The sequence below is a fragment of the Haloferax sulfurifontis ATCC BAA-897 genome (genome assembly GCF_000337835.1).
Lineage (GTDB): Archaea > Halobacteriota > Halobacteria > Halobacteriales > Haloferacaceae > Haloferax > Haloferax denitrificans.
This window is the reverse complement of the sequence record NZ_AOLM01000023.1, coordinates 55,099-110,403: the sequence shown is the minus strand read 5'-3', so window position 1 is coordinate 110,403 and position 55,305 is coordinate 55,099. Positions and strand designations below refer to the sequence as shown.

Annotated in this window: 58 protein-coding genes and 3 pseudogenes (1 of these 61 only partly in view); 37 read left to right on the top strand and 24 right to left on the bottom strand. The window is 67.6% G+C overall.

The window, feature by feature from the left end:
- Positions 1–27 precede the first annotated feature (27 nt).
- The 8 genes from C441_RS14140 to C441_RS14105 all read right to left on the bottom strand — a co-directional run bounded on the left by C441_RS14140 (position 28) and on the right by C441_RS14105 (position 5,972).
- The gene (locus C441_RS14140; RefSeq protein ID WP_007275690.1) at positions 28–1,152 is read right to left on the bottom strand and encodes a putative sulfate/molybdate transporter; all 1,125 of its coding nucleotides are present in this window, start codon (positions 1,150–1,152) and stop codon (positions 28–30) included.
- Positions 1,153–1,278: 126 nt separating this feature from the next.
- Positions 1,279–1,662 carry a hypothetical protein gene (locus C441_RS14135; RefSeq protein WP_007275689.1) on the bottom strand — a complete coding sequence of 128 codons (384 nt, stop codon included), beginning with the start codon at positions 1,660–1,662 and terminating at the stop codon, positions 1,279–1,281.
- A gap of 79 nt (positions 1,663–1,741) precedes the next feature.
- Positions 1,742–2,308: a cysteine hydrolase family protein gene (locus C441_RS14130; protein ID WP_007275688.1), complete on the bottom strand. Its 567-nt coding sequence runs from the start codon at positions 2,306–2,308 to the stop codon at positions 1,742–1,744.
- Between the two features lie 28 nt (positions 2,309–2,336).
- Positions 2,337–3,134, bottom strand: coding sequence for a YqcI/YcgG family protein (locus C441_RS14125; protein WP_007275687.1), 798 nt, complete (start codon positions 3,132–3,134; stop codon positions 2,337–2,339).
- A 116-nt stretch (positions 3,135–3,250) separates the two neighbouring features.
- Complete coding sequence (locus C441_RS14120) at positions 3,251–3,769, bottom strand: GNAT family N-acetyltransferase (RefSeq protein WP_007275686.1); 519 nt, start codon at positions 3,767–3,769, stop codon at positions 3,251–3,253.
- Positions 3,770–3,897: 128 nt separating this feature from the next.
- Positions 3,898–4,182 carry an amphi-Trp domain-containing protein gene (locus C441_RS14115; RefSeq protein ID WP_007275685.1) on the bottom strand — a complete coding sequence of 95 codons (285 nt, stop codon included), beginning with the start codon at positions 4,180–4,182 and terminating at the stop codon, positions 3,898–3,900.
- Positions 4,183–4,251: 69 nt separating this feature from the next.
- A complete protein-coding gene (locus tag C441_RS14110) occupies positions 4,252–5,751 on the bottom strand; it encodes a sodium:solute symporter family protein (protein WP_007275684.1) in 1,500 nt (499 codons plus the stop codon).
- On the bottom strand, positions 5,751–5,972 hold the full coding sequence (locus C441_RS14105) for a DUF3311 domain-containing protein (protein WP_007275683.1): 222 nt from the start codon (positions 5,970–5,972) through the stop codon (positions 5,751–5,753). The genes C441_RS14110 and C441_RS14105 overlap by 1 nt, the downstream gene beginning before the upstream one ends.
- Positions 5,973–6,181: 209 nt before the next feature.
- Here C441_RS14105 and C441_RS14100 point away from each other — a divergent pair, with 209 nt between their 5' ends.
- Together C441_RS14100 and dnaG are read left to right on the top strand one after the other, a co-directional pair.
- Positions 6,182–6,931 (top strand): sugar phosphate isomerase/epimerase family protein, encoded by a 750-nt coding sequence (locus tag C441_RS14100; protein WP_007275682.1) that lies wholly within the window; start codon positions 6,182–6,184, stop codon positions 6,929–6,931.
- Between the two features lie 213 nt (positions 6,932–7,144).
- The gene (gene dnaG / locus C441_RS14095; RefSeq protein WP_007275681.1) at positions 7,145–8,548 is read left to right on the top strand and encodes a DNA primase DnaG; all 1,404 of its coding nucleotides are present in this window, start codon (positions 7,145–7,147) and stop codon (positions 8,546–8,548) included.
- A 52-nt stretch (positions 8,549–8,600) separates the two neighbouring features.
- Here the strand turns inward: dnaG and C441_RS14090 are convergent, their stop codons facing one another.
- A complete protein-coding gene (locus C441_RS14090) occupies positions 8,601–9,038 on the bottom strand; it encodes a GNAT family N-acetyltransferase (protein WP_007275680.1) in 438 nt (145 codons plus the stop codon).
- Entirely contained in the window at positions 9,035–10,348 is a 1,314-nt protein-coding gene (locus tag C441_RS14085) for a DUF92 domain-containing protein (RefSeq protein ID WP_049920604.1), read from the bottom strand. Before C441_RS14085 ends, C441_RS14090 begins: the two co-directional genes overlap by 4 nt.
- Before the next feature lie 150 nt (positions 10,349–10,498).
- Between C441_RS14085 and C441_RS14080 the strand changes: the two genes are divergently transcribed.
- The 3 genes and pseudogenes from C441_RS14080 to C441_RS14075 all read left to right on the top strand — a co-directional run bounded on the left by C441_RS14080 (position 10,499) and on the right by C441_RS14075 (position 12,994).
- Positions 10,499–11,107 (top strand): undecaprenyl diphosphate synthase family protein, encoded by a 609-nt coding sequence (locus tag C441_RS14080; protein WP_007275678.1) that lies wholly within the window; start codon positions 10,499–10,501, stop codon positions 11,105–11,107.
- Positions 11,108–11,194: 87 nt separating this feature from the next.
- Positions 11,195–11,562 (top strand): annotated as a pseudogene (locus C441_RS20595) (Rz1 protein precursor-related protein).
- 70 nt (positions 11,563–11,632) lie between these two features.
- Positions 11,633–12,994 (top strand): serpin family protein, encoded by a 1,362-nt coding sequence (locus C441_RS14075; protein WP_007275677.1) that lies wholly within the window; start codon positions 11,633–11,635, stop codon positions 12,992–12,994.
- Positions 12,995–13,021: 27 nt separating this feature from the next.
- On the opposite strand, the gene uppS is transcribed toward C441_RS14075, so the two are convergent.
- On the bottom strand, positions 13,022–13,951 hold the full coding sequence (uppS, locus tag C441_RS14070) for a polyprenyl diphosphate synthase (RefSeq protein ID WP_007275676.1): 930 nt from the start codon (positions 13,949–13,951) through the stop codon (positions 13,022–13,024).
- Positions 13,952–14,058: 107 nt separating this feature from the next.
- Here uppS and C441_RS14065 point away from each other — a divergent pair, with 107 nt between their 5' ends.
- The 8 genes and pseudogenes from C441_RS14065 (at position 14,059) to C441_RS14030 (ending at position 19,761) form a co-directional block, all read left to right on the top strand.
- Complete coding sequence (locus C441_RS14065; protein ID WP_007275675.1) at positions 14,059–14,457, top strand: DUF5778 family protein; 399 nt, start codon at positions 14,059–14,061, stop codon at positions 14,455–14,457.
- 182 nt (positions 14,458–14,639) lie between these two features.
- On the top strand, positions 14,640–15,701 hold the full coding sequence (gene ahbB / locus C441_RS14060; protein ID WP_007275674.1) for a siroheme decarboxylase subunit beta: 1,062 nt from the start codon (positions 14,640–14,642) through the stop codon (positions 15,699–15,701).
- 1 nt (position 15,702) lies between these two features.
- Positions 15,703–16,349: pseudogene (locus tag C441_RS14055) on the top strand (precorrin-2 dehydrogenase/sirohydrochlorin ferrochelatase family protein).
- The gene (gene hemA, locus C441_RS14050; RefSeq protein ID WP_007275671.1) at positions 16,346–17,740 is read left to right on the top strand and encodes a glutamyl-tRNA reductase; all 1,395 of its coding nucleotides are present in this window, start codon (positions 16,346–16,348) and stop codon (positions 17,738–17,740) included. The pseudogene C441_RS14055 and the gene hemA overlap by 4 nt, the downstream one beginning before the upstream one ends.
- 62 nt (positions 17,741–17,802) lie before the next feature.
- Positions 17,803–18,333, top strand: a complete 531-nt coding sequence (locus C441_RS14045; protein WP_007275670.1) for a hypothetical protein — start codon at positions 17,803–17,805, stop codon at positions 18,331–18,333.
- A gap of 45 nt (positions 18,334–18,378) precedes the next feature.
- Positions 18,379–18,654: a 4a-hydroxytetrahydrobiopterin dehydratase gene (locus tag C441_RS14040; protein WP_007275669.1), complete on the top strand. Its 276-nt coding sequence runs from the start codon at positions 18,379–18,381 to the stop codon at positions 18,652–18,654.
- On the top strand, positions 18,651–19,046 hold the full coding sequence (lwrS, locus tag C441_RS14035) for an LWR-salt protein (protein WP_007275668.1): 396 nt from the start codon (positions 18,651–18,653) through the stop codon (positions 19,044–19,046). Before C441_RS14040 ends, lwrS begins: the two co-directional genes overlap by 4 nt.
- Before the next feature lie 46 nt (positions 19,047–19,092).
- On the top strand, positions 19,093–19,761 hold the full coding sequence (locus tag C441_RS14030; RefSeq protein ID WP_007275667.1) for an HAD family hydrolase: 669 nt from the start codon (positions 19,093–19,095) through the stop codon (positions 19,759–19,761).
- A gap of 50 nt (positions 19,762–19,811) precedes the next feature.
- On the opposite strand, the gene C441_RS14025 is transcribed toward C441_RS14030, so the two are convergent.
- From C441_RS14025 to C441_RS14015, 3 genes are all read right to left on the bottom strand, one after another.
- Entirely contained in the window at positions 19,812–20,558 is a 747-nt protein-coding gene (locus C441_RS14025; RefSeq protein ID WP_007275666.1) for a response regulator, read from the bottom strand.
- Between the two features lie 99 nt (positions 20,559–20,657).
- Positions 20,658–22,562: a molybdopterin biosynthesis protein gene (locus tag C441_RS14020; RefSeq protein ID WP_049920607.1), complete on the bottom strand. Its 1,905-nt coding sequence runs from the start codon at positions 22,560–22,562 to the stop codon at positions 20,658–20,660.
- Complete coding sequence (locus C441_RS14015) at positions 22,559–23,779, bottom strand: molybdopterin molybdotransferase MoeA (RefSeq protein ID WP_007275664.1); 1,221 nt, start codon at positions 23,777–23,779, stop codon at positions 22,559–22,561. The genes C441_RS14020 and C441_RS14015 overlap by 4 nt, the downstream gene beginning before the upstream one ends.
- 150 nt (positions 23,780–23,929) lie before the next feature.
- On the opposite strand from C441_RS14015, the gene C441_RS14010 reads away from it, so the two are divergent.
- From C441_RS14010 to C441_RS13960, 11 genes are all read left to right on the top strand, one after another.
- A complete protein-coding gene (locus C441_RS14010) occupies positions 23,930–24,298 on the top strand; it encodes an Hsp20/alpha crystallin family protein (RefSeq protein WP_004062650.1) in 369 nt (122 codons plus the stop codon).
- 8 nt (positions 24,299–24,306) lie between these two features.
- Positions 24,307–25,983 carry an ABC1 kinase family protein gene (locus tag C441_RS14005; protein WP_007275663.1) on the top strand — a complete coding sequence of 559 codons (1,677 nt, stop codon included), beginning with the start codon at positions 24,307–24,309 and terminating at the stop codon, positions 25,981–25,983.
- A gap of 57 nt (positions 25,984–26,040) precedes the next feature.
- Complete coding sequence (locus tag C441_RS14000) at positions 26,041–26,469, top strand: DUF5518 domain-containing protein (protein WP_007275662.1); 429 nt, start codon at positions 26,041–26,043, stop codon at positions 26,467–26,469.
- Between the two features lie 94 nt (positions 26,470–26,563).
- Positions 26,564–26,938: a translation initiation factor IF-5A gene (locus C441_RS13995; RefSeq protein ID WP_004062652.1), complete on the top strand. Its 375-nt coding sequence runs from the start codon at positions 26,564–26,566 to the stop codon at positions 26,936–26,938.
- A gap of 15 nt (positions 26,939–26,953) precedes the next feature.
- A complete protein-coding gene (gene speB / locus C441_RS13990; RefSeq protein WP_007275661.1) occupies positions 26,954–27,775 on the top strand; it encodes an agmatinase in 822 nt (273 codons plus the stop codon).
- 54 nt (positions 27,776–27,829) lie between these two features.
- On the top strand, positions 27,830–28,591 hold the full coding sequence (locus tag C441_RS13985; protein ID WP_007275660.1) for a Nif3-like dinuclear metal center hexameric protein: 762 nt from the start codon (positions 27,830–27,832) through the stop codon (positions 28,589–28,591).
- Between the two features lie 81 nt (positions 28,592–28,672).
- Positions 28,673–29,698 (top strand): deoxyhypusine synthase, encoded by a 1,026-nt coding sequence (locus tag C441_RS13980; RefSeq protein WP_007275659.1) that lies wholly within the window; start codon positions 28,673–28,675, stop codon positions 29,696–29,698.
- 138 nt (positions 29,699–29,836) lie between these two features.
- On the top strand, positions 29,837–30,526 hold the full coding sequence (locus tag C441_RS13975; protein WP_049920603.1) for a helix-turn-helix domain-containing protein: 690 nt from the start codon (positions 29,837–29,839) through the stop codon (positions 30,524–30,526).
- 115 nt (positions 30,527–30,641) lie between these two features.
- Positions 30,642–32,042, top strand: coding sequence for an APC family permease (locus C441_RS13970; RefSeq protein ID WP_007275657.1), 1,401 nt, complete (start codon positions 30,642–30,644; stop codon positions 32,040–32,042).
- Positions 32,035–33,306 (top strand): M20 family metallopeptidase, encoded by a 1,272-nt coding sequence (locus C441_RS13965; protein WP_007275656.1) that lies wholly within the window; start codon positions 32,035–32,037, stop codon positions 33,304–33,306. The genes C441_RS13970 and C441_RS13965 overlap by 8 nt, the downstream gene beginning before the upstream one ends.
- A 118-nt stretch (positions 33,307–33,424) precedes the next feature.
- Positions 33,425–34,498, top strand: a complete 1,074-nt coding sequence (locus tag C441_RS13960) for a hypothetical protein (RefSeq protein ID WP_007275655.1) — start codon at positions 33,425–33,427, stop codon at positions 34,496–34,498.
- Between the two features lie 237 nt (positions 34,499–34,735).
- On the opposite strand, the gene C441_RS19100 is transcribed toward C441_RS13960, so the two are convergent.
- Positions 34,736–36,784 carry a DUF262 domain-containing protein gene (locus C441_RS19100; protein WP_007275654.1) on the bottom strand — a complete coding sequence of 683 codons (2,049 nt, stop codon included), beginning with the start codon at positions 36,782–36,784 and terminating at the stop codon, positions 34,736–34,738.
- A 433-nt stretch (positions 36,785–37,217) separates the two neighbouring features.
- Positions 37,218–37,946: pseudogene (locus C441_RS20630) on the bottom strand (hypothetical protein).
- Positions 37,947–38,242: 296 nt separating this feature from the next.
- On the opposite strand from C441_RS20630, the gene C441_RS13945 reads away from it, so the two are divergent.
- From C441_RS13945 to C441_RS13930, 4 genes are all read left to right on the top strand, one after another.
- Positions 38,243–39,937 carry an L-lactate permease gene (locus C441_RS13945; protein WP_049920601.1) on the top strand — a complete coding sequence of 565 codons (1,695 nt, stop codon included), beginning with the start codon at positions 38,243–38,245 and terminating at the stop codon, positions 39,935–39,937.
- A 62-nt stretch (positions 39,938–39,999) separates the two neighbouring features.
- Positions 40,000–40,545, top strand: coding sequence for a hypoxanthine/guanine phosphoribosyltransferase (gene hpt / locus C441_RS13940; RefSeq protein ID WP_007275651.1), 546 nt, complete (start codon positions 40,000–40,002; stop codon positions 40,543–40,545).
- A 145-nt stretch (positions 40,546–40,690) separates the two neighbouring features.
- Positions 40,691–42,079, top strand: coding sequence for a uracil-xanthine permease family protein (locus tag C441_RS13935; RefSeq protein WP_007275650.1), 1,389 nt, complete (start codon positions 40,691–40,693; stop codon positions 42,077–42,079).
- Positions 42,080–42,209: 130 nt separating this feature from the next.
- Positions 42,210–43,025: a hypothetical protein gene (locus C441_RS13930; protein ID WP_007275649.1), complete on the top strand. Its 816-nt coding sequence runs from the start codon at positions 42,210–42,212 to the stop codon at positions 43,023–43,025.
- Here the strand turns inward: C441_RS13930 and C441_RS13925 are convergent.
- Complete coding sequence (locus tag C441_RS13925) at positions 42,996–45,347, bottom strand: methyl-accepting chemotaxis protein (protein ID WP_007275648.1); 2,352 nt, start codon at positions 45,345–45,347, stop codon at positions 42,996–42,998. The two genes, C441_RS13930 and C441_RS13925, sit on opposite strands and share 30 nt — an antisense overlap.
- 320 nt (positions 45,348–45,667) lie before the next feature.
- On the opposite strand from C441_RS13925, the gene C441_RS13920 reads away from it, so the two are divergent.
- From C441_RS13920 to C441_RS13910, 3 genes are all read left to right on the top strand, one after another.
- Positions 45,668–46,510 carry a potassium channel family protein gene (locus tag C441_RS13920; protein WP_007275647.1) on the top strand — a complete coding sequence of 281 codons (843 nt, stop codon included), beginning with the start codon at positions 45,668–45,670 and terminating at the stop codon, positions 46,508–46,510.
- 183 nt (positions 46,511–46,693) lie between these two features.
- The gene (locus C441_RS13915; protein WP_007275646.1) at positions 46,694–46,915 is read left to right on the top strand and encodes a hypothetical protein; all 222 of its coding nucleotides are present in this window, start codon (positions 46,694–46,696) and stop codon (positions 46,913–46,915) included.
- A gap of 109 nt (positions 46,916–47,024) precedes the next feature.
- Complete coding sequence (locus C441_RS13910; protein ID WP_007275645.1) at positions 47,025–47,744, top strand: fumarylacetoacetate hydrolase family protein; 720 nt, start codon at positions 47,025–47,027, stop codon at positions 47,742–47,744.
- Between the two features lie 70 nt (positions 47,745–47,814).
- On the opposite strand, the gene C441_RS13905 is transcribed toward C441_RS13910, so the two are convergent.
- Positions 47,815–48,033, bottom strand: a complete 219-nt coding sequence (locus C441_RS13905; protein ID WP_007275644.1) for a hypothetical protein — start codon at positions 48,031–48,033, stop codon at positions 47,815–47,817.
- Positions 48,034–48,171: 138 nt separating this feature from the next.
- Between C441_RS13905 and C441_RS13900 the strand changes: the two genes are divergently transcribed.
- Positions 48,172–48,780 carry a translation initiation factor IF-2 subunit beta gene (locus tag C441_RS13900; RefSeq protein WP_004062666.1) on the top strand — a complete coding sequence of 203 codons (609 nt, stop codon included), beginning with the start codon at positions 48,172–48,174 and terminating at the stop codon, positions 48,778–48,780.
- Positions 48,781–48,898: 118 nt separating this feature from the next.
- On the opposite strand, the gene C441_RS13895 is transcribed toward C441_RS13900, so the two are convergent.
- Positions 48,899–49,120, bottom strand: coding sequence for a hypothetical protein (locus C441_RS13895; protein ID WP_007275643.1), 222 nt, complete (start codon positions 49,118–49,120; stop codon positions 48,899–48,901).
- 105 nt (positions 49,121–49,225) lie between these two features.
- Positions 49,226–50,245, bottom strand: coding sequence for an NAD-dependent epimerase/dehydratase family protein (locus C441_RS13890; RefSeq protein ID WP_007275642.1), 1,020 nt, complete (start codon positions 50,243–50,245; stop codon positions 49,226–49,228).
- 84 nt (positions 50,246–50,329) lie between these two features.
- Between C441_RS13890 and C441_RS13885 the strand changes: the two genes are divergently transcribed.
- Together C441_RS13885 and C441_RS13880 are read left to right on the top strand one after the other, a co-directional pair.
- Entirely contained in the window at positions 50,330–51,211 is an 882-nt protein-coding gene (locus C441_RS13885; protein ID WP_007275641.1) for a helix-hairpin-helix domain-containing protein, read from the top strand.
- A 129-nt stretch (positions 51,212–51,340) separates the two neighbouring features.
- Complete coding sequence (locus tag C441_RS13880; RefSeq protein ID WP_007275640.1) at positions 51,341–51,769, top strand: universal stress protein; 429 nt, start codon at positions 51,341–51,343, stop codon at positions 51,767–51,769.
- Positions 51,770–51,807: 38 nt separating this feature from the next.
- On the opposite strand, the gene C441_RS13875 is transcribed toward C441_RS13880, so the two are convergent.
- Positions 51,808–52,086, bottom strand: coding sequence for a hypothetical protein (locus C441_RS13875; RefSeq protein ID WP_007275639.1), 279 nt, complete (start codon positions 52,084–52,086; stop codon positions 51,808–51,810).
- A 251-nt stretch (positions 52,087–52,337) separates the two neighbouring features.
- On the opposite strand from C441_RS13875, the gene C441_RS13870 reads away from it, so the two are divergent.
- The 3 genes from C441_RS13870 to C441_RS13860 all read left to right on the top strand — a co-directional run bounded on the left by C441_RS13870 (position 52,338) and on the right by C441_RS13860 (position 53,991).
- Positions 52,338–52,964 carry a hypothetical protein gene (locus tag C441_RS13870; protein ID WP_007275638.1) on the top strand — a complete coding sequence of 209 codons (627 nt, stop codon included), beginning with the start codon at positions 52,338–52,340 and terminating at the stop codon, positions 52,962–52,964.
- 278 nt (positions 52,965–53,242) lie between these two features.
- Positions 53,243–53,542, top strand: a complete 300-nt coding sequence (locus C441_RS13865) for a winged helix-turn-helix domain-containing protein (RefSeq protein WP_004968278.1) — start codon at positions 53,243–53,245, stop codon at positions 53,540–53,542.
- Positions 53,539–53,991 carry a hypothetical protein gene (locus tag C441_RS13860; protein WP_004968277.1) on the top strand — a complete coding sequence of 151 codons (453 nt, stop codon included), beginning with the start codon at positions 53,539–53,541 and terminating at the stop codon, positions 53,989–53,991. The genes C441_RS13865 and C441_RS13860 overlap by 4 nt, the downstream gene beginning before the upstream one ends.
- 45 nt (positions 53,992–54,036) lie before the next feature.
- Here the strand turns inward: C441_RS13860 and msrB are convergent, their stop codons facing one another.
- The 3 genes from msrB to C441_RS13845 form a co-directional block, all read right to left on the bottom strand.
- The gene (msrB, locus tag C441_RS13855; RefSeq protein WP_007275637.1) at positions 54,037–54,438 is read right to left on the bottom strand and encodes a peptide-methionine (R)-S-oxide reductase MsrB; all 402 of its coding nucleotides are present in this window, start codon (positions 54,436–54,438) and stop codon (positions 54,037–54,039) included.
- A 63-nt stretch (positions 54,439–54,501) separates the two neighbouring features.
- On the bottom strand, positions 54,502–54,918 hold the full coding sequence (locus tag C441_RS13850; RefSeq protein WP_007275636.1) for a hypothetical protein: 417 nt from the start codon (positions 54,916–54,918) through the stop codon (positions 54,502–54,504).
- 13 nt (positions 54,919–54,931) lie between these two features.
- On the bottom strand, positions 54,932–55,305 hold the 3' portion of the coding sequence (locus tag C441_RS13845) for an RAD55 family ATPase (RefSeq protein ID WP_007275635.1). 331 nt of this gene lie beyond the right edge of the window; 374 of the gene's 705 nt are visible here — the last part of the coding sequence; its start codon lies beyond the right edge, outside the window; the stop codon is at positions 54,932–54,934.

Sequence of the window (55,305 nt, the reverse complement as noted above, 5' to 3'; positions counted from 1 at the left end):
TATGAATCCGACCAACTGGCCCGACTGTCACTCCCCGTCCCACACCGCGTGGCCCCAGCGCTCCCACGCCAGCCACGCCACCACGCCGCCGACGAACGCGACGCCCAGATTCACCGCGACGCCGACGAGGCCGATAGCGACCACGAGGGGGTAGCCGTCCGCGCGGGTCAGGCTGGTCAGACTCGTTCGGGCCAGTTGCAGGCCGATGATCGCTAGGATGACGCCGAGCATGGCGACCGGGTAGGCGGCGACCACGTCGGCGGCGAACAGGGCGACGAGGACGTAGCCGACGCCGAGAATGACGTTCGCTCCGGCGGTCCGCGCGCCGAAGGCGTACTTGCCGGCGACGCCGCCACTGCCGTGGCACATGGGGAAGCCGCCGAAGGGGACCGCGAGGAGGTTCATCGCGCCCATGCTGGTGGCGAGTTCGTCGGCGGAGATGTCCCGGTCGAAGTAGTCCGCGAGCAGGACCGACGTGGCGAGCGCGGCGTTGCCGACGGTCATCGCCAACTGTGCGACCGCGGCCTCCGCGGCCGAGAGCGAGAGGTTCCCGAGCGAGAACAATCCGGCGTCGCCGACCGACGGGACGGTGAGCGACAGGTGGCCCACGTCGGCGAAGGCGACCGCGCCGCCGACCGCGAGGACGGCGAGGGCGCTCACGTTCGAGCGTCTGGTGAGGAGGGCGACGGCGGCGACCGCGACCGCGAGACCGGCGAGCGGGAGGTCGCCCGCGCCGAGTTCGAGGCCCGTCGAGAGGAGGACGAGCGCGACGCCGAACTGGACGCCGCGGACGACGGGCGCGCCGATGTAGCGACTCACGCGGGCGAGCGAGCGGGTGCGACCGATGGCGAGGAGGACGACGCCGAGGCCGAACCCGGCGAGGAGCGCCTCGCCGGTCGTGACCGTCTCGGCGAGGACGAGCGCGGCCAGCGCCTTCATCGGCTCGACCGACAGCGGGGCCGCGTAGTACAGCCCCCAGACGACCTGAAACACGCCGAACCAGATGAGCACGACCGCCAACGAGAGGTCGGTCAGGCGGGCGACGGCGACGACGATGGGAAGGACCGTAACCGAATCCCCCACCGCGCCGGTGAACTCGTGCCACTCGAAGTCCACCGCGAGTTCGTCGCCGTACGGGAACGAGACGCCCATTTGGGTGGTGATTCCGTCCCGACGGGGAAATGTATTTGCGTAATCGGGAGATGGAACGATGGTCGCCTGAGGAAACCGAATAGAGTTACGCCGCTCTCGACGCCCCGCGACCGTCGGTGCCGACGCTCACTCGAACGTCGAGCGGTCGAAGTGGACGCCGCCGCGGAGGTAATCGACGCCCATGAACAGCATCACGGGAGCGAGCAGAAGCGCAAACAGCCCGCCGAAATAGGGGTCGCCGCGGGCGTCGAGGACGGACGAGAGACCGTTCGCGAGCACGGCCAGCCCGAAACAGACGTAGCCCGCGCCCGCGACGACGTGCCACCGGAGGATCGTCGACCCGAGGGCGACCGACTCGCGGAGGCCGGCGACGACCAACAGCACGCCGGCGGCGACGAACAGCGCGAACCGGGCGACAGAAAGCGGGTGGGAGAGCGCGCCGAGAAGCGCGAGACCGCCCGCGATGAGGAGGTCGAACACCCCGACGACGGCGATGAATCTGCGGTCCATGTGCGCCGCTCTCGACGCGGAGATGTAAAACTAGCCACAGCTCCGGGGCCGACAGGTCGGCGGCGAGCCAGCAGACCGCTCACCGCGTCGACGACAGGTCGCCCGACTCGACGACGGTGGCGAACTCGCCGTTGAGGTGCGCCAGCGCGGTGCGGTGCATCTCGTCGGCCGAGAAGTGCTCGCCGTCGTAGCTCTCGCGTTCGAACGTCGCGGTCGCGTCCGCGGGGACGAACACCTCGAAGCCGAGGTTCTCGGCCATCCGAGTGGTCGTCGAGACGCAGTGGTCGGTCGTGAGACCGCAGACGACGAGCGTCGAGGAGTCGCGCTCGCGGAGCCACGCTTCGAGGTCGGTCCCGATGAAACCGCTGTTGACGCGCTTCGTGAACACCGGTTCGTCGGCGGCGGGGTCGGCCTCTGGCTTCCACGCGAAGCCCTCGCGGTCGCTCCGAAGCGGCGAGTCGGGTTCGGTGGAGTCGTGGCGGACGTGGACGACCGGGCGGTCGGCCGCGCGCCACGCCGCGAGCAGGTCGGCGACGCGCGCCTCCATCTCGGGGTTGTTGCGGTCGCCCCACGCGGGGTCGTCGAAGCCGACCTGCATATCGATACAGACGAGCACGGCGTCGGCCGGGAGGGCGGCGGCGGTCATCGGTCGGCCCTCGAATCGGTGGCCGGCATCAGTCGTCCGCCGGAGCCATCGGCACTTTCGGGTGCTCGCGGGTGATGCGAATCGGGCACTCGTCGGGCGCTTGCGACTCGTCCGACGAGAACATGTACTGCGGCCACTCGCGGTCGCCCTCGACGCCCCAGTCGCCGAGGTCGGCGTGCGGGCAGACGCCGTCGTACTCTTCGATGCGGCCCTGAATGACCTCGCGGGCCTTCTGGCCGGCCTCGGTGTCGGCGGTGATGCCGTCGAACAGCGCGCGCGGCTGGAAGGTGATTTCGAGGCCCCACGGGCAGTAGCGACTGACGCGCTCGTCGTAGAACGGCGCGCGGGTCGTCGGGAACATCGGCTCGCCCCCGAAGGAGAACTCCCACGTCGGGTCGTCGGGGTCTGTCGGGATGTCCGCCGGCCACGGTTCGGGGTCGTTGACGTGGAGGAACTGGAGGATGTGCCAGAGATGTTCGTGGTAGTCGGCCTCGGTGAGGTCCGCCGCCGGCGGCTTGAAGAACGTGACGAGCGAGCACGCTTCGGAGTAGTCCGGGTACACCTCCAGATACTCGAGGAGGCTCTCGCGGAGCGCCAACAGCGCGTCCTTGTCGGTCATCGAATCCACGAAGGTGTAGAGGGCGTCGCCGTTTCGCTCGGACTCGACGCCGAAGTAACACGGGAACGGCGCGCCGTCGCGGTCGCCGAGCATCGTCTCGCGGAACGTCTCGTAGTGCTTTCTCGCCCAGTCGGGGAGGTCGCCGTCGTCGAGGCGGCGGCGGAGCACGTCCTGCTCCATGAGCACTTGGTGACCCGACTCGTTCATGCGCGTCAGTTGGAGTCAGCGGCATTGAGAGTTCGGGTTCGCCGGCCGAACCCGGTCCTCGAAACGACGGGGAACGACCCTCGGTCTGGCGGTCGAAGTCGCCGTCAACCCCAGCTTCAGAGCTGGCGGTCGAGCTTCAGATACCGCGTCTCGTACCCCATCGACTCGTAACACGACCGGGCGGCGTCGTTGTCGGCGTGGACGCTCAGCGCGGCCCGCTCGCACCCGCGGTCGCGGCCCCACTCGTGGGCCCGTTCGAGGAGTTCCGTGCCGACGCCCTCGCCCCGGGCCGCGGGCGCGACGTAGAGGTCTTTCACCTTGGCGACCGACCCGCGGGCGAACACGGGCGGCGACTCGGACGCGGCGACGGTGACGTAGCCGCGGAGCGACCCTTCGTCGGAGTCCGGTCCCGCCCCAGACTCCGTCGCCGACTCCCCGTCCGCGACCGCGACGAACGTCTGAACGCCCTCGGCGTCCACCTGCTCGGACCGGTAGTCGAGCGCCTCGGCGCGCGCGTCGACGTCCTCGGCCAGCGCGTCGTAGCTGTCGATGTCGCCCATCTCCGCGGCGAACGGAAGCCACAGGTCGTCTACCAGCGCCTCTACCTCGTCGGCTCGGAGCGGTCGAATTCCCATGAGCTACCGACGACTCACGGAGGTATCAAAAGAGTAACCATGTTCGGGTGTCGGTGCGGCAGGGGCGAGGCGGAGCGGGGCGGGGCGGGCGTCAGCGGCCCACCGCGTCTCGGCCGGCTTCGGCCGCCTCACTCGATTTCGAGGTCGCCCGCGTCGGCACCGTCTTCCGCGCCCTCGTCCCATTCGAGTTCGAACTCGACGCTCAGTTCGCCGGGGCTCCCCGCGGGGCCCTCGCGCTCGGCTTTCACCTCGAACGTCGGCGACGCGGGCGGCTCCATCGTGACCGTCTGGTCCCCAGATTTCAGCGTAATCGGCTCGCCCGCGTCGAGCTTGTCGGCGACGGCGCGGAGGTACGAGGCGATTTCGGCGCGGGTCTGTCGGTTCTCGGATTTGAACAGCACTTCTTCGGGCATGGAGAGACGTTACTCGCGCAGGGGGATAAGGTTCGGTGCGGTCGAACCCGGACCGGCGGCGGTCCGGGCTCAGTCGGCCCGGAGGCCGTCGGTGAAGCGAGACTGGTTCTCCTCGGGCGCGGCGGCGGTCATCGCGGAGACGCCGACGGTCAGAAGCGCCGACAGCGCCATCCCCCAGAGGGCGTAGTCCCACGTGAGGTAGGTCGCGCCGAACAGCGTCACCGACCCGACTTCGATTGCGGGGACGAACACGTGCGCGAGGTAGAACGCCTGCGAGCCGAGGATGCCGGCGAACATGCCCGTTCGGGTCGTCTTCGCCCAGTAGAGCGCGACGACGACCGGCAGGGCCATCTGGGCGAACCCGCCGAAGGCGGTGTCGCCGACCGAGACGAGCGTGCCGGGCCGGAACAGGCTGGCGACGAAGGTGAGCGTGGCGAACAGGGCGACGCCGATTCGGGCCAGCCACGCCTCGCGGGCCTCGCTCGCGTCGGGATTGACGAACGGCCGGTAGAGGTCGCGGGTGAAGTACGACGACCCAGACAGGAGCATCGAGTCCGACGACGACATCATCGCGGCCATCGCGCCGGCGATGACGAGCGCGGCGAACCACACCGGCGTGTACTCGTTGAGGAGCACGGGGAGGACGTTCGCGCCCTCGGGGACGGTGACACCGAGGCCGGCGGCCCACGTGCCGAGGATGAACGCGGGCACGAAAAGCAGGACGACGAGCACGGGCCACAGGGCGAACGAGCGCTTGAGGACGGCGCTCGACTTGGCGACGAAAAAGCGCTGGTTTATCTGTGGGAACATCGCCACGCCGAAGGCGATGGTGACGGCCGACGAGATGATGAACTGCGGCGAGTAGAGGCCGCCGCCGAGCGCGAGGAACTCCGGTTCGTTCGTCGCGAGGGCGTTCGAGAGCGCCGTGGGGCCGCCGGCCGCGGTGGCGACCCAGCCCACCGCGAGCCAGACGACGCCGAGCATGAACAGCCCCTGCAGGGTGTCGGTCCACGCGACGCCGCGGAGCCCCGCGATGACGACGTAGGCGATCATGAACACCGTGATACCGGCCGCGCCGGCCCAGTACGGGACCATCCCGTTGGTCAGGCCGACGATGGCCTCGCCCGCGCCCATCTGCTGGAGCATCACGTACGGGAACAGCCAAAACAGGCTGATGCCGGCGACGAGGGCGCGCAGGCGGGTCGAGCCGAAGCGGTCGCCGAGCATCTCGCCGAGGGTGACGTAGCCGTGGGCGCGGCCGACGAGCCACTGCTTGTAGCCGACGACGTACCAGAGGATGGCGAACAGCACGCCGTCCATGACGCCCATCACGAGAATCCACTCGGGGCCGGCACGGTAGGCGAGGTCGGGGCCGCCGAAGAACGTGAAGGCAGAGAGGAGCGTCGCGAAGGTCGTAAACAGGAGGACGACGGTCCCGATGGAGCGGCCGGCGAGATAGTAGTCCTCCGCGTCGCGGCTGGTCAGGCGGTAGGCGAGTAAGCCGACCGCGAGCGCGACGACGAGGTACGCGCCGACGACGCCGAGTTGGATACCGAGCGCCGACACCATCAGCGACTCTCCCCCTCCCCGACGATACCGCGGTCCCACGCCGTCCGGGTGAACAGGTGGAAGACGACCGCGGTCAGCCCCATCCAGCCGATGTGCCACCAGAGCCACAGCGGCAGGCCGGCGAAGACCCCGCTGTCGCCCCAGAGGAACCACGGGACGGCGAACGTCACGAGGATTGCGAAGACGGCAACCCAGCGGTAGTCGATGCGAACTCGCGTCATTCGTAGGAACGATAATCGATAATGAGGCGTAAATCTTACTCTATCGACCTACGTTGCCCCGTATTGAAGAACTATTTTCTTCAACACCGGCCGTCGAACGACCGGGACCACCCACGTCGCGGGCGGCGGAGCGGCGGTTTCGTCGGTCGGTCGGCCGCGGCGGACCGAGCGCCGAAACAGTTTCCAGCGGCGCGGACGAGCGGACTCACATGAACTTCGGCATCCAGCTCTACTCGCTTCGAGACCTCGACGAGCCGACCGCGGCGCTCGTTCGCCGCGCCGCGGACGCCGGGTTCGACGGCGTTGAGTTCGCGGGCGTCGACGACGCGGCGGCGGTCCGCGCGGCGCTCGACGAGACCGGGGTCGCCGCTCCCGCCGCCCACGTCCCCATCGAGGACCTCGAAGCCGACCTCGACGCCGTCTGCGAGCGCTACGGCGCGCTCGGCGTCGAGACGCTCGTGGTGCCGTACCTGCCGCCGGCGGCGTTCGCCGACGCCGACGCGGTCGACGAGACCGCACACCGGCTGGACGACCTGACCGCGAAGTGCGACGACCGGGGCGTCAGACTGCTGTACCACAACCACGACCACGAACTCGTCACGGTCGAGGGCGAACCCGCGCTCGACCGACTCGCCGAGGAGTCGGGAATCGGCTTCGAACTCGACCTCGCGTGGATTCTCACCGCCGGCTACGACCCCGTCGCGTATCTCGACCGCTACGCCGACCGGACCCCGGTCGTCCACCTGAAAGACGTGGTGGTCGACGCCGACGCGGAGCGCGGCGGACGACCCGTACCGCTCGGCGAGGGCGAACTGGACATCGACCGCTGTCTCGCGGCCGCCCGCGACGGGTTCGTCGAGTGGGCCGTCGCCGAACACGACTTCCCGGAGGACCCGGCGGCGTTCTGTCGGGACGCCGGGGGTTTCGTCGCGACGCACCGAACCGACGAGGGGGCGTAACGAATCGGGCGGGCGGCGACGCCGGCGGGAGAGCGCCCGTTCGCCGAGGACACAGCGGGTTCGGGGGCGACGGCGAACGGCCGGGCGACGTTCGAATCGTCGGCCACGATAGATATTTCCCTCGGGCGCAACTTATATAATGACGTTCGTGGGGACGACCCATGACGCCATCACAATCACCACATCACCACCCCCACCGGGGTGACTTCACCAATGGACGACACTGCAAAATATCTCATTCACGCTTCCATCTCCGCCGACGGGGTCGTCGAACGGAGCGACGTCGTCGGGGCCGTCTTCGGCCAGACCGAGGGCCTCCTCGGCGACGAGCTCGACCTCCGCGACCTCCAACAGTCCTCTAAAGTCGGTCGGATAGACGTACAGATAGACTCGGAAAACGGCCACTCGTTCGGCCAGATGACCATCGCCAGCAGTCTCGACAAAGTCGAGACGGCCATCCTCGCGGCCTCGCTGGAGACGCTGACCCGCGTCGGCCCCTGTCAGGCCGTCATCGAAGTCACGAACATCGAGGACGTGCGCGAGGCCAAGCGCCGGATGATCGTCGAGCGCGCCAAGGAGCTCCTCACGGAGTCGTTCGACGACACCGTGATGTCCTCGACCGAGATTCTCGAAGAGGTCAAAGAGAGCGTCCGCGTCGAGGACATCACCGAGTACCACGGCCTGCCGGCCGGTCCCCGCGTCGCCGACTCCGACGCCATCGTCGTCGTCGAGGGGCGCGCCGACGTGCTCACCCTCCTCCGCTACGGCATCAAAAACGCCGTCGCCGTCGAGGGGACGAACGTCCCCGACGCGGTCGCCGGCCTCACCCAAGAGCGGACCGTCACGGCGTTCCTCGACGGCGACCGCGGCGGCGAACTCATCCTGCGCGAACTCTCGCAGGTCGGCGACGTGGACTACGTCGCGTTCGCGCCCGACGGCCGGTCGGTCGAGGACCTCGACCGCGCGTCGGTCGTCCGCGCCCTCCGGAACAAGGTCGCGCTCTCGTCGCTTCCCGACGACGGCGACGGGGACTTCCGGGCCGCCGTCGCCGCCGTCAACGGGACGGGGGAGGCCCCGACGGACCCTCGCACGGAGTCGCCGACGACTGAGGCGTCGTCGACTCCATCCGCAGACGGCCCCGCGAACGGGTCGGCCGATGCGGTCAGCGAAGCGCCTGCCGAGGGCGGCAACGGTGGCACCGTCGCGGTCGAAAAGCCCGCGGACGCCGCGAGCGCACGCGCCGACGCCGCTCCCGACACGGAGGTGTTCTCCGAGTCCGAGGTCGAAGCCGTCGCCGAGGCGGTCGAACCGGCGGTCGAGCGGCCCTCGCTCGCCGACCACGTTCGGGAGGTCATCGCCGACGAGAGCGGCATGGCCCGCCTGTTGGACGCCGACCTCGGCATCGACGACGAGGTCGCGGTCGAGACGGTCTACGACGCCGTCGAGTACGCCGACCCCGCCCCGGCAATCGTCGTCGTCGACGGCGAGGCGAGCCAGAAGCTCGTCGATATCGCGGCCCAGCGCGGCGTCGGACACGTCGTGGCGCGGTCGGCCGGCGAGTACGTCAAAAAGCCCGTCAGCGTCCGCGTCAGAACCGCGGACCAGCTCCTCGACTGAGGCGGAACGAGACGGCACCCAGCACGACGCCGACCGAGGCGACCTGCCCCGGTCAGTCGAGAACGAGCCGAAGCCCGTCGTCGCCGTCGAAGGCGTCGGGAACCCGAGCGTCCCGGCGGAACCCGAGCGCCTCGTAGCAGGCGCGCGCGCCGCCGTTCTCCGGATGGACCAGCAACGTGAGCGGCGCGTCGGCCGCGTCGGCGTCAGAACGGTGCGCATCGCGGAAGGCCTCCACGAGCGCGGTGGCGCGCCCCTCGCGCCGGTGGTCGGGCGAGACGGCGAGTTCGGTCAGATGCGTGCCGACGCCGAGGAGGTAGCCGACCGGCCGGTCGGCGGCGTCGACGGTGACGAGGAGCGTGCCGACGGCGGGCCACGCGTCCAACAGCTCGGGCGAGGGGTGGGAGACGAGTCGCTGGAGCGATTCGACGGCCGGCACGTCGGCGGCGCGGGCGGGGCGAACACCCGTCGCGGCCGCGTCGCCCCCCGTCACAGCGGAATCCAGACGACGACCGCGCCCAGCGCGCCGGCGAGCGTGGCGAGGAAGTTGACCGCCTGATTGCCGAGGCCGGCTCCCTCGACCGTCGCGCCGAGGAGGCTGTCGACCGTCATCCCGACGAGTCCGCCGGCGAGGACCGCGACGGCGGCCGTCTGCGCCGGCAGGGGAAGCACCAGCACGCTCACGCCGGCAACGAGCGCCGCGCCCAGCGCGCCGGCGACCTCGCCCTGCCACGTGACCGCGCCGTCGGTCCCCGCCGGGACGGGCTTGAGCGAGGTGATGAGCCGCGGCTGGTCGAACAGCCCGCCGATTTCGCTGGAGAGCGTGTCGCTCATCGCGGCGGCGGCCGACCCGGCGAACGCGAGGACGAGCAGGTCGCTGACGAACGGATAGCCGAGGGTCTGCGCCGCGGCGTAGCCGACGACGGAGACGAGCGAGACGCCAGAGTTGCCGAGGACGTTGCCGGTGCCGCGAGCGCCGTCGTTGCCCTCGGCGACGCCGCGTTCGGCCTTGCTGTCGTACCGGAACTTGGTGGCGAGCGCGCCGACGCCGAAGAAGGAGACGAGCACGAGCGCCCAGCCGAAGCCGCCGAAGACGACCGCGAAGAGGAGGAGGAGCACGCCGGTTATCATGCCGGCGACGGAGGCCGTCCCGAGCGCGTAGGCCGCGTAGCCGAGCGCGACCGTGAGGGCGAGCGCGACCGCGGTCTGCGTCGGCGACACCGGCCCCGCGAGCACCTCGACCCCCCAGAGGACGAGGCCGATAGAGAGCATGACGAGCGGGTCGTCGCGCTCGTAGAGGACCGTCCGAAGCACCGCGCCGACGAGGCCGCCGACGGCCGCGAGCAGGACGAACCGAGAGAGGAGCACGGCGTCGCCCGTCAGCGACGCGATGGCCGCCTGTCCCGCCGTACCGGCGAGCACCGCGCCCCCGACGAAGCCCGCCGCGCGAAGCGACTCGTCGGACGTTCTCGAATCCACCAGTTGCGCGCCGAGGTTGCCGTAGGCGAGTATCAACACCGCGGCGGCGAACACCGAAAGCGGCATCGTGACGCGCGGGACCGTCGCCAAGAGGGCGAGGCCCGTCGCGGCCAGCGCGAACCCGGCGAGCCCGTTGAGCCGGCCGTCCTGCCGGTCGCCGGGGCGCGCGAACAGCTCGAAGAGGGGGCCGTCGTCGACGACGAAGGCCGCCAAGAGCGCGACTGCGGCGAAGGGCGCGAAGGCGGCCGCGCCGAGACTGGGGGCCGCGAGGGCCAACGTCCCGACGACCGCGAATCCGCCCGCTCGCCGTACCGTGGAAGTCACACCATCCGGTATCCCCGACGCGCACTTAACCCTCCCGACATCACCGACGACCGCACAACCGCGGGTCCGCGGGCCGGCGTCGGACGGGCCGAATCTCGGGGGCGACGCCGAACCCGAAGCGTTAGGAGAATCGCACCGAGAACGACTCTCGTGGGACTGTACGACTCCTATCTCGCCCTCCGGTTCCGCCTCGACGACGCCGACGCCCCCGAGCACGTCGCGCTCGTCATCACCGAGCGCGACCTGCTGGAACAGGGCGCGTACGACACGCTCGAAGCGTTCGTCGGCTGGGCGTTCGAGTTCGGAAGCGACCGCGTCACCATCTCCGTGAGCGTCCTCGACGAGGCGGTCGTCCCGACGCTCGCCCGCGAACTCCGCGACCTCGACGTTCCCCAGCGAGTGGAGGTCCGCGAACCGGGCGACACCGAGCGCGCCGACGCCCCCGTGCAGGTCAGCATCGGCCTCGGCGGGAAACGCGAGTTCGCGTCAGTCGTCCGGTCGCTGGCCGAGGAGGTCGACGAGGGCGCGCTCGACCCCGACGACATCGACGCCGCGGGCATCGAACAGCGGCTCGTGTTCCCCGACGAACCCGACTTCGTGGTCAAGACGGGCGCGGAGCGCCTGTCGGACTTCATGATCTGGCAGTCCGTGTACGCGGAACTCTACTTCACCGACGTGAACTGGCGGGACTTCAGGAAGCGCGATTACCTCCGGGCGTTGCGGGACTATCAGGACCGCCAGCGGAGATTTGGCCGGTAGGCCAAATCCCGTGGCTGGACGCGGCCGCGTCGCCGACATTCCCTCCTGACCACACAGATATGTTGATTGAGTAGCAACACGAACCCAATGCCCTCCACCCCGACCGACAGGACAGACCTCCTCCCGCTGCCACCGCCGCCCAGCGAGTGGCTCGAAGACGGCCACGTCCTCCTCGCGCTCTCGCTGTTGCTCATTCTCTGGCTCAATCGGCCGGTCGCGCCGGACTGGCCGTGGGCGCTCGTCGGCGTCGCTGTCGTCCCGCCTGGCTGTTCCTCGAATCGCGCCACGAGGGGTGGCGCTCGTGGGTTCCGACCGTCGCCTACGCCGGGGTGGTACTGCTGTTGGGGCCGCGTTACGAAGCCGAGTTCGTCGCCATCGTCCTTGGACAAGTCGCCACGTTACTGGGATGGTTCTGCTGGCGGACGTACCGGCGGCGGGTTCGCCCGCCGGAGTGACCCCCGCCGTCGCTCAAACCGCCGTTTGTGCATACAGAAGACATATCGTTAGACAGTTGAACGCTCCGGCATGAACCGCCGCGAGATGCTGGCGTTGTCGGGGGCGCTCGCCGCCGCGACGATAGCCGGCTGTACGGGCGACGGGCAGTCGCCCGCCGAGACCGAAACCGAGGCAACGGCCACCGCGACTGCGACGACAGCCACGCCGACAGAGGGTCCGAGCGACGAACCGCCGACCGGCGAACCGAGCGTGAACGACGAGCGACTCGCCGCGCTCGCGGCCGGCAACGCCGAGTTCGCCCTCGACCTGCACCGACAGGTCGCGTCCGAACAGGGCGGCAACCAGTTCCTCTCGCCGTACAGCATCTCCGTCGCGTTGGCGATGACCTACGCGGGCGCTCGCGGGACGACCCGCGAACAGATGGAAGCGACACTGCGCTACACGCTCGGGGAGGACGTTCACTCCGCCTTTGCGGACCTTCAGGCGGCGCTCGAAGCGCGGGAGACGGCTCGGGACCCGGTCGATGGCGGCGAAGCCGACGCCTTCCGACTGGCCGTGGCGAACGCGCTGTGGGGCCGCGAGGGGTTCGCGTTCTCGGAGGAGTTCCTCGACCGCCTCGAATCGAACTACGGGGCCGGGCTCCGGCGGGCCGACTTCGCCGGCGACCCGGACGGCGAGCGAGCGCGAATCAACGGGTGGGTCGCCGACCGGACGGAGGGCCGAATCGAGGACCTGCTTCCGGCGGGCGCTGTCACGCCCGACACGGCGCTCGTGCTCACCAACGCCATCTACTTCATGGCGCAGTGGGCGCACACGTTCGACCCCGAGGACACCGAGGACGGGACGTTCACCGCGCTGGACGGGTCCGAGTCGACGGTGCCGCTCATGCGGCAGGAACTCAAGGCGAACTACGCCGACCTCCCGAGCGCGCAGGCAGTCGAACTCCCGTACGTCGGGCGAGACGTGTCGATGGTGCTTCTGCTCCCGGACGAAGGCGAGTTCGAGTCGTTCGAGCGAAGTTTGACCGCGAGCCGACTGTTCGGCGTCTTCGAGGAGATGCGAGAGCGAATCGGCGACGTCGTGCTCCCGAAGTTCGAGTTCGAGACCGAGGTCCAACTCTCCAAGGCGCTCTCGAACCTCGGGATGTCCGCCGCGTTCGGCTCGGACGCCGACTTCGGCGGAATGGTCGAGGGTGACGGGTCAGGCCTCGCCATCGACGAGGTGTTCCACAAATCGTTCGTCTCTGTGGACGAGGAGGGGACGGAAGCCGCGGCGGCGACGGGCGTGGTCGTCGAAAGCTCGTTGCCGCCGAGCTGGGGCGAACTCCGGTTCGACCGGCCGTTCCTGTTCTGCGTCCGCGACCGGCCGACGGACGCGATTCTGTTCTACGGTCGCGTCGTCGACGCCGGGACTGCGCAGGGAGACGGATAACCGCAAAAACAGCCCAAATCGACCGACTCAGTCGGCCGTCTCGTCGGTCCGCTTGGCCAACTCCGCGGACACCTCGTCGGCCCCCGACGAGGGGAGTTGCTCGCGGAGCCGACCCGCGACGGTGCGGGCGTCCTCCAACTCGACTTCGGCGACGGCCCGGACGAGCGTGACAGCGCGCTCGGTCCGGGTGCGTTGCCACGACTGCTCTCTGGACTCGTAGGTGCGGATGCCGCGCAGGAAGTCGACCTTCGAGAACTCCGGCCAGTAGGGCGCACAGAAGTAGACGGCGGCCTCGTTGCCGTTGGCGTGCCACGGCAGGAAGTTCGAGGTGCGCTCGTCGCCGCCGGGGCGGATGATGAGGTCCACGTCGCGGACGGGCTTTCTGGACAGGCGGCGGTCGACCGCCGACACGTCCACCTCGTCGGGCGAGAGGTCGCCGCGCTCGACCGCCCGGCAGACGTCGCGGGCGGCCCCGAGGAGTTCCGCCCGGCCGCCGTACGCGAGGGCGATGTTGAGGGTGAAGCCGTCGTAGTCGGCGGTCCGGGACTCCGCGTACTCGACGGCGTCGCGGACGCGGTCGGGGAGCATGTCGACCTCGCCGATGGCGCGCACGGCGACCTCGCTCTCGTGGACGCGGTCGGCGTCGGCGAACTCGTAGAGCTTGTCTTCGATGAGGTCGAAGAGGGGTTCGCGCTCGTGGTCCGGCCGGTCGAAGTTCTCGGTCGAGAAGGTGTACAGCGTCAGCTCCTCGATGCCGAGTTCCTCGCACCACGTCAGCACGTTCTCCGTCGTCTGCGCGCCGGCCTTGTGGCCGTCGGGGGCGTCGTCGCCGTTCTTCCGGGCGTACCGGCGGTTGCCGTCCTGAATGATGGCGACGTGGGTCGGTCCGTCGTCTATCTCCCGGTCGAGCACCCGCTCGTAGGCGCGTCGAAAGCCGCGTCGGACCCACCCGAACATACACCGTCGGTCGTCTCCCGAGGCAATGTGTCTTGTGGGTTACACCGTCGCACGGTGCGCGGGCGACGAATCGCCACCCGTTTGTACCTCCCCGAGAAGACTCGGACATGAGCGAGACCATCGACGAGGACCTCTACCAGCGGACCCTCGCGCTCCTCGAACCCGGCGACATCGAACTCGTCGGGGCCATCGTCCACACCGACCTCACCAGCCGCGAGGACCTGGAGATGCAGGAGCTGACCGTCGAAATCAACGAGGTAATCGCCGAGCACGCGGGGAAGGGCGACGCGTGGATTTACGCCGGCAACGACGACACCGACTTCTCGTCCAACCAGTTCCAGGGCCTCTCCGTCGAGGACGACGAGTTCGTCTGGGAGTGCCAACAGCTCGTCCGCGACGGCACGTTCGACCTCGTGTTCTACTACGAGGCCATCGCCGACCAAGACGCCATCGTCGAGGGGCTCGAAGCGCTCGACGACGTCGACCGCGTCACGCCGGTCCCCTGAGGCGGTCAATCGACGCGGGGCGCGGCCCGTCGACGCTCGAACGTCCTTTTTTTACTTCACGAGCGGGGGCGCTCGCCCCGCCCGCGTCGACCGTTCACGGTCGGCTCGCCGGGCGTTCGGTTCTGTTCGCTACGGTGAGAACAAGCGAGGCGTTTATCCGCCTCGCATCCCGAGTGACGCGCATGATACAGGCGGACGCGGACCTCTCTCGTCTCGACCGCGCCATCGTCAACGCCTTCCAAGGCGGGTTCCCCGTCGTCGGACGTCCCTTCGAGCCAGCGGCGGCCGCGCTCCGCGAGCGCGGGGTGGACGTGTCGGCGGCCGACCTCTGCGAGCGGGTGCGGACGCTCGACGAGGAGGGCGTCCTCTCGCGGTTCGGCGCGCTCGTCAACGCCGAGGAAATCGGCGGCACGGCGACGCTCGTCGCCATGCACGCGCCGCCCGAGCGGTTCGACGAGGTGGCCGAGCAGGTGAACGCCCACCGCGAGGTCGCGCACAACTACGAACGCGAGCACCCCCACCTGAACATGTGGTTCGTCGTCTCGGTCGCCGACGAGTCGCGGGTCGAGGAGGTGCTCGGCGATATCGAAGCCGAGACGGGCCAAGCGACGTACAACATGCCCAAGCGCCGCGAGTTCCACGTCGGCGCGAAGTTCCTCCTCGACGGTCCCATCTCGGACGGGGACCTCGACCTCTCGCATCTCGGCCCCGACGTGGAGCCGACGGACGCGCGCGCACTGACGCCCGACGAGCGCGACCTCGTCATGGAGATTCAGGGCGGCCTACCGATTACGGAGACGCCCTACGCCGACGTGGCGGAGGCAGTCGGGCAGGACCCGGCGTGGGTCGTCGAGACCATCAAGCGGTTCAATCTGGAGGGGAAGGTCCGCCGCGTCGGCGTCATCCCGAACCACTACGCGCTCGGCTACTCGGAAAACGGGATGACCGTCTGGAACGTCCCCGACGACCTCGTGATGGAGGTCGGCCCCGAAATCGCCTCGCTGGACTTCGTCACCCACTGCTACCGCCGGCCGCGACACGAGGGCGTCTGGCCGTACAACTTCTTCGCGATGACCCACGGCCGCTCCGAGGCGGAGAGCGAGGCCCGAATCGAACAGGTGCGCGAGGTCATGAGCGACTACTGGGACGTGGGCGACGACGACTGGGACACCCTGTTCTCGACGCGCATTCTGAAGAAGACGGGAATCAGGCTGGACGAGCGAGCCGAGGCGAACACGAAGTGAGATGATTCCGCTTGTCCACGACCTCTCCGACGAGACGGTCGTCGTCTTCGGCGGGGGCCCGTCGGCGCGCGGAAGGCCCGCCGGTTCGCCCGCGAGGCGCGGACCGTCGTCGTCAGCCCCGCGTTCGGAGACCGCGACTTCGGCGACGCGGAGCTCGTCCGAGCGGCTCCCGCGCCCGACGAGGTTCCCGGCTGGGTCGAGCGGTTCGCCCCGGCGCTCGTCGTCGCGGCGACCGACGACGACGCCGTGAACGACGCGGTCGTCGCGGCGGCCCGAGACGCGGACGCGCTGGTCAACCGGGCCGACCGGAGCGGCGAGCGCGACGCCGGGAGCGTGGTCGTCCCGGCCACCGTCGAGGACGGCGACGTGTCGGTCGCCATCACGACCGGCGGGGCGAGTCCCGCCCTCTCGAAGCACCTCCGGGAGCGCGTCGAAGCCGAACTGGAGGGAGCCGGCGAGATGGCCGCGCTGACCGCGGAGCTTCGCGCGGAACTCAAGGCGTCCGACCGGTCGCCGGCCGAGCGCCGTGATGCGATTCGCGCGGTCGTGCGAGACCCGTCGGTTTGGAAGGCTTTACGTACCGGCGATGCAAACCCCCGCCAAGAGGCAGCGCGCGTGATACGAGACACACAGCGAGGTGATTCATGAGAGATTCGGGCGTCATCTCCGGTGTGAGCGTCGCCCACGACCGGGCCAGCGTTCGCGAGATTGAGGCCGCGTCGAGCGACGACGTTCGGACGGTCGTCGAGCGACTCCTCGCCCGCGACGGCGTCTCCGAGGCGTTTTCCCTGCAGACGTGTAACCGCGCCGAGGCGTACGTCGTCACCGACGACGCGACCGACGGCCGCCGCGCGCTCGACGACTTCGCTCCCGACGTCCGAGACGGGAGCGTCCGCTACATGGACCACGAAGAGACCCTCCGCCACCTCATGCGCGTGGCGTCGGGGCTCGAATCGCTCGTCCTCGGCGAGGACCAGATTCTCGGACAGGTCAAAGCCGGCATCGAGGCCGCCCGCGAACGCGACGCCATCGGCCCGATGCTCGAAGACGCGCTCATGAAGGCCGTCCACGTCGGCGAGCGCGCCCGCGACGAGACGGCAATCAACGAGGGCGCCGTCTCGCTCGGGAGCGCCGCCGTCAGGCTCGCCCGGGCCGAACTCGACGCCCCCGTCGGCGGGGTGGACGCCCTCGTCGTCGGGGCCGGCGAGATGGGCACACTTGCGACGAAAGCGCTCGCGTCGGTCGACGTGGGCGACCTCGTCGTGGCGAACCGGACGGTCGCCAACGCCCGCCACCTCACCCGCGAGGTGCCGGGCGTCTCGGAGGCCGCCGGACTGGACGACCTCCGCGGTCGCCTCCGCGACGCCGACCTCGTCATCACGGCGACGAGCAGTCCCGACTACGTCGTCACGCCGGACCAGTTGGACGACGCCGGCGAGACGATGCTCATCGACATCGCCCAGCCGCGGGACGTCGACCCCGCCGCCGCCGACATCGACGGCGTCCGCGTCCGCGACATCGACGATTTGGAGACGGTGACCGACCGGACCGCGGAGCGCCGCGAGGAGGCCGCCAGCGAGGTCGAGGCGATGATAGACGAGGAGTTCGACCGCCTGCTCGCCGCCTACAAGCGCAAGCGCGCCGACGAGGCCATCAGCTCGATGTACGAGGCCGCAGAGCACGTCAAGCGCCGCGAGGTGTCGACGGCGCTGTCGAAGCTCGAAGCGCAGGGCGACCTCACCGACGAACAGCGCGAGACGGTCGAGTCGCTCGCGGACGCGCTCGTCGGGCAGATTCTCGCCGCGCCGACCAAGAGCCTCCGCGACGCCGCCGGCGACGACGACTGGACGACCATCCAGACCGCCATGCGGCTTTTCGACCCCGGCTTCGACGACCTCGGCGCGTCGGACTCGGCCGGGCCGTCCGAGCCGTCCGGGCCGTCCATCGAGTTCTCGGGCGACCCGCCGGAGGACCTCGACCGCGAGGCGCTCGAAGGCGAGGTGCCCCGGCGCGTCCTCGAACAGCTCTCCGACGACTGACGGTCGGCCGAAGCGGACGCCGAGCGAACCTTCTTATCCGAGCGCGGGACCACCCCGCGTCGATGGCACGCCGACCGAAATCCACGAGCCTCGCGCGACGCTCCCGTCTCGACGCCGACCGCCGACTCACCGCCGCCCGCGCGTTTTCGGCCGTCGGCCGGCATCTCGTGCACCGCCTCCGGGCGCGAGCGCGTCGCCGCCTCGTCGAGGCGACCCCGAGACGACGGGTTCACGGCCTCGACGGCGTCGCTCGGGCGACTGTCGTCGGCACCGTCGCGGAAGTCGCGAGCGGCGGGCCGGCGGTCGAGGTCTGGCGGGGCGACGCGAGCGCCGGCGACGACCGACGAGGGGAGGGCGGTCGGCCGGTCGTCGGCCGCGCGACGCGCCCGTTCGTTCTCCGCGACTCGACCGGCGAGGTCCGGGTCCGCGTCCCGCCGGCCGGCCACGTCGCGCTCGGCGGCGGAGAAGTGACGGGAGTCGTCGCCCGCGGCGACGAGGTGTCGGTCACGGGATGCATCGTCCGTGGCCGCGACCGCAAGGGGCGACGGCGCCTGACGGGGCCGCGGTTCGTCCTCCGGGCGGGCGGAACCTGACAGTCCGGCAGAATCCTTATCGGGGTGCCACCCGACGGGTTCGGCATGGCAGACCTGCTCTCGGACGACGAAGTCGACGCACAACTCGGGTCGGATTGGGAACGCGACGGCGACGAAATCGTCCGCGTCTACGAGTTCGACGACTACCTCGACGGCGTGGCGTTCGCCGCCAGCGTGGGCGAGGTCGCAGAAGAGGAGTTCCACCACCCCGAGATAACGATTCGGTACCAGGAGGTCGAAGTCCGCCTCACGAGCCACGAGGAAGGCGGCATCACGGACAAGGACCTCCGGCTCGCCGACCTGTTCGACGACGAGCTGTGAGCGACGAGGGGACCGCGGCGCTCACCTACGTCTTCCGGGTCCGCTTCCGCCTCGACGCGGCCGCCGGCGTCGAGACCGACCCGCGGGAGTTCGAGACGACGGTCCGCGTCACTCCGCCGCCGCCCGGCGAGGAGGGCTGGCTGTTGTTCCGCGACGCGCTCTGGCGGGGCGAGGTGAACGACGAGCGCCACGCCCGCGACCTCGCGGCGTCGTGGCTCGACGCGAACGTCGTCTCGTGTTCGTTCTCCGAACTCCGGGCCGACGAGGCGTCGCTGGACGACTTCCGCGAGGCCGTCGCCGCGGACCTCGACGCGTTCAACGCCGACTCGGTCCGGGAGGTGCTCCACAAGTACTTCGGGAGCGCGATTCGCGTCGAATCGAGCGGTTCGTGACGCGGGGGAAGACATTTATCCACGCCTGACGTACTGTGTTGTCCGAATGGTCGCCGATGACTACGATTTCTGGCTGTTCGACCTCGACGGAACCCTCGTCGACGCCGACTGGTCGTACACGCGCGACGTGTTCGACCGCGTCGGCGACCGACTGGGCCGGCGGTTCACGGACCGCGAAGCCGAGACCATCTGGCACGGGCTCGGCGGCGCGCGCGACCCGATGCTCCGCGAGTGGGGTATCGACCCCGCCGAGTTCTGGCCCGCGTTCCACCGCGAGGAAGACCCAGCGAAGCGAGCTGAAGTGACGTACCTCCACGACGACGCCGAGCGTCTCATCGAGGAGATTCACGCCGCCGGCCGCCCGGTCGGCATCGTCACCCACTGTCAGCAGTTCCTGACCGACCCCGTGTTGGACCACCTCGACGTGCGCGACTGGTTCGATACCGTCGTCTGCTGTACCGAGGAGACGGGGTGGAAACCCGACGCCGCGCCGGTCCGCCGCGCTATCGGTGAACTGGGGCTGGACGACCGACTCCTGACCGACGGCGGCACCGCGGGCGTCCTCGCCGGCGACGGCGAAAGCGACATCGGGGCCGCGTGGAACGCCGGCTTGGACGGCATCCACGTCGAACGACACGGCCCGGAACACCGCGGGCGATGCGTGCTCGGCGAGTACCGCGTCGAGAGCTTCGACGACCTCGTCCGGTCCGGCTGAGGTTCGACTCGGCGGGCGAGAAAACGAAGACGAAGATGGAGAGCCGACGCTCAGGAGAGCGTCCGCTCGGTCGACGGGCGGGCGAAGATGTCGCCGGTGCTCGTGACGGCGACTTGGATGTCCTCGTAGGGGAACCGGACCTCGATGCCGGGGCGCTCTTCGTCTTCGACGACGGGGTGGAGCAGTTCTTCCAGCGCGTCGGTGTCGATGTACTCGTACAGCGGCGTCTCGATGGCCGAGAGTCCGCCGTAGGACTCGACGGACTCCACGATGACGATGCCGAGCTCTTCGTCGCCGAGCCACTGCCCGACGAGTTCCCAGTCGTCGTCGACGCCGAACGACGCCTCGGCGGTCGCGGCGGCGTGTTCTTCGAGGGCCCGCGTGACCGCGGAAACCCCGACGGCGAGCGCGGAGTCGACGCTGTCGTCGTCGACGAGGTCGCGGACCCGCTGGAGGACCGTCGCGAGGTCGCCGGGACCGGCTTTCTGGACGTACTCGGTGACGCCGGCGGTCGTGGCGACGTCGGCGACTTCGGGCCACTCTTTCGCCGTGAACAGGAGGATGGGGATGTCGGCGTGTTTCTGTCGGACTGCCTTGACGAGCGGCACCCCGTTCGGGAGGACGAGCGAGTCGCTCACGACGCAGTCGACCGACTCGGCGGAGATGACGTCGAGCGCCTCGGTCGCCGACTCGGCGGTGCGAAAGGAGACGGCGTCGAGTTGGCGGAACGCGGCGGTCGAGAGGGCGAGCATCTCGGGGTCGTCGTCGACGTGTAGGACCTTCAGAGGGCGGTTCATATACCAGATATACACGCTACGTGGATAAAAACGTTCCACTTAGTTTATACTTCAGCGAAACGCGAATATCTGAACCGCTCCCGGCGGCTTTCTAAAACGTTACCGCGGCGCTTGGCCCCTCTCGACTCCTGCGAGGGCGGCAAACACGTCGTCGCTCGCCGCGAGCGCGTCGCGGAACGAATCGACGCCGGGTTTCTCGGCCCGGTCGGGGTTCGCGAGGACGGCGACCGGCTGTGTCCCGAGCGAGACGAAGTCGAGCCCGAGCGAGTCGGCGGTCGCGCGGAGGCCGAGTCCGGCGTCGGCGCGGCCGGCGGCGACCGCCCGCGCGGGGCTTTCGAACGCCTTCGACCCGCGGTCGAACCCCTCGATGGACTCGACGAGTTCGTGGCGGGTCGTCCCGCGCTCGTCGGCGAGAGCGGCGACGGCGTTGCCGAGGTCGGTCCGCAGGCCGGAGTTCGAATCCCGATTGATAAAGCGGAGGTCGCCGTCCACGAGGTCCGCGAGCCCGGAGACTCCATCGGGGTTGCCGGCGGGCACCACGAGCCCCCATTCGCGGGTCCACGAACCGAGTTCGACCGCGTCGATGCCGTCGATTGCGTCGCCCCGGTCGCCCGCGACGACGGCCACGTCTGAGATGCCGTCTCGGAGCCGTCGCAGGCCCTCGCGGGAGCCGAACGGCAGGTACCGCGGCGACGACACCCGGTCGAGGACGCGCGAGAGCGCGGGGTCGTCCTCGCCGACGCCGAGCAGGTCCGGCGCGCGAACGTCGGGCGAGAACAGTTGGACCGTCACCGACTCGCCCTCGGCGAGGTACTCCACGTCGGCCGGGACCTCGACGACGCCGTCGGCCTCGACGAGGCTCGTCGTCGCGCCCGACCCCTTGTCGACGGGGTAGACGAGCGTGTTCCCGTCGCCGTCGTCGACGAGGCCGACGGGCATGAGCCGCGTCCGCCCCTCGGCGTACCGCTCGCGGGCGGCCATCGCGCCCTCGACCGTCGCGGTCCGGGGTTCCGGGAGGCCCGCGGCGTCGCGGACCGCCGGCGCGACGAACGTCCGGAAGATGGTGAGCGCCGAGACCGGGTACCCAGGCAGGCCGATGTAGGCGCTCCCCTCGCCGAGCGTGCCGACGAGCATGGGTTTGCCGGGCTTGACGGAGACGCCGTGAAGCAGGAGTTCGCCGCGCTCTTCGACCACGCGGTAGATGACGTCGACCGCGCTCGCGGACGTCGACCCCGACGAGAGCACGAGGTCGCACTCGTCGGCCGCCCGGCGGAGCAGGCGCTCCATCTCCTCGTAGTCGTCGCCGGCGTGGGGGTAGAGCTTCGGCACGCCGCCGGCCTCTTCGACGCCCGCGGCGATGGTGTAGGAGTTCACGTCGTAGATTTCGCCCGCCTCCGAGCGCAGTTCGTCGCCCGGCCGGACGAGTTCGTCGCCGGTCGAGACGATGCCCACGGTCGGCTTCCCGCGGACCGGCACCTCGTCGACGCCGAGCGCCGACAGCAGGCCGATTTCGCGGGGCGTCAGGCGCGTTCCGGGGCCGAGCGCGCGAGCGCCGGCGGCGATGTCGGTTCCGGCGGGCATCACGCTGTCGCCGGGGGCGACCGCCGAGTAGACGACGAGCGAGCCGTCTCGCTCCTCGGTGCGCTCGACGATGACAACGGCGTCCGCGCCCGGCGGCATCACCGCGCCGGTGGAGATTTCGACCGCGGTCCCGGGGTCGACCGCCACGTCCGGTTCGTTGCCGGCGTGGACCGCCCCGGCGAGGTCGAGTTCGACCGGGTCGGCCTCGTCCGCGCCGAAGGTGTCGCGGGCGCGGACCGCGTAGCCGTCCATGCTCGCGCGGTCGAAGCCGGGCACGTCGAGTTCGGCGTCGATTCGCTCGGCGAGGACGCGGCCGCGGGCGTCTTCGAGCGCCACGGTCTCCGCGTCGGGCGTCAGGTCGAGCGACGCGATGGCCTCGCGGGCGTCCTCGGGGGAGGCGAGGTCGCGGAACTGCTTTCTCATGCGGACCACTCCCAGCCTTCGACGGCGACCGTGTCGCCCTCGTCGTAGCCCTCTACCTCCTCGGGGACGACGACCCACCCGTCCGCGAGCGCGACGCTGGAGAGGATACCCGACCCGCTCGTCCGGGTCGGCTCGGCGGTCGGCTCGTCGCCCGACGCGTCGAGTTTGACGCGGGCGAACGTCCGCGTGCCGGGCGAACTCGGGAGCTTCTTCGTGAGCGTCGCCTCCTGCGTCGGCAGGGGACGCTCGGGGAGCGAGCCGACGTGCTTCAGCACCGGGCGGAGGAACTGGAAGGCGTTGACGACGCAGGCGACCGGGTAGCCGGGGAGCATCACGACCGGCGTGTCCTCGACCACGCCGACCGCGACGGGGTGGCCGGGTTTGAGGGCGACGCCGTGGACCAGCACCTCGCCGATGTCGTCGACCACCTCGGGGATGAGGTCGCGCTCGCCGACCGACGACCCGCCGGTGGTGACGACCACGTCGTGGTCGAGGTCGGCCTCGACGGCCTCGCGGAGCAGGTCGGCGTCGTCGACGACGATGTCGCGGTAGCTCGCCTCGCCGCCCCAGCGCTCGACCAGTCGGGAGACGGTCAGGCCGTTGGTCTCGATGACCTCGCCGGGGCCGGGGTCGGACTCGACGAGTTCCTCGCCGGTCGGGATGACCGCGACGCGGGGGCGTTCGAACACCGTCACCCCCTCGACGCCGACGGAGCGAAGCAGGCCGATATCGGACGGGCGAAGCTCGTGGCCGGCCTCGAAAAGCGGGGTTCCCTCACGCACGTCCTCGCCGCGCTCGCCGACGTTCTCGCCCTCCGCGAGCGCGTCGAACACTTCGAGTTCGTCGCCGAGGCGCTCCGTGTGTTCGACCATCACGACGGCGTCGGCCCCGTCGGGTACGTCGCTACCGGTGTGGACGCGGGCGGCGGTTCCCGGCTCGACCGGGCCGTCGACGATTCGGAGGACGTTCGGCGAGCGGCCGCTCGCGCCGAAGGTGTCCGACGCGCGAACGGCGTAGCCGTCCATGGCGGCGCGGTCGTAACCGGGCACGTCGGCGGGCGCGACCGCGTCGTCCGCGAGCGCCCGGCCGTCGGCCTCGGCGAGCGGTCGGCGCACGGTTCGGTCGTGCGGCGTCGCCGCCGCGAGAAGCGCCTCGCGGGCGTCCGACAGCCGCGTTCGTTGCTTGAACCCGGCCGTGCGTCGGTCGTCGTGGTTCATACCGGCCCTTCGGTTCGGGGGGCAAAAAGCGTCGGCCTCGGAGGCGTCGGCTGGCGGTTTCCGAGTCGGTAAGTGGTTAGTATCGCCCTTGCGCTCGCGCGAGCGCGCGAGACCGCCGGGTTTTTCGACCCCGACTCCCTATGACCGTTCATGTCAGCACTGCGCGACGCGCTGTCCGACCTCCCGGACGCGGTGTTCGCCGACCTGTTGGAGTCCGAGACGTCCTACCTCTTGGTCCTCGACCTCCCGGGTGTGACCGCCGAGACGGCGGAGCTTCGGGTCGAGAAGGGCCGCCTGGTCGTCGAAGCGCGACGCGACAAACAGCTCCCCGCCGAGTTCGACTACGTCCGCGAGGAGCGCCCGCTGTTCCTCGACGCCGAGGTCCCCCTCCCCCCGGACGCCGTGGCCGACGAGGCCGAGGCGTCGATGGAGCGCGGGACGCTGGAAATCCGCCTGCCCAAGCGCGAGGCCGCCTCCGAGCGGACCATCCCCATCACCACCGGCGACGAAGACGCCTGACGAGGCGGGTGGTCACGCTGGTCAACCTCCGCGCCTACTGGCGGTTCCTCGTCGTCCTGTATCAGTTCTTCCCGCTCATCGTCGCGTACACCCGTGACAAGCGGAAGTACCTCCTGTTCGGCGGCGGCCGACGCGTCACGACCGAGATGCGCGTCAAGCGCGCCGACGTCCTCCTCGAGTCGCTACTGACGCTCGGGCCGACGTTCATCAAGCTCGGACAGCTCCTGTCGACGCGCCCCGACATCCTCCCCCCGGAGTACATCGAGGTGCTCGGAACCCTCCAAGACGACGTGCCACCCGCGCCGTGGGACGACTCGAAGGCCGTCCTCGAAGCGGAGCTCGGCCCCGTCGAGGAGGCGTTCGACGCGTTCGACACCGAGCCGATAAGCGGCGCGAGCCTCGGACAGGTGTACGTCGCCGAGTACGAAGGCGAGAAGGTCGCCGTCAAGGTCCGCCGCCCCGGCATCGAGGACCTCGTCGAGGCCGACCTCCGGGTGATTCGGTGGTCGATGCCGCTTCTCATGCGCTTTATCGGCGAGGGGCGAGCGTTCTCGCTGGAGAACCTCGCCGACGAGTTCGCCAAGACCATCCGCGAGGAGATGGACTACGCCGAGGAGGCCGAGACGCTCCTCGAGATTCAGGAGAACTTCGCGGACGACGACACGCTCGTCATCCCCGAGCCGATTCCCGAACGCTCCGACGATCGGGTGCTCACGATGGAGTACCTCCCCGGAACCAAGATAAACAACATCGAGGCGCTGGACGACCGGGGAATCGACCGCACGGAGTTGGCGACGAACCTCCAGCGAATCTACCTCCAGATGATCGTCGACGACGGCGTGTTCCACGCCGACCCCCACCCGGGGAACCTCTCCGTGACCGACGACGGGCGCATCATCTTCTACGACTTCGGGATGCACGGCGAGGTCGACCCGTTCATCCAGGAGAAAATCGTGGAGTTCTACATCGCCGTCGCCAACCAGGACGTCGACGGCATCCTCGACACGCTCATCGAGATGGGGACGCTCAGCCCGAACGTCGACCGGCAGGTGATGGGCGACGTGATGGAACTCGCCATCGCCGACGCCCGCGGCGACGACATCGAGCAGTACCGCGTCAACCAGATCCTCGAACAGGTCGAATCGACCATCTACGAGTTCCCGCTTCGGCTCCCCCGGAACCTCGCGCTCGTGCTCCGGGTCGCCGGCGTCGTCGAGGGGGTTTGTGTCACGCTCGACCCCGAGTTCGACTTCATCTCGGTGGCGACCGACTACCTGACCGAGGAGGGCTACCGCGAGGAGAGCGTCCAGAAAATCATCGAGGGCGTCGGCCAGCAGGGCCAAAAGACCGCCCAGTCGCTGTTCCGGGTGCCGCCCAAACTCGAACGCGTCCTCGACCGGGCGGACCGCGACAACCTGACGCTCAACGTCCGGCTGGAGGACAACCGCGGCGTCCTCGACAAGCTGGCAAAGCGGCTCATCTACGGCATCTTCCTGTCGTTCGGCTTCGTCTCGACGGTCATCATCTACGCGCTGAACCCGGAGAACCTCGTCGCGGTGGGCGCGGCGGGCGCGCCGACGGCCGTCGTGGCCCTCCTGCTTTGGCGGTCGTTCCGTTCGCGAAAGGGCATCCGGACGACGCCGCAGTTCACCCGGCAGAACCTCAAAGAGCGCCGCAGAGAGTAATCAAAGCTGAGAATCGGGCGCGTAATTTTATCGGCTCGCGGGGACACGCTCTCTGCCATGACGGAGTGGCGACCGGTGCTCGTGGGGGTGTGTCTCGCCGCGTGCACCGAATCGCTCGTCTACGCGATGACGGGGCAGTTCACCCTCGTCGGCGGGGTCACGGGGAGCGCGCTCGCCGGCTACGTCGTCGGCACGGACCCCGCCGACGGCGGGTGGCACGGCCTCATGGCCGGGGTCGCCTGGGGGTGTCTGCTGATGCCGCTTTCGGTGCTTTTGACCTTTCTCGAACGGACGCCGATTCTGTTTCCGTTCCAGTACGTCATCCCGCTGGTCGAGACGCCCGGCGAGCTGACGACCGCCATCATGCTCGCGCTCGCACTGCCAAACGTCGCGTCCGGCGCGCTCGGGAGCCGCGCCAGACGCGACGCGACGGGGACGTGGTTCGACCCGGAGATGGCCGAGGTCGACGCGGTCGAAGACGCCTGACCGAACCGGCCGACGCCCGCGATTTTCACGGTAAGGAGTCGCGTGCGAAGACGGTTCCAAACCGTTTATACCTTCCATCCGATAACGGAGAGACATGGCGAAAGAGCAGAAGCAGGTGCGCGAGCTCCAAGAAGGAAGCTACGTCATGATGGAAGAAAAGCCGTGCAAGATCAACGCCTACAGTACCGCCAAGCCCGGTAAGCACGGTAGCGCGAAGGCGCGCGTCGAAGCCCGCGGCGTCTTCGACAGCAAGAAACGCTCGCTCTCCCAGCCTGTCGACGCGAAGGTGTGGGTGCCCATCATCGAGCGCAAGCAGGGACAGGTCGTCTCCGTCACCGGCGAGGACGCCCAGATCATGGACCTCGAAACGTACCAGACGTTCACGATGCGCATCCCCGAGGAGGAAGACCTCAACCCCGAAGACGAGATCGAGTACCTCGAGTACGAAGGCCAGCGAAAGATCGTCTAAACGGGGGCCACAGAGATGTTCCCCGGAGCAACCGCAGACCGCGAGGTCGCCGACTACGTCCTTCTCGGCGCTCCGCTCGACATCTCGACGTCCTTCCAACCCGGAACCCGGTTCGGACCGAACCGAATCCGTCGGTTCGCCGAGTCGTTCGACGACTACGACCGGCGCACCGACCAGTTTTTCACCGACTTGCGCGTCCACGACGCGGGCGACGTCCGCGCGTGGGACGACGCACCTGAGTACGTCGAATGGCTCTCCGGGAGCGTCCGCGACGCCGTCTGGGACGACGCCGTCCCCGTCGTCCTCGGCGGCGAACACACCGTCACCGCCGCCGGCGTCACCGGCGTCGAACCCGACGTGTTCGTCTGTCTCGACGCCCACCTCGACCTGCGAACGGAGTACGACGGCAACGAGTGGAGCCACGCCACCGTCACCCGCCGCGTCCTCGACAAACTCGGCGTCGACGAAGTCGCGATTCTCGGCGCGCGAACCGGCTCGCCCGACGAGTGGGAGCGCGCCGACGCCGACGACGTGACCGTGGTCGAACCCGAGGCCGTCGCCGACTGGGACCCCGACTTCGAGGACGACCAGTCCGTCTATCTGAGCGTCGATATCGACGCCGCTGACCCGGCGTTCGCACCCGGCACGGGCACGAAAGAGCCGTTCGGCCTCACCTCTCGGGAGATGCGAGACGTGGTCCGAGCGGTCGCGCCCCACGCCGACGGCTTCGACGTGGTCGAAGTCAACGACCGCGACGACGGGCAGGCCGCGTCGCTGGCGGCGAAGCTCCTCCGGGAGTTCGTCTTCTCGCACGCCGCCGGGCGGGCAGACGAGTAACCGACCCGCGGCGAACCCCGTTCCTTACAAGTTCCCGAGTCACGACTCCCCGATATGCAACTCTCCGACATCGTCGCCCGACTCGACGAGACGCTCGCCACCGACGACTTCGCCGACGTGGACGCCAGCGCCAACGGCCTGCAGGTCGGCCCCGACGAGAAATCGGTCGAGAAAGTCGCCTTCGCCGTCGACGCCGCGGAGGCGACCATCGACGCCGCGCTCGACGCCGACGCCGACCTTCTCGTCGTCCACCACGGTCTCGTCTGGGGCGGCCTCGACCGGCTGACCGGCCGCGACTTCGACCGCGTCGAGCCGCTGATTCGCGGCGACCTCGCGCTCTACGTCTCGCACCTCCCGCTGGACGGCCATCAGGAACTCGGCAACGCCGCCGGCGTCGCCGACCATCTCGGCCTCGCGGACACCGAGCCGTTCGGGTCGCTCGGGCCGATTCACATCGGGCAGACGGGGACCTTCGAGTCGCCGCAGACGGCCGACGAGATTCGGGCGGCGCTCGACGACTTCGACGGGAGCGCGGGCACGACCGTCCTCGACTTCGGTCCCGACGAGATTTCGTCGGTCGGGGTCGTCACCGGCTCCGGCGTCGACTGGCTGGACGAGGCCATCGACCGCGGCGTCGACGCGCTCGTCACCGGCGAGGGCAAACAGAAGGTGTACCACGAGGCGCGCGAGGCCGGCGTCTCGGTGTTCCTCGCGGGCCACTACGCGACCGAGACGTTCGGGGTGCGGAGCCTGCGGGGCCTCGCCGACGAGTGGGGGCTGGAGACCGAGTACGTCAGCCACCCGACCGGGCTGTAAGGGCGACCGAACGCCTGCCAACCCGCCGCACGGCCTCGCCGGACCGGGGCGTTCAAACGCTCGGCCGACGCACTCCCTCGCATGAGCGACCACGACGATGACGGCTACGAGATGCCGGACCGCGAGGAGTTCACACACGACCCGCTGGGCCACGCCGAGGTCCGCGGCGGCATGACCGTCGGCGAGTTAGTCGAGCAGTACGGCCGCGCGGGCATCGGCGCGGCCGACGTGCACGAGGCCGCCGACATCTACGCCGAGATGCTGGCCGACGACGACTGCACGGTGTTCATGTCGCTGGCCGGCGCGATGGTCCCGACCGGGATGCGCAAGGTCGTCTCCGACCTCATCCGCGACGGCCATGTGGACGCCCTCGTGACGACGGGCGCGAACCTCACCCACGACGCCATCGAGGCCATCGGCGGAAAGCATCATCATGGGTCTCAGAACCACGGCGAGAAGACCGAACGCGAGCACGACGAGACGCTCCGCGACGAGGAGGTCGACCGCATCTACAACGTCTACCTCCCGCAGGAACATTTCGCGCTGTTCGAGTCGCACCTGCGAAGCGAGGTGTTCCCGGCGCTGGAGGAGGAGGGAACCGTCAGCATCGCCGACCTCTGCCGCGAACTCGGCCGCGCCAACAGCGAGGTCAACGACCGCGAGGGAATCGAGGAAGACGCCGGCGTCGCCGCCGCGGCCTACGAGTCCGACGTGCCCATCTACTGCCCGGCGGTTCAGGACTCCGTCCTCGGCCTGCAGGCGTGGATGTACTCGCAAACCTCGTCGTTCTCGCTGGACGTGCTGGCCGACATGACGCCGCTGACCGACCTCGCGTACGACGCCGACACGGCCGGCTGTCTCCTCGTCGGCGGCGGCGTCCCGAAGAACTTCACGCTCCAGACGATGCTCGTCACGCCCGGCGCGTACGACTACGGCGTCCAGATTACGATGGACCCCGCCGCGACCGGCGGCCTCTCGGGCGCGACGCTCGACGAGGCGCGCTCGTGGGGCAAACTGGAGAAAGACGCCCGCAACACGACGGTCCTCGGCGACGCGACCATCATGCTCCCGCTTCTGGTCGCCGCGGCGCGCGAGCGAATCGAGTAAGCGCCGCGAGGGTTTCGACCGACCGCGATTGCCGAGACCGCCGCGACCGTCGAGACGGTCCGCGCCGACCGGCCGTCGCGTCGCATCGAGTCAGGTTGGATACCTTTTTACCCGGCGAGCGCCCTTCCATGCTAACGAATGGCACGAGAGGGAGGACGGGGCGCTCGGGTCTGTCTCGACATCTGGCACCCGGACTGCTGGACGCTACAGGTGACCGCGGAGACGAGTGGGGGGCTCCTCGGTCACGGCGTCCACGAGATAGACGGCCTCGCCAACGGCCGTTTCACCGCCTACGCCGACACGACCGAGGAGGTGGACGAACTCGTCGCGGCCGTCCGCGCGTCCGACCTGACCGAGTCGGTGTGGGAGACCGACGACCACGCCGGCGACGCCGGGGTGCCGGGGAGCGCGGCCCGTGGTATCGTCGTCCGCTACGACCTCGGGAACTCCATCAACGACGCCCTCGTCTCGCGGGGGTTCATCCCCGACGAGCCGGTTCGCATGCAGGGCGGCCGCGAGCGCTGGACCGTGCTCGTCCACGAGACGCGGCAGACCGTCCACGAGCGGTTAGAGGAGATTCGCGAAGAGCGGAACGCCGACATCGACGTGGAACTCATCACCGCCCCCGAGGACGGCGGCGGCATGTTCCGCACCGACGCGCTCTCCGAGCGCCAGCGCGAGGTGTACGAACTGGCCCGCCGCCGCGACTACTACACGTGGCCCCGCGAAGTGAGCGCGGCGTCGCTGGCGGGGGAACTGGACATCTCGAAGGCGACGCTTCTCGAACACCTCCGGAAGGCGGAGTCGAAACTGCTCGGCGACTACTGAGCCCGGGTTCGGGTCCCTCGCGTCGGGTTCTATCGGGAGAGCGGCGCTCGCTCTCCCGCCGCCCCACTCATGAGAGGGAGGGGTACTTTGCCCGACAACCGACCCATGTGATAGCATGTCATCGGTAGACGTGAACGACGGACGGAGTCTCTCGCGGGACATCGGACTGTTCGGCGCGGTGAGCACCGTGGTAGCGGGGACGCTCGGAGCCGGGCTGTTCGTCACCCTCGGCACGGCGAGTTCGACGACGGGACCGAGCGTCATCCTCGTCGTCATCCTCTCGGGACTGCTCGCGATGAGTATCGCGCTCAACTACGGCTGGATGGCGACTATCTTCCCCGGCGCGGCGGGGTCGTACGCCTACGTCTCGCGGGCGTTCGACAGCCGCCTCCCCGGGTTCGTGGTGACGTGGTCGAAGTGGCTCGGCTACATGGCCGCCGACGCGGTTCTCGCCATCGGCTTCGGGAGCTACTTACAGGTGTTCTATCCCTCGGTGGACCCGACGCTCGCCGGCTTCGGCCTACTGACGGTCCTCTTTCTGGTCAACCTCGTGGGCGCGAAGAGTTACAGCCGCTCGCAGAACGCCATCTTCGGCTTTCTCATCCTGTCGATACTCGTGCTCGTCGGCCCCGGGCTGTTGAACATCGACGCCGCGAACTACCAGCCGTTTTTCACCGGCGGCTTCGACGGCTTCGTCGCCGCCGCGGTCCCGCTGTTCTACGCCTACATCGGCATCGCCGTCGCCGGGCAGATGGGCGCTGAGGTGAAGAACCCCTCGCGGAACCTCCCCCTGGCGATGGCCGGCGGCACGGCCATCCTCATCTTCCTGTACGTGCTGACCGCCGCCGTCATCTACGGCGTCGTCGGCGACTACACGGTCCTCGCGAACTCGGCGCGGCCGCTCTCGACCGCCGCGGAAGTCTTCCTCGGTGACATCGGCACGGCCATCGTCGGTATCGGCGGCCTGCTCGCCACCGCGTCGTCGGTCCACGCGGTCATGGCCGCGGGCATCAAGATGCCCTACTCGTGGGCGTGGGACGAGGTGTTCCCCAAGAAGTTCTCGGCGGTCTCCGACCGCTTCGGGACGCCCCACTGGTCGCTTCTGACGCTGTACGTCGTCGCCTCCGGCCTCACCTTCTGGAGCACCGGCCTCAGTCAGGCCATCGCCATCGCCACGTTCAGCTACCTCATCGCCTACGCCGCGGTGTCGATAACGGTGCTGTACGTGCTCTACAGCCGCACCGACCTCCGCGCGGAGGCGGGCTTTTCGCGCCCCGCGCTCCTCACGCTGACGGGGCTCGTCGGGTCGCTCGGCGCGGTCGGCCTCCTGACCGAGGCGTACAAGGGCTCGCTGTCGATTTACGTCCCGTGGGTCGCCGTCGGCCTCGTCGTCTTCGGCGTCTACTGGTACCGCGGCCAACAGAAGGACCACGACGTCGAGGCCATCCTCGGGACGCTCCCCGGCGTCCCCTCCGACGAGTACAACCCGTCGGTCCGCGGGGTGAGCGATGACTGACGACGCGACGCCGCGCGGGGACCGCTCGGGCGACTCCGACCTCAACCCGGACACCAGCCTCGACCTCGACGCCGCTCCCCGCGTCGACCCCGACGAGACCATCGACCTCCTGCAGGAACTCGTGCGGATTCCGAGCCCGTACTTCGAGGAGGCCGAGATAAGCGAGTTCGTCTACGACTGGTTGGACGCCCGCGGGCACGACCCGGAGTACCACCACGTGAGCGAGCCGGACATCACGGAGTACGAGGGCGACAACGTCGTCGCCCGACTGGAGGGGTCGGACCCGGACGCGCCGACGCTCCTGTTGAACGCCCACATGGACACCGTGAAACTGGTCGAAGACTGGGACGAAGACCCGTGTTCGGGCCGCATCGAGGACGGGAAACTGTACGGACAGGGCGCGTGCGACATGAAAGGCGGCCTCGCGGCCGTCATGGTCGCGTTCGACGCCCTCGCCGACTGCGACCTCGCCGGCGACGTGCTCCTCACGGCCGTCGTGGACGAGGAGGGCCCCTACGGACTCGGCACCGACCGCCTCATCCGCGACGGCGTCGTCGCCGACTGCGACGCCGCCATCGTCACCGAACCCGGCCCGATTCTCGCACAGGAAGACATCGAGAACCCGGCGCTCCTCCTCGGCGCGCGCGGTCGCTACTTCTACGACATCGACGTCCGCGGACAGGCGGCGCACGGCTCGAAACCCGAGACCGGCGTCAACGCGGTCGTCGAGGCCGGCAGACTCGCGGCCGCGCTCGACGACCTCGACGTGGGCGACCACCCGAAACTCGGGTCGGGTTCGACCTGCCCGCTGAAAATCGAGGGCGGAAGCCAGACGCTGTCGGTCCCCGAGCGCGCCCGCCTCATGGTCGACCGCCACGTCGTCGTCGGCGAGACGCTCGAAGACGCTCGCGCCGACGCAGAACGCGCCGTCGAGGAACTCGGCTTGGAGAGCGAGGTCGACGTGGGGTTCCGCGAGTCGCCCGACGAGGGCATCCGCTACGGCCCCTACGTGACGGACGACGACCACCCGCTCGTTTCGGCCCTCTCGGACTCGACCCGCGCCGTCTCCGGCGTCGACCCCGCCTACGGCTACTTCTCCAGCGTCGGCGACTTCAACTACCTCGGCGACCGCGCCGGCCTCCCGACGGTCATCGTCGGCCCCGACGGCGAGAACATCCACGCCGCCGGCGAGTTCGTCTTCACCGACGACGTGGTCGACGTGGCCGACATCGTCGCCGACGCCGCCGTCCGATTCCTCGGCTGAGGCGGCGGTCGGCGTCCGGGTCCCCCGTATCGACTTCGGCCCCGCTTCGCCGCGCGCGTTCTCAACGCCGAGAACCGGGCGCAAACACATAACAGCCTCGCCCGGCACCTCGGACGCAATGACTGCGCCCCGTCTCACGTCGGTCGTTTCGGACCGCTCCGACGTCGAACTCGCCGCCGTCTTCGAGCGGGTCTGGGGGGCGCGAGGCTACGAGACGCGCGTCCGCTTCCGCGGCCCCGACGTGCACGTGGAGGCCACCGGGAAGACGCCCGAGGGCGCAAAGCGCGACCTCCGAATCTGGATTACGACGACGGGCACCGTCACCGCGGACAAGGCGAGCGCGTTCGTCCGGCGGTGCGAGCGCGCCGGCATCGAACCCTACGTGGCGGCGGTCGGCGGCGGGCGAGTCGCCTCCGACGCCCATCGGCCCGGCCTCGTCGTCCTCGACGCGCCGGCTATCGCCGTCGAAATCCGCGAGGCCGGCGTCGAGTCGTTCGTCCGCGACCTCGCCGCCGGGGCGAGCGGTGCGGGCGGCGACGGCGACAGCGAGGCCCTCGACTCCGAGAGCGAAGGCGACGACCCGGAGGCCGACGGGGCCGACCGACTCACCCGCCGCGAGGCGCTCAAGAAGGCCGGCACCTACGTCGCCGGCGGCCTCGTCACCTACCTCGCCGTCGAGCGCGTCTCGGATGTCGTCCAGCAGTCGCCGGAACTCCGCGCCGCGGTCGCCCGCCGCGCGGCGTGGCTCGACGCCCGCCTCCCGGACGTGCGCCTCCCGACCGTCGAGTGGTCGCTCCCGACGCCGCAACCACTCTCGGAGGAGTCCACCCTTCCGAACCGAACGACCGCGGTCGCGACGCCGGCGAACGCGACGGCGATTCCCTACGCCGACCTCCGGACGAACCCCGAGTCGTTCACGGGGACGGCCGTCACCTACACCGGCCGCGTCGAGGAGACGATGGAACGCGACGAGATTCGACTGGCGCTCGTCGCCGTCGAGGACGACCGGGGGCGACTCAGCGGCGACGTGGTCGCCCGCTGGCCCACCGGCCGCTTTTTCCACGATGACATCGGCTTTCGACTGCTCGCCGACGAGCGCGTCCGACTCTGGGGCGTCGTCGCCGACGAGGGCTCGATTTCGGGCGGCGTGCGGTACCCTCGCATCGACGTGTCGGTGTTGGAGAAGCCGTGAGCGAGTCGGGAGCGGGACGAACGAGACCGATGGTGATTACTCGCTCGCGGGGCGAGAGCGAGGTGGCCGATGACGACGGCACCGTTCCGAACCGAACTAGGCACTCGGTGATGCGGAGCCCTATGAGTGCCGAGGCCGACTTTCCGGTAAAAGATACCCTATAATTTTTAGTTCGTGGTGCTTTGTTTATATTAGGAATGAAGCTGAGCGAGATCGATGAATTTTTTATTCTGAGCTTTACTTGACAGAGAGGAGTTCCCGACGGCCCTCTAAGAATTGGTCAATCATTACCTTGCCTCTATCTTCGATTAGATCCTCAATATCGGTTACGTCGGAGTAGTCGCCAAAGTTATCACTCTCTATTCCCGTGAACCGTTCAATTTCAGATTTCAGCCAAGGGTCCGATATCTGTTCGAGTGTTTTCGATCCTTTAGTAGAATTTTCTCTCCCGGGTATTTCGGCCAGATTAGCAATGTGATGTTCATATCTCTTAATATCCTCGTCCGGCGAACTTTCGAATTCTTTGCTCGGGATTATATGATCTATGGACATTTCACCGACATCTGTAGGACGCTTTTGTGTTAATACGTAGTAGTACCGCAGAAGAAGTTTCACCCTGCTACTTGGATTTTGATTGTTTAGTTGGTTCTGTCCCTCAATTTGACCTTCTTCAATTAGGTCCGTGAGCAAACTTTCCCAATCCTCTGATTTGATTGGAGTATATAGTGTGCTATCAACAGATAGATTCTTCAGATTGTTAGCGGTCCTTGTGTCACTAGATCCACTCCATAGCCGCGTTACGTATTCATAGATCATTTTGTCAAACAAGACTGCACCTTTGTTTTGGAATTTTTGGAACGGACTAGATGTGGTTGATGTTGGTTTCTCCAGGAGTTCCCAATATTTCAACATACACAACAGATAGTTTATCGCAACCGCTTCCGAGGTCATCCGCACCATTGGGTTATCCCACGACTTCCAAAAGCTCACAAGAGGATGGCCAGATATGTAATTTTCAATCTGATTGAATTGTTGTTCTAGCTCTGTTGAACTCCAGTTAACCCCCTCCACTTTAGCAAGTGCCTCAAAATCTTCTTTTGAGATACCATTTAAAAAGTACCCACTCATCAGTTTGAAGCCTATCCGAACCTTGCGCTCGAAGCTATACCCTTCACTTGGAAATAAAGTTGGAACCTCTAATCGGCTATATAAGGTTGCAGGTCGGTCCCACCGGACAGCTTCCTGACGAGAAACCTCCATCTCCTTTTCGTATAGTCTCTTAATATCAGAAACAATTTCCTCACTCGGATTTTCAATCTCAATATTGTACGCTGGCTTAGCTGAAAGTATCTCTACGGCTGTTAAATCAGTGCCTTCGCTATTTATGATCTCAAAAATCTTCTTTTCATCATTCGCACTAGCGTCTCTGACTTCCATATATCCGATTTTTCTATTGCTCAGAGTCGAGTCTAATGCCTGTAGCGCTTCAAAAACGCGGATGATTTGATCCCAATTTCGGTCAATCTCTTTTCGAATTTTGTTCTCTGTCGCATTGCCTCCCTCGCCAGGGTCCTTCCCACTCATTAACCAATTATAGAGATCGTCCTGTGTGAAGTTGTCAATCTGTGGAGTCTTTCTACCGCCGGATCGGTACTCAATCCAATCTAATAACTGATCTGTATCGACATACCGATATCCAGAAGACGGATCCGCAATATAATCTAAGCCAGATACGTCGTCTCTGAAGTCAAAGGGTTTTGTAATCCCACTTGCTTTACTTCTCTTGGGATGAACAGAGAGAATGATACTTAACAATCTAATCAAATTTTCATCTTCACCTTGATTGTATGACGAAAAGTCAGGGTCGTTATCCATCGAATCTTCGTTAGTGTCTATGTCAGAATCTGAGAAATCTTCATCGTCGTCGTCATCTTCTTCAAACTCCCCAAAGTACTGGTCTACAAATCTCCAATACTGAGTACGGAGATCATCCTCAGAAACACTAAGATTAAAGCCAATTGCAGAACGCGCCCAGTCGTAGACTTTTTCCGGATTTCGCATTTCATCAAGCGCAAAGCGCCGCTGGCGGCCGTCTAAGAGGTACTTTTTATCACTATCTTTTGACAGGACTATAACACCTAGAGGGTAGCCTTTAAAAACACTCAGGCAGAGTTTAAAATTATCTTTATCAGTCCATGTTAGCTTCCTTTGGAAGCGAGGCAACTCAATTTGACTATCATCTACGAATGAATTAATCGATTCAGTATTTAGATCGTACCCTGGCATTGCTAATTCAGATATGTATTGTGGTATATATATCTTGTTGTGGATAGATAGTGACATCTATCGAATATCTGGCGTTCTACACAGACAACGAAATCAAAACCACAGTCCCGTCGGTAACGGACGTTATCGAGAGCATCGAACTCACCGAGGAAACGGTGCGGAACCATGCAGACCTACGCAGTCACAACGTGAACAACTGCTTGACGTAGTCACGCAGTTTCGCAAGGAGGATTCAGAACGGCTCGGTGAGACTGAGAAAGTCATCTCCCTACAGGACGGTATCGAACTGGACCAGACGATGGAGAATGACAAGACGGCGAGTGACTCCGACCAGAGAGTCGCCTTCGTCCAAGGGATTGCTATGTCTTGTTCTCGAAACTGCAGGAGAAACCTAAGTACACGACTGAGTTAGAGGGTTCGAACTGAGACGGCGTCATACCGAGGTTGTGTCGTTGACAGCGCCCTCAAGTAAATCCAGAAAGCCACTATCGTATCGCTCGCCGACGTGGTTCACGTTCCAGAGCCCTGATTCACGAATCTCCCGACGCTGACAGTACTGGCCGAGCCAGCCGTCTCCTCGTGGGTCAATCGGTTGCTTATCGAAGTTGCTGACGAGGGCGATTGCGTCTTATTCCAGATACGCTCGGTCGCTGTCGGCGCTCGGTTCGTCGTCGAGGTCCACCCAGAGGAACGGCTGTTCGCGGATATAGGTACTCACCCGTCGTTCGAGGATGTATTCTTCGTCACGAACCTCTGACCGCCGACGGGCGATACTCGACCACCGCTCGTCCCAGTCGGGATAGTCGTCGCACAGGTCGTGGTTCTCGATGATGGCCTCGCCGACGCGCTTGCGATACACGGACCCACGGTGAGTGCCACCGTGAGGATGGTTCGAGCTTCCGCTCCCTGTTCCGTAATGCTGTTTCAATCTATCCCAGAGCGACGTTCGACTTCCGTCCACGACCGCGTGTGTCCCGACGCGAGTGACGCGTAACTGGTCGGTCCACTCGCGTGTCTCACCCGGTTCGAGAAAGAAGTAGACGCCACGGTCGGGCCAGTCCATGTATCCCGTGCAGTTCTTGAGTTTACGCGTTCCACCGACTCGTTGCTCAAGATTATCGAGTAGATCGTAGAACCGGTCGAGGTCGTCCTGACGTGCCATTCGTGTTGGGTTCCTCGCATTCAAGTAAAAAGGGAACACCGCCCAGTATGCCAGTTTCAGACGTAATCACGAACACCAGCGTGGTCGATGCCATCCAAACCAGTACGCCAGTCAGTTCACTATGAGTCGTAAGTGCCGAGGCCACTCTCTCACGCGAAACCCATCACCCCGCGGCCTGTGTCACGTGACCCGGTAGGGTTGTCGCTCGAATCTCTTAAGCCTGCTTTCGGTTCGACGGGACGGAGAACGGTGCGCGTACTACAACAAACTCGGTCACAAACACACAGAAAGACACAATGACATCTGTCGTGATATTAGCGCTCGCGGCGAGCGTGCCAATCGTCGTCGCGTTCGTCCTCCTCGCCGGGCTTCGGTGGTCGGCGGCGCGGTCGATGGGAGTCGGCTGGGTACTGGCGACCGCGTTGGCGTTCGCGGTCTGGGGTATGGAGCCGACCGCGTGGGCGGGAGCCGCGGTCTACGGCGCGCTGGAGGGGCTCAACATCGTCCTCATCGTCTTCGGGGCGATTCTGCTCATGAACTACTTGGAGGTCAGCGGCTCCATCGAGACGATTCGGTGGTACTTCCGCCGACTGGAGCGCGACCGGCGCATCCAGTTGCTCCTCATCGGACTCGGTTTCGAGACGATTATCGAGGGCGTCGCGGGGTTCGGGACGCCGGGGGCGCTGGCCGCGCCGCTGTTCATCGGCCTCGGGTTCCCCCCGCTGGCGGCGGCGGTGTTCGGCCTGTTTTTCAACGCGCCGAACCCGCAGTTCGGGGCCGCGGGGACGCCGATTATCGGCGGCGTCAGCCAAATCGAGTCGATTCTCCCGGCGGCGATGGCGGGCGGACCGTTCCGGCAGTTAGTTTCGGCGTGGACCGGCGTCATGACCGGGCTGACGTTCGCGTTCTGGGGCCTCCTCGGCGTGCTTCTGCTGGTCTACTGGTTCGGTGACGACGACGAGCGGTCGGTTCGGGGGGCCGCGCGAGCCGCCGCCCCCATCGCGCCGTTCGCGCTCGTCCTCGGCGCGGTGACCGGCGCGGTTCAGCTCGCAGTCGCGTGGTTTATCGGCCCGGCGCTTCCCGATATCGCCGCCGGCTTCGCCGTCCTCGCCGTCGGTATCGTGATGGCCGACCGAGACGTGCTCGTCCCGACAGAGCGGTGGACGTTCCCCGACCGCGAGGGCTGGCTCGACGCGTGGCTGGGCGGCCTCGACCCGTCGTCGCTCGACACTGACGAGCCGCGAAAGCGGATGCCGGTCTGGAAGGCGTGGTCGCCGTACGTCGCCGTCGCGGTCGTCCTGCTCGTCACGCGCTGGCCGACGTTCGACCTCGTGTCCGTCTTACAGGGGTTCACTATCGGTCCCTACGAGATATTCGGGTACGAGACGATGTCGTGGTCGCTGGCGTACCTCTACCTGCCGGGGACGATGCCGTTTCTCCCCGTCGCCGTCCTGACCGGCCTGTTCTACCGGATGGACGCCGGCGAGATGGTCGACGCCTGGGCCGAGTCCGGTCGGCAGGTCGCGACGGCGGCGGTGACGCTCGTCGTCGCCGTCTCGCTCACGCAGGTCATGATTCAGTCGAGCATCAACCCCACAGAGACCGTCGGGATGATGAGCGTCCTCTCGTTGGTGCTGGCGGAGGGGGCGGGGGCGGCGCTTCCCCTCGTCGCGCCGTGGATCGGCGCGCTCGGGACGTTCGTCACCGGGAGCAACACCACCTCGGACATCCTGTTCAACGCCCTGCAGTACAACGCGGCGGCCGACGTCGGCATCTCCCGCGCGCTCGTCGTCGCCATCCAGAACGTCGGCGGCGGCGTCGGCAACATGATTTCGGTGCTCAACATCGCCGCCATCTGCGGCGTCATCGGCATCGCGGGCCGCGAGGGCGACATCCTCCGGAAGGTGGTCGTCCCAACGGTCGTCTTCGCGCTGTTCGCCGGCGCCGTCGGGTCGCTTCTGGTCTACGTCGTCGCCCCCGGCGTGTTCTGAGCGACCGCGAGGTGCTCCCGAGAGAGCGAACCACTTTTGGGGCGATTCGTGAAACGGACCCCATGAAGCGACTCGAGGAGTCCCTACACGAAGCGCCCATCATCGACAAGGACGGCTACTCCTACCTCGTCCACCCCATCAGCAACGGCGTGCCGATGCTCGACCCGCAACTCCTGCGCGAGGTCGTCGTCGGCATCACCCGCGCCGCCGACCTCGACGTGGACAAAATCGTCGCGCCCGAGGCGATGGGCATCCACATCGCGACCGCGCTGTCCCTCCAGACGGACGTGCCGCTCGTCGTCATCCGCAAGCGCGAGTACGGCCTCGACGGCGAGGTCGCGCTCCACCAGACGACCGGCTACTCCGAGTCGGAGATGTTCATCAACGACATCGAGGACGGCGACCGCGTGCTCGTCGTGGACGACCTGCTTTCGACCGGCGGGACGCTCGCGGCCATCTGCGGCGCGCTCGACGACATCGGCGCGGACATCTCCGACATCGTCGTCGCCATCCGGAAGGTCGGCGAGACCGCCCTCGACGACACCGACTACGAGGCGACGAGCCTCGTGGACATCAGCGTCGACGAGGACGGCGTCGAGATTCACTGAGCGGACCGTCGCCGACCGGCGCGACCGCGATTCGTATTTTCGCGACGGATATGCACAGAATTGCATATAACGACACATCGAGTGGCGTGAAATACGCTCGAACGCGAAACTATTATTGAACGGGGGTCGCTCGTGGCGAGTACAGATGACAGACGACAGCGGTGAACTCGGCCTCGAATACGAAATCGACGACCGGCCGCCGTTGCTGGAGTCGGTTCTCCTCGGGATACAGCACGTCTCGGTGATGATCGTCCCGGCGACCGCCGTGGCGTTCATCGTCGCGGGCGCGGTCGGACTCGGCGTCGCCGACACGGCCTACGTCGTCCAGATGGTGCTCCTGTTTTCGGGGCTCGCCACCGTGGTACAGGCGTACGCCGTCGGGCCGGTCGGCTCGCGGCTCCCCATCGTGATGGGGACGAGCTTCACCTTCGTCGGCGCGGCGACGACCATCGGCGTCGACTACGGCCTGAGCGCGGTGTTCGGCGCGATTCTCGTCACCGGCTTCGTCGTCGAGGGACTCATCGGCTGGCAGTTCGACCGCATCAAACCCTTCTTCCCGCCGTTGGTGACGGGGCTCGTCGTCGTCATCATCGGTCTCTATCTCGTCCCGGTCGGGATGGACTACGCCGCCGGCGGGGTCGGTGCCGCCGACTACGGCGCGGCCCACAACATCGGTCTCGCGGCGCTCGTCCTCGGCGTCGCCATCGCGCTCAACCTCTTTACCGACGGCATCACCCGGCTCCTGAGCACGCTCGTCGGCATCGCCGTCGGCTACGCCGTCGCCGTCCCGCTCGGCGTGGTGGACTTCTCGCCCATCGCCGACGCGGCGTGGGTCGCGGTTCCCCGGCCCGGCGCGTTCGGCGTCACGTTCGAACCCGTCCCCATCGTCACCTTCGCGTTCCTGTTTCTCGTCTCCGCGATGGAGACCGTCGGCGACATGTCCGGCATCACCGCCGCCGAGGGGCGCAACCCGACCGACGAGGAGTTCCGCGGCGGCCTCTTTACCGACGGCCTCATGAGCTCCGTCGCCTCGGTGTTCGGCGCGTTCCCGGTCACGTCGTTCTCGCAGAACGTTGGCATCGTCAACTTCACCGGCGTGATGAGCCGGTACGTCGTCGGCGTCGCGGGCGTCGTCCTCGCCGTTCTCGGCCTCAGCCCGAAGGTCGGCGCGGCCGTCGCGACCATCCCGAGCGCCGTCTTCGGCGGCGCGGTCCTGCTCATGGCCGGGATGGTCGCCGCCAGCGGCGTCCGCCTCGTCTTCCTGCACACGAACCTCGACCGGCGCAACATGGTCGTCGTCGCCGCCTCGCTCGGTCTCGGCCTCGGCGTCGCCACGCGCCCCGACGCGCTCTCGGGGCTCCCGCAGGCCGCCGCGACGTTCTTCGGCCAGCCCGTCATCGTGACCGCGCTGACGGCGCTCGTGCTCAACACGCTCGCGCCGGGCGACCAGAGCCCGCTTTTCGACGCGGCCGACGAGTCGGTCGCCGCGGACGCCGCCGACGGCGCGGACGGCCGCGCGTCAACCGACGACTGACACGCATCGAACAGAGTGTGACTGGTTCCGGTTTCGATATGCGGTTTATATTTCGTGTCTCACGACTGTCGGGAAAGCGTCCGGATTACCAACGAGTTCATTTCTTCTCGCCGCATTACATCTTCACGAGATGAGCGAGCAGCGGGTCACGTTCAACGGGGATACGCGAGTGCTGTACCGGCAGGCGGTTCGAACGCCCCTGCCGGACGAGGACGCCGAGCGGTTGTTCCACGAGAACATGATGAACGTCGCGGACGCCCAAGAGCGGAAGGCTGACATGCTCGCTGACCCCGACATCCCCCTGCTCGAAGCCTACGAGACGCAACTCCAGGGCATTGCGGAGAGCTACAAACGTCGCTGTCGCCACATCGCCGGCGACGACTTCGAGGAGATTGCGATGGCGTACAACCGCGGGGAGCGCGACGACCGCATCGGCGCGCTCACGGCCTACTACTTCGAGGGGCTCTGGCGGATGCAACAGCGAATCACCGTCACCGACATGCTGTTTTTCCCCGTCATCCTGCGGTACCCCGACTGCTTCACGGTCAACATCCGCTTCGCCAGCGGCCACACGACCACGGAGTCCGTCCTCTACGAGTCGCCGGAACACTCCACCGAGGAACTCGACGACGAGTACGCCGAGCGCTACTACAACGAGAGCCTCTACTCGCAAAAGGAGGCCGCCGAGTACATCAGAGACACCGCGGAGATAATCCGCGAGGAGTTCCCCAGCCCCGACGAATCAACCTTCGAAGAGCGGCGGTACGGCGGCATCACCTCCGCCGGCGGCCGGAAGGGGCCGGTGTTCTCATCGATGCTCAAGCGGGTCGAACCCGACCCGAACCGGTTTTCGGAGCCGGTCGACGAGCCGACGCTCGTCGAGGAGGGCGAGGAGGCGCGGCGAACCGAGCGGGAGCTACTCCCCGAGGGCGCTATCGTCCTCTGAGGCGGTCGCCGCCGTATCGCCGCCGTCGACCCGCGCTTCCGGCGCGCTCGGGAGCGCGTCGGTGGCTGGTGGCTCCCCCTCGTTCGCGACCTCGAACCGGTCGAGCGCGACTCGGAGGTCGCCGGCGCGCTCGGCGAGTCTGTCAACCCGTTCTGCGACCGACGCGAGCGCCGCGGTCTGTTCTTCGGTCGCCGCCGCGGCCTCGCGCGCGCCGGCGCTGGTCCGGTCGCTGATGGCGGACACGTCTTCGACCATGGCGGCGACCTCGGTCGTCGCCTCGGCCTGCCGGTCGGTCGCGCGGCGAATCTCCCGAATCCCCTCGGAGGTGTCGGCCGCGTCGTCGACGATGGTGTCGATGGCCTCGACGGCCTCCTCGATGGTCTCGGAGCCCTCGACGACGCGCGTCCGCGTCTCTCTGATGTCCGCGGCGGTCGCGTCGGCCTGCTCGCGCACGCGGTCGATGGAGGCGCCGATTCGCCCGGTCGCCTCCTGGGTCTCCTCGGCGAGGCCCTTCACCTCGTCGGCGACGACGGCGAAGCCGTCGCCCGCCTCGCCCGCGTGCGCCGCCTCGATGGAGGCGTTGAGCGCGAGGATGTTCGTCTGCGAGGCGAGGCCGTCGATGAACTCGACCACGTCCTCGATGTCGGCGACGGCGGCCGCCAACTCCTCGACCTGTTCGACCGTGCGGTCGGTCGCCGTCTCGATGGCCCGTAGCTCCGAAATCGCCTCGCCGGCCGCGTCGCGGCCGCGTTCGCCGCGGGTGACGGCGGCCTCGGCGTTGTCGGCGACCGACGCGGCCGAGGCGCTCACCTGCTGAATCGTCGCCGAGAAATCGTTGACGCGCTCTGTCACGTCGTCGAGATGTTCGTCCTGTCGGACCGCGTCGTCGAGGATGCCGGTCATCGACTCGGCGACCGCCTCGCCGGCGTCGTTCACCTCGGCGACGCCCGTGCTCGTCGCCGCGCTCGACTCCGCCACCGCCCGACTGAACGTCTGCACGTCGGCGATGACCGCCCCGAGTTCGTCCATCGTCCGGTTGTACGCCCGCGCGATGTCGCCCATCGCGGCGCTCTCGGAGTCGGGGTCCATCCGGCAGGCGACGTCGCCGTCGGCACAGCGCTCCATGACGGCGCGGTACTCCTCCGCCTTCGCTTCGAGGTGGTCGTTGAGGGCCTCGGCCTCGTTCAGGCTCGTTCGCAGGGACTCGCGCATCTCGTCGAAGGAATCGTACAGCGTTCCGAACTCGTCGATGCGGTCGGTGTCGAGGTCCACGTCGAGGTCGCCGTCGGACATCTCCTCGGCGCGCGCGGTCAGCTCGCCGAGCGTCCGCGTGGTCCGCCGGCCGACGACGACCGCGACGGCACCCAAAGAGCCGAGCGCGACGAGTATCGTCGCGAGGAGGCCGCCGCCGACGCGGTCGCGGACGCCGTAGGCGCTCGCCGCGGGGACCGCGGTCGAGAGCGTCCAGTCCACGCCGTCGAGTTCGGTGTACGCGACGACGTTGCCGCCGGACCTGCCGAGGGCGGCCGCGCTCCCGTTCGCAAGCGGGTCGTCGGGGGGCGCGACGCTCCCGTTTTCGGCCGTCGAGACGATGGTCGAGCCGTCGGCGGCGTACAGCGTGGTCGCGCTTCCGGCCATCGTCTGTTCGGTCGCCGCGAGCCGGGCCGGGAGGCTGACGGTGACGAGGACGACCGACTCGGCGTTCTCCGGCGGCTTGCTCGCGAGGACAAAGGACACCTCGTCGTCGACCGGCGACCGGAACGTCGACGAGGAGACGTACACCCGCTGAGGTTCGGGGTTGACGTTCCGTTCGAGGTCGGCCCACGGGAGGCCGACCGCGGCGGCCGACTCGCCCTCCAGCGAACTCGCGGTGCTCTCTTTGATTTCGCCGGTCGCGTAGTCGACGTAGTGGATGGCCGTCACGTCGGACTGGCCGAGCTCGCCGCTCCGCTGAAAGAGGTAGCTACTGGCCGCCCGCGAGTTGCCGAGCTGGAACTGCCACGCCGAGGAGGTCGTGCGGGTCTGGAGGCGCTTGCTGGCGAGCCACGATTCGAGCCCGTCGGCCTGCAGGTCCGCGGTCGCCGTGAGCTGTTGTTCGACCTGCGCGTCGAGCGTGTCGCGGACCTGCGTGTAGGTGACCGCGCCGGCGCCCGCCATCACCACCATGGCGACGAGGACCGCCGCGAAGAACTTCCGGGCGTAGGTGCGGCGAATCGCCCGCGGGACCGCCGCCGAGACGGACGGCCGCGGGAATCGGTCGCCGAGTCTGTCCGACGGGCCGTCGGGGAGCGCGTCCCGAAGGCGTGACCAGCGTTCTCCCATCGAACGGAGATTTCGTTTCATCTGTGATAAATTCGTCTACTATATAGTACTAATTGAGCGAATATCCTCATGGATAGAACACCCAAACTAACCGGGAGCTGTCGAGGGCATAACGAGGTAAACACACGAATTAGCGCCCCGATTACCGAGTTTCTCTGATTGAGTCGAGATACCGATGGGTCGGTTCGAGCGACATGAGAGGCGCGTCTGACACGGTATCAGCGGCAGTGCTTTTCGAGAGTATATAGTTTCAAAATCGAAAACGATGACGCAGTCCGCGCGCACGACCGTATAAGTATCCCACCGCCGAAGGCGAAGGTATGGACGGTCACGCACGCGGGCCGCGCCGCGAGACGCCGCGGGACGTGGTCAGGTTCTATCTGCTCGACCACCGGACCCCGACCGGCAAGGCAATCGACATCGCGCTTCTCGCACTCAACCTGCTTTTCGTCGGGGTGTTCGTCGTCGAGACCTACCCGCTTTCGGCGTCGGTACAGTCGACGCTCTGGTCCGTCGAGGCCGCCGTCTCCATCGTGTTCCTCGCGGAGTACCTCCTCCGCCTCTACGGCGCGCGGGACAGGACCGCCGAACTGCTCAACGTCTACTCGTTCGTCGACCTGCTGGCTATCCTGCCGACGCTGGCGGTGCTCGTGCTTCCCGTCTCGTCGGTCGCCGCCAACATCGGCTTCCTGCGGGTGATTCGCGTGGTCCGCGTCCTCCGGTTCTACCGCTTTACGCGCGACGAGGAGTTCTTCTTCGGCACCGTCTCGGTCGGCACGCTCCGCGTCATGAAACTGCTGTTGACGGTGCTCACCATCTTCTTCGTCGCCGCGGGGATGTTCTACTCGTTCGAACACCGCGTGAACCCCGACGTGGGGACGTTCGGCGACGCCTTCTACTTCGTCGTCGTCGCGCTCTCGACGGTCGGCTTCGGCGATATCGTCCCGGTGACCGAGGCGGGCCGGTGGGTGACGGTCGCCGCCATCCTCGCGGGCGTCATCCTCATCCCGTGGCAGGCGAGCAAAATCGTCAAGGAGTGGGGCCACCGCGACAAGGTCAACGTCACCTGCCAGAACTGCGGGCTGGCCTACCACGACGCCGACGCCTCCCACTGCAAGTCCTGCGGCCACATCATCTATCAGGAGTACGACTCGCGGGAGTGAACGCGCGTCTCCGGACGCGTCGGACGGTTCGCAGTGGTGAGAACGCGCCCGCTGTTCGAACATGAATATTTATTATAGATTGGCCTGTACTGCCGGGTACAACAATGTCGGTCGTACGCGTACGTCGCTAACTCTTCTCGTCGCCGCACAGCCGTCCGACCGACCCGAACTCATCCCGAAATCGTGAGCACAAACGCCACCCCGACCTACGAACCGACCCTGCGAACAGCCCGTGAACAGCCCGCCGACAGCGAGACCACCACCCCCGACCGCGCCGACTCCGCGTCGGGCGTCGCCCGGTGTCAGCGCCAGTTCGAATCGACGCGAACCGAGCGAATCCACAACCTCGTCGACCGCGAGAACCGGTCGATGCCCCGGATGAACCGGGAGTCCGCGTCCGACTGAGTCGCGTCGGCGGCCCGCGCGTGTTCGTACTCTCCGCGTTCGCTTTCCTGCCCGCAGTCGCTTGCGGAGACACGTCGCTTGAAGTGAGTGGCCGACGCAGGGGCGAGTAATGCGACTGGCACGGATTCGAACCGACGACGGAGCGGTCTCGGGCCGGTACGACGACGGCGTCGTGACGGCCGACGGCGAGGAGTACGAAGTCGGCGTCGACGCCGAACTGCTCGCGCCCTGCGAGCCGACCGCGCTCTACTGCGTGGGCCGGAACTACGCGGCGACGGTCGACCAGATGGACTACGACATCCCCGACCAGCCCGACTGGTTCATCAAGCCGCCGGTGTCGGTGCTCGAGCCCGGCGCGGACATCGAGTACCCCGACTGGACCGACGAACTGACCTACGCCGGCGAACTCGCGGCCGTCATTGACCGCGAGTGCTCGGACGTGTCCGAGGCCGACGTGGGCGACGTGGTCCGCGGCTACACGATTCTCAACGACCTCGACGCGCTCGACCAGCCCGGCCGAACGGCTCGAAAAGCGTTCGACGGCTCCGGGCCGCTCGGCCCGTGGATAGAGACCGACGTGGAGCCGTCGAACATCGACATGACGACCCACGTCGGCGGCGAACTCCGGCAGGAAGCCAACACCGAGCGGATGCTCTTTTCGCCCGCCGAAGTGGTCTCGTTCCTCTCGGAGCGCTACACCTTCCAGCCGGGCGACGTGATTTCGTTCGGCAGTCCCGCGAACCCCGGACTGGTCGAACCCGGCGACGACGTGGAGATCTGGTACGAGGGCGTCGGCACGCTCACGAACCGCGTCGTCGACGGCGAGTGAGGAAGTGACAGCGACCGACGGCGAGTGAGGAGGCGGCCACGGCAGGCAGTCGGTCGCCGAGTCGCCCGGCTCAGTTCAGCGTCTCGACCTCGTCGGCGAGGTCGGCCGGCTCGTCCACGGGGCCGTTGACGAACAGGCCGTGCGCCATCACGACCGCGGCGAGGGCGCTGAAGCCGACGAGCGTCGCCTGCGGCTCCATCGGGGTGACTCGACCGACGACGACGCCGGCGAGGAGGCTCCCGAGGATACCGAGGAGTACGAGGTCGTAGTACTGCCACGTGTAGCCCATGACGAGTCGTTAGAGAGCTAGCTCCGAAGGCGTGGCGCTCGGTTCCGTCGGCGGAGATACTGAAACGAAGTCGGCGCGCCGGTGCCGCGGCAAAGACGGTCACGGAACGGCTATACGTCGCCAGACACTCGAACCCCTATGGAGTATCAGACTGCGCTCGACCGAGCGCTCAACGTCCTACCGGAACGAAACGTCGAACAGGAACGTCTCACGGTGCCGGACCCGTCCGGCGAGACCGACGGCGCGTTCACCCGCCTCACCAACCTCGGGGAGATCGCGGACGCGCTCTCGCGGACGCCCGCGCACCTCCACAGCGCCATCCAGCGCACGCTCGGGACGAGCGGTCAGCTGGAAGGCGACCGCGCCCGCTACAGCGGGTCGTTTTCCATCAACGACTTCGAGGAGGCCATCGACGGCTACGTCGAGGAGTACGTCATCTGCTCGGAGTGCGGCCTGCCGGACACCCGCCTCGTCACCGAGGACGGCGTCGACATGCTCCGCTGTGAGGCCTGTGGTGCCTTCCGCCCGGTCCAGAAGCGCTCCAGCGTGAGCAACAAGCGCCAGCGCGAGGCCGTCGAAGAGGGTCGGACCTACGAGGTCGAAATCACCGGGACCGGCCGCAAGGGCGACGGCGTCGCCCAGCGCGGGAAGTACACTATCTTCGTGCCCGGCGCGCAGGAAGGACAGACCGTCCGCGTCTACATCAAGAACACGAGCGGGTCGCTCGCGTTCGCGCGACTCGCCTGAATCGGTCTCACGGCGGAACACGAGTCGCTCGGCGACCGACTTCCGCGCACAGTCTCATATTCTCTCGCCGCGGGCGTTTCTCTTCTCCCACCGCGGTCGTCTCCCGGCGACCGAACGGTCACTCGTCTTCGTCGTCGTCGGCACCGCCGCACCGACCGCGGAGTCCCACGAGCGCGATGAGGAGGAGCGTTGCTCCCTCGACGCGCGCCGCGGTCGTCACCCACGGCTTCGCCGTCATCTCGCCGCCGTCCTCGTAGGCGAGTCGCGTCATCGCGGCGACCAGTTTGTCCGGAAAGAGCAGTTCCACGAGGCCGAACGCCGCCAGCAGGGCTCGGAGCATGCCCGAATATCGGGGCAGGACCGACGAAAAACCGCCGACGGTTCCCACATCACGGGAGCGAGCGGCCGCCTCACACTCGCACTGTCGCCGCGACGACCGACGGGGTCACTCGCCAGACTCGAACCCCGCGACGAACGCGTCGGTCGACTCCCGCCACGCGGCCGCGAGGTCGTCCGAGAGCGGGTCGGCGTCCCACGGCTCGACCGCGTCGTGCGCGTCCAGCCACGAAACAACTCTGCGGACGCCTTCTTCGAACCCGACCGTGTAGCGGAATCCGAGGTCGGCTTTCGCCCGGCTGTTGTCGAAGACGGTGCTGTACCGGAAGTGGTCCCGGAGCATCCGCGTCCGGTCGGGCGCGACCGCCCGAAGCACCGCGGTCGGCACGTGGACGAGGTCGGGGGCGGGCGCGTCGAGCGCGGCCGCGACGCGCTCGTGGTACTGGTTCCACGTCATCGTCTCCTCGCTCGTGACGTTGTAGGCGCGGCCGCCGACGCCCGGGCGCTCGACCGCGCCGACGAACGCCCGCGCCACGTCGTCGCGGTGGCACGGCCCCCACAGCGAGGTCCCGTCGCCGTGGACGACGATGGGCTTCCCCTCGCGGATTCGGCCGATGTACGACGAGTCCGTGCCGAGCGTGTGGACGAGCGTCCCGCCCTCGCCGTAGGTGTTCCACGGGCGGAGGACGACCACCTCGAACTCGCCGGGGTCGTGCGCGTCGAAGAACGCGTCTTCGGCGGCGATTTTCCCGGCCGCGTAGTCGCTGACCGGCGGGTTCCGCGGGCTCGATTCGGCGACGGGGTTCCGCGGCGGCGGCCGGTGGTACACGTCGATGGTGCTACAGAAGACGTAGCGGTCGGCGACGCCCCGGCAGATTTCGACCGCGTCGCGGGCGGTGTCGGCGTCGAAACACGCCATGTCGACGACGACGTCGGGCGTCGCGTCCCGAATCACCCCGCGAAGCACCGTCGGGTCGCCTCGGTCGCCGGCGACTCGCTCGACCGCCGGGGGGAGGTCGTCGTCGGTCTCGCCCCGCTGGAGGCTTGTCACGTCGTGGCCGGCGGCGACGAGTCGCCGAACGATTCCCGTGCCGAGCAGTCCGGTGCCGCCGATGACGAACACGTCCATGCGTGGTCCGCCGCGGCGAGCGGTGATAAACCCCGGACAGCGGAGCGACAACACTCATCTCACTCCGAGACATCATGATTATTGATGAAAGTATATCTCACGGACGGGACGAGCTTCGAGTGCGGCGGCTACAAGGCGCTCGACTCCGGCGGGGTCGTCCTCACCGCCGACAAGAAGCGCAAGCGCGTCGTCGGCTACGTGCCGGGCGACGCGCTGGTCTACGTCCTCCCCGACGACGTGGAACCGGGGGACTCGCTCGCCGACGAGGGCGACGGAAACGGAAACGAAGACGGAGACCGAGACGGAGACGACGATACGGGCGACGCGCCCGACGAGTCAGACGACGAGGCCCGCGGACCCGACGACGCGAACGGCGAGAACGACGCCAACGGGAACGGAGACGCGAACGAGGCCGACGAGAGCGAAACCGAAGTCGACGCCGACGAAAGCGGAGACGAGGCCGGAGACGGCGGAGTCGCCGACTCCGACGGCGACGGCTCCGCCCAGACCATCGTCGAAGCCGGGGTCGACCCGGGAGTCCCCGGCGTGACCGGCGCCGCCGACGGGGAGACAGAACACACCCACGCCGACCTCGTCGAGCGACTCGGCGCAGTCGAAAGCCGAGTGGACGGCCTCGACGGGCGGGTAGACGCGATGACAGAACAGCTCGCGGCGGTCGTCTCGGCGGGCGACCTCGGTGCCGAGGGGGCGGTCACCGAAGAAGCGAGGGACCCCGAGGACCCGCGGAACATCCGCGGCATCGGCGAGGCGTACGCGACCCGGCTCCGGGCGGCGGGCATCGACACCGTGTCGGCGCTCCGCGAGGCGTCGGACGAGGAACTCGCGGCGGCCGCGGACGTGTCGGCGCGGCGGGTCGCAGACTGGAAGCGACGGGCCGAGCGGTACGCGGAGCGTCCGGCGTCGGACCGCGATGACGCGGCCGACGACGCGACCGGCGTCGAGTGAGCCGCCCGTCGCTTCTGTTGTGCGGGTTGGTCCCTCGAGAGCCTCGGCCCGCGTCCCACGCCCCACGTAGTTCCCACCGTCCGGGAACCGGCGAAGAGAGTGATAGTTTCCCCGCCCAACTCCCAGTTGATGTACGACACAATCCTCGTGCCAATCGACGGCAGTGACTCGATGCAACCGGTCATCGAAGACGCCGCGGCGTTCGCGGCCGAACGCGACGCCGCCGTCTCCCTAGTCTACGTCGTCGACGAACGGGCCTTCCTGACGCTCGCCGACGAGCGCGTCGACGAGGTGTACGAGGAACTCAGGTCGCAGGGCGAGGCGGCGCTCGTCGAGGCCGCAGAGACGATGGCCGAGTACGGCGTCGACGCCGCCACCGAACTCCGCCGCGGCGACCCGGCAGAGGAGATTCTCGCCGTCGCCGAGGAGATAGACGCCGCGCTCATCTCGATGGGGACCCACGCCCGGTTCGAGGACAACATCCTCGGAAGCGTCTCGCGGTCGGTCGTCGTCCAGTCGAAGGTCCCCGTGCTCGCCACCCCCATCGAGCGTCGGTAGGTCGCGGTCGTCCGGGGTCGCCCGCCGTTGTGCCCGATTCAGAGTCGGAGGAGCAACAGGAGGACGCCGAAGAACGTCGAGGCGGCGCTGATGAGGAGCAGGCCGCCGCTGAGGACGAGCGTTCCCCCGTCGAACGCCGGGGCTGACCCGCCGCCGGCGATGTTCATCACCGATATGCTCGCCGAGAGGTCGGCGACGGGAGCGACGACGGCGATGCAGAACGTCAGGAGGCCGGCGACGACAAGCGCGTACGGCGTGAGCGCGGGTCGCCGCCGTGTTCGGGCCGAGTGACGGTGGACGGGGTAACTACGAGACATACCCTACGTACGCCGTCACCCTAGTTTGGTACGTGTCGGCTACTCACCACAGACCTCCGTTAGACACGTCCTACCACCCCGATACCGGCGTTCTCGGAGCGCCGCGCGCACCCCGCGGTCTGCCGCGTCTGGCGGGGGGGTTTCCGGCGTAATTTGGGCCTAACTCTGGGCGGATTCACGGTGGACTCGTGTTCGAGTTCGGAAAATCCTCTTTTAGCCGCTGAGCGTCGGATAAGACGGAGGAACAGATTATGACCAGACTCACAACGCTCGGGGTTGCGCTCGTCGTCGCCTCGCTCGTCTTCGCGGGGACGGCGGCCGCCGCCGGCCTCGCAGTCCAGACGCACGCGTCGGACGCCGTCCAAGCGACCGACGGGACCGCCGTCAGAGCCGACGGCGGCTGGCACGGCCCCGCCGCTGGGACCGCCAACGAAACCCGGTACGCGCCGGGCGACCGCCTGCAAGACCGCTACAACCTGACCGACGAACAGGCCGACGAGATTCGGACGCTCGTCGCCGACATGCGCGCCGACGGCGCGACGACCGACGAGGTTCGGACCGCCGTCCACGAGAAACTCACCGAGTTCGGCGTCGACGAAGCCGACCTGCTTCCCGACCCGGCACTCTACGCCACGGAGCGATTCGACCTGACCGATGAACAGGCCGACGAGATTCGGACGCTCGTCGCCGACATGCGCGCCGACGGCGCGACGACCGAAGAGATTCGGACCGCCGTCCACGAGACGCTCGACGAGTTCGGCGTCGACACGTCGGCGCTCGCCTGTGACGGCGATGGCGTCGGCGACCGCGACCGAGACCGCGACGGTGTCCAAGTCCGCGCGGGCGGTCGCGGCGGCTTCGGGCCGCGCGGTAACTGACGCCCGCGTTCCCCCCGCTGACGACTCCCCCAACGCACACCACTCCCCACGTCGATTCACCCGCGACGACCCACCGAGACCGCCATCGTCGAACCATCCGCCGTGAATCGTCTCACTCCCCCGAACCCCTCAGGAAACGCCCCCTGCTAAACACCCCCTCACCCACTGAACGCCCCCTCACCCCACCACGTACGAATCACCGCGGGCCTCCGCCGGCGCGGACGGGAGGCCCGCCGTTTTAATACGTCCGGATTTGACGGTTTACCCGGATGCGACGTGTGCTGTGGTGGCTAATCGGCGGATCGCGCGGGGGTCGGAACCGCCTGCGAATCATCCGCGCGCTCGACGACATGCCGATGAACGCCAACCAACTCTCGAACGAACTCGACCTCGACTACAAGACGACACAGCACCACCTGGAACTCCTCGTTGAGAACAACGTGTTGATGACAATGGGCGACAACTACGGAAAGACGTATTTTCTGACCGACCGGATGGAAGCCAACCTCGACGTGCTCGACGAGGTGGCTCGAAAGGCCAACTTGACCGACGTCTCCGCGGGGGGTGACGGCGCGTGAGCGACGCGGCCAACCGAGACCCCCTGCGACGAACCGCCGTCGTCGTGGGCGTCTCGCTCGCCGTCGCGGCGCTCGCGACGTGGTTCACCCCCGAGCTCGTCGCGTGGTTCGCCCCCGACCTGTTCGGCCCGCACAAGCCGGGCGGCCCCGGCGGCCCGCCCATCCCGGACCTGTTCGTCCAGTTGAAACTGTTCGTCTCGACGTACAACCTCGTCGTGCTCGGGTTCCTCGCGGCCACCTACGCGATGCTCTACCGGGAGCTTCCGAACCGCTTTACCCTGAGCCTGCTCCTCTTTACGGCGGCACTGCTCCTGTACGCCCTCACGTCGAACCCGCTGGCGTCGCTCTTCCTCGGGTTCAGAGGGAGCGGGCTGGGTCCGTTCACGTTCCTGCCCGACCTCTTTGCGGCCGTCGCCGTGACGTTCCTCACGTATCAGAGTTCGGCGTAGGCGGGTCGCCCACGGCGATTCGGGCCGTCACGTTCTCTCTCGGCGTTATTCTTCGTCCGCCTCGAAATCGAGCGCGGCCGAGTTGATACAGAAGCGCTTGCCGGTCGGCTCCGGGCCGTCGTCGAAGACGTGGCCGAGGTGGCCGCCGCAGGTCGAACAGACCACTTCGGTGCGGTCCATCCCGTGGCTCAGGTCGCGCCGAAGCTCGATGTTCGAGTCCTCGGCGGCGTAGAAGCTCGGCCACCCGCAGTTGGAGTCGTACTTCGTCTCCGAGTCGAACAGTTCGGTCCCACAGCCGGCACACCGGTAGACGCCGTCGTCGCTCCGGTCGACGTGCTCGCCGGAGAACCGCGGTTCCGTCCCCTGTTCGCGGAGGACGCGGTAGGCGTCTTCCGAAAGTCGCTCGCGCCACTCGGACTCAGAGAGACTGAATTCGCTGTCGCTCATGGGTCGAAAGAGGGCTCGGACGCCCAAAGGCCCGTCGGCTACCCGCGTCGGCGGTGTGGCCGGCTACCCGCGCCGGAGGAACTCCGGGAGTCGAATCCGAGCGAAGTCGTCGCGCCGGTTGTCGAGGGCGGACGCTCGGCCGACGGCGTCGGGGATGCCCTGTTTGTCCGTCGGCTTCTGCATCGTCACGTCGGCGCGCCCCGTCGTGGCGGGCGTCGTCTCCTCGTCGACGAGCGCCTCCCAGACGTCCTGTTTCGAGTCGTACTCCGACTCGTTGCGGGCGACGCGCTGTTTGCCCTCCTCGAAGGCGAGCTGGAGGACGCTCCGGCCGTAGGCGGTGCCGGCCTGCCGGCGGATGCGCTCGAACTCTCCCCGGTTCGGGTGGCCGAGCGCGCTGGAGACGCCGAGCGCGTACATCCGGCGGATGGCCTCCTCGTCCGATATCGTCTGCCAGTCCGTCCCGTAGACCCGTTCGTACATGGTTGTGGGTTCCTCAGAGGTCGACCTTCGAGCGGGGGTCGACGACCAGCCCGTTGTCGGTGAACTCGATCGAGCGGATGTCGCAGTCGATGTTCGACCCGCGCATCTTGATGACCTGAATGCCGCGTGTCATCCCCGTCGCCTCCAGATAGTTGTGGAAGAACACCACGCCGTGGGCGAGGAAGTGCTCGTCGGAGTACGACGAGGGGTCGGTCATCTCGGAGATGAGAAGCGTCGTGGCGTCGCCCTGCTTGAGCGCCGTCAGAAACCGCGTCATCTCCTCGGAGCCGTTGGCGAAAAACAGCCGGAGCAACATCGTCGAGTCGATGACGAGCCGGTCGACCTGTCGGGAGTTGACGAACGCGACGATTTTGTCGGTGAGGCTCT

Excerpts from the sequence above, each read along its gene's own strand:
- C441_RS14075 (WP_007275677.1), top strand. The coding sequence starts at position 11,633 with ATGAACCGCCGCGAGATGCTGGCGTTGTCGGGGGCGCTCGCCGCCGCG.
- C441_RS13880 (WP_007275640.1), top strand. The coding sequence starts at position 51,341 with ATGTACGACACAATCCTCGTGCCAATCGACGGCAGTGACTCGATGCAA.
- C441_RS13905 (WP_007275644.1), bottom strand. The coding sequence starts at position 48,033 with ATGGGCTACACGTGGCAGTACTACGACCTCGTACTCCTCGGTATCCTC.
- C441_RS13900 (WP_004062666.1), top strand. The coding sequence starts at position 48,172 with ATGGAGTATCAGACTGCGCTCGACCGAGCGCTCAACGTCCTACCGGAA.
- C441_RS14140 (WP_007275690.1), bottom strand. The coding sequence starts at position 1,152 with ATGGGCGTCTCGTTCCCGTACGGCGACGAACTCGCGGTGGACTTCGAG.
- C441_RS14130 (WP_007275688.1), bottom strand. The coding sequence starts at position 2,308 with ATGACCGCCGCCGCCCTCCCGGCCGACGCCGTGCTCGTCTGTATCGAT.
- C441_RS14100 (WP_007275682.1), top strand. The coding sequence starts at position 6,182 with ATGAACTTCGGCATCCAGCTCTACTCGCTTCGAGACCTCGACGAGCCG.
- C441_RS14115 (WP_007275685.1), bottom strand. The coding sequence starts at position 4,182 with ATGCCCGAAGAAGTGCTGTTCAAATCCGAGAACCGACAGACCCGCGCC.
- C441_RS13895 (WP_007275643.1), bottom strand. The coding sequence starts at position 49,120 with ATGCTCCGAGCCCTGCTGGCGGCGTTCGGCCTCGTGGAACTGCTCTTT.
- speB (WP_007275661.1), top strand. The coding sequence starts at position 26,954 with ATGTTCCCCGGAGCAACCGCAGACCGCGAGGTCGCCGACTACGTCCTT.
- C441_RS13965 (WP_007275656.1), top strand. The coding sequence starts at position 32,035 with ATGACTGACGACGCGACGCCGCGCGGGGACCGCTCGGGCGACTCCGAC.
- C441_RS13945 (WP_049920601.1), top strand. The coding sequence starts at position 38,243 with ATGACATCTGTCGTGATATTAGCGCTCGCGGCGAGCGTGCCAATCGTC.
- C441_RS14125 (WP_007275687.1), bottom strand. The coding sequence starts at position 3,134 with ATGAACGAGTCGGGTCACCAAGTGCTCATGGAGCAGGACGTGCTCCGC.
- C441_RS13925 (WP_007275648.1), bottom strand. The coding sequence starts at position 45,347 with ATGGGAGAACGCTGGTCACGCCTTCGGGACGCGCTCCCCGACGGCCCG.
- msrB (WP_007275637.1), bottom strand. The coding sequence starts at position 54,438 with ATGAGCGACAGCGAATTCAGTCTCTCTGAGTCCGAGTGGCGCGAGCGA.
- ahbB (WP_007275674.1), top strand. The coding sequence starts at position 14,640 with ATGATACAGGCGGACGCGGACCTCTCTCGTCTCGACCGCGCCATCGTC.
- C441_RS14120 (WP_007275686.1), bottom strand. The coding sequence starts at position 3,769 with ATGGGAATTCGACCGCTCCGAGCCGACGAGGTAGAGGCGCTGGTAGAC.
- hpt (WP_007275651.1), top strand. The coding sequence starts at position 40,000 with ATGAAGCGACTCGAGGAGTCCCTACACGAAGCGCCCATCATCGACAAG.
- C441_RS13875 (WP_007275639.1), bottom strand. The coding sequence starts at position 52,086 with ATGTCTCGTAGTTACCCCGTCCACCGTCACTCGGCCCGAACACGGCGG.
- C441_RS14025 (WP_007275666.1), bottom strand. The coding sequence starts at position 20,558 with ATGAACCGCCCTCTGAAGGTCCTACACGTCGACGACGACCCCGAGATG.
- C441_RS14010 (WP_004062650.1), top strand. The coding sequence starts at position 23,930 with ATGTCAGCACTGCGCGACGCGCTGTCCGACCTCCCGGACGCGGTGTTC.
- uppS (WP_007275676.1), bottom strand. The coding sequence starts at position 13,951 with ATGTTCGGGTGGGTCCGACGCGGCTTTCGACGCGCCTACGAGCGGGTG.
- C441_RS13975 (WP_049920603.1), top strand. The coding sequence starts at position 29,837 with ATGGCACGAGAGGGAGGACGGGGCGCTCGGGTCTGTCTCGACATCTGG.
- C441_RS13935 (WP_007275650.1), top strand. The coding sequence starts at position 40,691 with ATGACAGACGACAGCGGTGAACTCGGCCTCGAATACGAAATCGACGAC.
- C441_RS14000 (WP_007275662.1), top strand. The coding sequence starts at position 26,041 with ATGACGGAGTGGCGACCGGTGCTCGTGGGGGTGTGTCTCGCCGCGTGC.
- C441_RS14015 (WP_007275664.1), bottom strand. The coding sequence starts at position 23,779 with ATGAACCACGACGACCGACGCACGGCCGGGTTCAAGCAACGAACGCGG.
- C441_RS13995 (WP_004062652.1), top strand. The coding sequence starts at position 26,564 with ATGGCGAAAGAGCAGAAGCAGGTGCGCGAGCTCCAAGAAGGAAGCTAC.
- hemA (WP_007275671.1), top strand. The coding sequence starts at position 16,346 with ATGAGAGATTCGGGCGTCATCTCCGGTGTGAGCGTCGCCCACGACCGG.
- C441_RS14110 (WP_007275684.1), bottom strand. The coding sequence starts at position 5,751 with ATGGTGTCGGCGCTCGGTATCCAACTCGGCGTCGTCGGCGCGTACCTC.
- C441_RS14135 (WP_007275689.1), bottom strand. The coding sequence starts at position 1,662 with ATGGACCGCAGATTCATCGCCGTCGTCGGGGTGTTCGACCTCCTCATC.
- C441_RS14020 (WP_049920607.1), bottom strand. The coding sequence starts at position 22,562 with ATGAGAAAGCAGTTCCGCGACCTCGCCTCCCCCGAGGACGCCCGCGAG.
- C441_RS13910 (WP_007275645.1), top strand. The coding sequence starts at position 47,025 with ATGCGACTGGCACGGATTCGAACCGACGACGGAGCGGTCTCGGGCCGG.
- C441_RS13970 (WP_007275657.1), top strand. The coding sequence starts at position 30,642 with ATGTCATCGGTAGACGTGAACGACGGACGGAGTCTCTCGCGGGACATC.
- C441_RS13850 (WP_007275636.1), bottom strand. The coding sequence starts at position 54,918 with ATGTACGAACGGGTCTACGGGACGGACTGGCAGACGATATCGGACGAG.
- C441_RS13985 (WP_007275660.1), top strand. The coding sequence starts at position 27,830 with ATGCAACTCTCCGACATCGTCGCCCGACTCGACGAGACGCTCGCCACC.
- C441_RS13980 (WP_007275659.1), top strand. The coding sequence starts at position 28,673 with ATGAGCGACCACGACGATGACGGCTACGAGATGCCGGACCGCGAGGAG.
- dnaG (WP_007275681.1), top strand. The coding sequence starts at position 7,145 with ATGGACGACACTGCAAAATATCTCATTCACGCTTCCATCTCCGCCGAC.
- C441_RS13960 (WP_007275655.1), top strand. The coding sequence starts at position 33,425 with ATGACTGCGCCCCGTCTCACGTCGGTCGTTTCGGACCGCTCCGACGTC.
- C441_RS13885 (WP_007275641.1), top strand. The coding sequence starts at position 50,330 with ATGAAAGTATATCTCACGGACGGGACGAGCTTCGAGTGCGGCGGCTAC.
- C441_RS14065 (WP_007275675.1), top strand. The coding sequence starts at position 14,059 with ATGAGCGAGACCATCGACGAGGACCTCTACCAGCGGACCCTCGCGCTC.
- C441_RS14045 (WP_007275670.1), top strand. The coding sequence starts at position 17,803 with ATGGCACGCCGACCGAAATCCACGAGCCTCGCGCGACGCTCCCGTCTC.
- C441_RS13870 (WP_007275638.1), top strand. The coding sequence starts at position 52,338 with ATGACCAGACTCACAACGCTCGGGGTTGCGCTCGTCGTCGCCTCGCTC.
- C441_RS13920 (WP_007275647.1), top strand. The coding sequence starts at position 45,668 with ATGGACGGTCACGCACGCGGGCCGCGCCGCGAGACGCCGCGGGACGTG.
- C441_RS14040 (WP_007275669.1), top strand. The coding sequence starts at position 18,379 with ATGGCAGACCTGCTCTCGGACGACGAAGTCGACGCACAACTCGGGTCG.
- C441_RS14030 (WP_007275667.1), top strand. The coding sequence starts at position 19,093 with ATGGTCGCCGATGACTACGATTTCTGGCTGTTCGACCTCGACGGAACC.
- C441_RS14105 (WP_007275683.1), bottom strand. The coding sequence starts at position 5,972 with ATGACGCGAGTTCGCATCGACTACCGCTGGGTTGCCGTCTTCGCAATC.
- C441_RS13890 (WP_007275642.1), bottom strand. The coding sequence starts at position 50,245 with ATGGACGTGTTCGTCATCGGCGGCACCGGACTGCTCGGCACGGGAATC.
- C441_RS13930 (WP_007275649.1), top strand. The coding sequence starts at position 42,210 with ATGAGCGAGCAGCGGGTCACGTTCAACGGGGATACGCGAGTGCTGTAC.
- C441_RS19100 (WP_007275654.1), bottom strand. The coding sequence starts at position 36,784 with ATGCCAGGGTACGATCTAAATACTGAATCGATTAATTCATTCGTAGAT.